The organism is Thiomicrorhabdus heinhorstiae (assembly GCF_013391765.2).
In the GTDB taxonomy this organism is placed as follows: domain Bacteria; phylum Pseudomonadota; class Gammaproteobacteria; order Thiomicrospirales; family Thiomicrospiraceae; genus Thiomicrorhabdus; species Thiomicrorhabdus heinhorstiae.
In genome coordinates this window covers 1-44,901 of sequence record NZ_JACBGI020000020.1, presented here as the reverse complement: position 1 = coordinate 44,901, position 44,901 = coordinate 1, and the positions used below count along the sequence as shown (strand labels likewise).

At 48.2% G+C, this 44,901-nt stretch carries 37 protein-coding genes and 4 tRNA genes; 8 read left to right on the top strand and 33 right to left on the bottom strand.

Annotation, left to right across the window (positions count from 1 at the left end; genetic code table 11):
* Positions 1-122: 122 nt before the first annotated feature.
* Together H8792_RS09395 and glnT are read left to right on the top strand one after the other, a co-directional pair.
* Complete coding sequence (locus H8792_RS09395; RefSeq protein ID WP_228767054.1) at positions 123-893, top strand: creatininase family protein; 771 nt, start codon at positions 123-125, stop codon at positions 891-893.
* 65 nt (positions 894-958) lie between these two features.
* Positions 959-2,320 carry a type III glutamate--ammonia ligase gene (glnT, locus tag H8792_RS09390; protein WP_185978697.1) on the top strand — a complete coding sequence of 454 codons (1,362 nt, stop codon included), beginning with the start codon at positions 959-961 and terminating at the stop codon, positions 2,318-2,320.
* Positions 2,321-2,487: 167 nt separating this feature from the next.
* Here glnT and H8792_RS09385 read toward each other — a convergent pair whose 3' ends face one another.
* The 12 genes from H8792_RS09385 to H8792_RS09330 all read right to left on the bottom strand — a co-directional run bounded on the left by H8792_RS09385 (position 2,488) and on the right by H8792_RS09330 (position 16,350).
* Complete coding sequence (locus tag H8792_RS09385) at positions 2,488-3,276, bottom strand: ABC transporter ATP-binding protein (RefSeq protein ID WP_185978696.1); 789 nt, start codon at positions 3,274-3,276, stop codon at positions 2,488-2,490.
* On the bottom strand, positions 3,269-4,096 hold the full coding sequence (locus H8792_RS09380; RefSeq protein WP_185978695.1) for an ABC transporter permease: 828 nt from the start codon (positions 4,094-4,096) through the stop codon (positions 3,269-3,271). Before H8792_RS09380 ends, H8792_RS09385 begins: the two co-directional genes overlap by 8 nt.
* An 11-nt stretch (positions 4,097-4,107) precedes the next feature.
* On the bottom strand, positions 4,108-4,815 hold the full coding sequence (locus H8792_RS09375) for a cysteine hydrolase family protein (protein WP_185978694.1): 708 nt from the start codon (positions 4,813-4,815) through the stop codon (positions 4,108-4,110).
* Positions 4,812-5,870 (bottom strand): putative urea ABC transporter substrate-binding protein, encoded by a 1,059-nt coding sequence (locus H8792_RS09370; RefSeq protein ID WP_185978693.1) that lies wholly within the window; start codon positions 5,868-5,870, stop codon positions 4,812-4,814. Before H8792_RS09370 ends, H8792_RS09375 begins: the two co-directional genes overlap by 4 nt.
* 103 nt (positions 5,871-5,973) lie before the next feature.
* Positions 5,974-6,885 (bottom strand): LysR family transcriptional regulator, encoded by a 912-nt coding sequence (locus H8792_RS09365; protein WP_185978692.1) that lies wholly within the window; start codon positions 6,883-6,885, stop codon positions 5,974-5,976.
* Positions 6,882-8,687: an allophanate hydrolase gene (atzF, locus tag H8792_RS09360; RefSeq protein WP_228767053.1), complete on the bottom strand. Its 1,806-nt coding sequence runs from the start codon at positions 8,685-8,687 to the stop codon at positions 6,882-6,884. Before atzF ends, H8792_RS09365 begins: the two co-directional genes overlap by 4 nt.
* Positions 8,680-12,318 (bottom strand): urea carboxylase, encoded by a 3,639-nt coding sequence (uca, locus tag H8792_RS09355; protein ID WP_185978690.1) that lies wholly within the window; start codon positions 12,316-12,318, stop codon positions 8,680-8,682. Before uca ends, atzF begins: the two co-directional genes overlap by 8 nt.
* Before the next feature lie 289 nt (positions 12,319-12,607).
* The gene (locus H8792_RS09350) at positions 12,608-13,246 is read right to left on the bottom strand and encodes an urea amidolyase associated protein UAAP2 (RefSeq protein WP_185978689.1); all 639 of its coding nucleotides are present in this window, start codon (positions 13,244-13,246) and stop codon (positions 12,608-12,610) included.
* Complete coding sequence (locus H8792_RS09345) at positions 13,239-13,982, bottom strand: urea amidolyase associated protein UAAP1 (protein WP_185978688.1); 744 nt, start codon at positions 13,980-13,982, stop codon at positions 13,239-13,241. Before H8792_RS09345 ends, H8792_RS09350 begins: the two co-directional genes overlap by 8 nt.
* The gene (locus tag H8792_RS09340) at positions 13,975-14,448 is read right to left on the bottom strand and encodes a CopG family ribbon-helix-helix protein (protein ID WP_185978687.1); all 474 of its coding nucleotides are present in this window, start codon (positions 14,446-14,448) and stop codon (positions 13,975-13,977) included. The genes H8792_RS09345 and H8792_RS09340 overlap by 8 nt, the downstream gene beginning before the upstream one ends.
* A 1-nt stretch (position 14,449) precedes the next feature.
* Positions 14,450-15,358, bottom strand: coding sequence for an ABC transporter ATP-binding protein (locus H8792_RS09335; RefSeq protein ID WP_185978686.1), 909 nt, complete (start codon positions 15,356-15,358; stop codon positions 14,450-14,452).
* Between the two features lie 14 nt (positions 15,359-15,372).
* The gene (locus H8792_RS09330) at positions 15,373-16,350 is read right to left on the bottom strand and encodes an ABC transporter permease (protein WP_185978685.1); all 978 of its coding nucleotides are present in this window, start codon (positions 16,348-16,350) and stop codon (positions 15,373-15,375) included.
* A gap of 362 nt (positions 16,351-16,712) precedes the next feature.
* Between H8792_RS09330 and H8792_RS09325 the strand changes: the two genes are divergently transcribed.
* The 3 genes from H8792_RS09325 to H8792_RS09315 all read left to right on the top strand — a co-directional run bounded on the left by H8792_RS09325 (position 16,713) and on the right by H8792_RS09315 (position 22,410).
* On the top strand, positions 16,713-18,089 hold the full coding sequence (locus H8792_RS09325) for a YcjX family protein (protein ID WP_185978684.1): 1,377 nt from the start codon (positions 16,713-16,715) through the stop codon (positions 18,087-18,089).
* A gap of 25 nt (positions 18,090-18,114) precedes the next feature.
* Positions 18,115-19,020 (top strand): DUF697 domain-containing protein, encoded by a 906-nt coding sequence (locus H8792_RS09320; RefSeq protein WP_185978683.1) that lies wholly within the window; start codon positions 18,115-18,117, stop codon positions 19,018-19,020.
* A gap of 102 nt (positions 19,021-19,122) precedes the next feature.
* Entirely contained in the window at positions 19,123-22,410 is a 3,288-nt protein-coding gene (locus H8792_RS09315; RefSeq protein ID WP_185978682.1) for an EAL domain-containing protein, read from the top strand.
* 34 nt (positions 22,411-22,444) lie between these two features.
* On the opposite strand, the gene H8792_RS09310 is transcribed toward H8792_RS09315, so the two are convergent.
* The 4 genes from H8792_RS09310 to H8792_RS09295 form a co-directional block, all read right to left on the bottom strand.
* Positions 22,445-22,521 (bottom strand) — tRNA-Pro (locus tag H8792_RS09310).
* Between the two features lie 86 nt (positions 22,522-22,607).
* Positions 22,608-22,683 (bottom strand) — tRNA-His (locus H8792_RS09305).
* A gap of 31 nt (positions 22,684-22,714) precedes the next feature.
* Positions 22,715-22,791: transfer RNA gene (locus H8792_RS09300), tRNA-Arg, on the bottom strand.
* A gap of 58 nt (positions 22,792-22,849) precedes the next feature.
* Positions 22,850-22,926: transfer RNA gene (locus tag H8792_RS09295), tRNA-Pro, on the bottom strand.
* Positions 22,927-23,325: 399 nt separating this feature from the next.
* Between H8792_RS09295 and folD the strand changes: the two genes are divergently transcribed.
* Positions 23,326-24,186 carry a bifunctional methylenetetrahydrofolate dehydrogenase/methenyltetrahydrofolate cyclohydrolase FolD gene (gene folD / locus H8792_RS09290; protein WP_185978681.1) on the top strand — a complete coding sequence of 287 codons (861 nt, stop codon included), beginning with the start codon at positions 23,326-23,328 and terminating at the stop codon, positions 24,184-24,186.
* A gap of 127 nt (positions 24,187-24,313) precedes the next feature.
* Here the strand turns inward: folD and H8792_RS09285 are convergent, their stop codons facing one another.
* From H8792_RS09285 to H8792_RS09215, 15 genes are all read right to left on the bottom strand, one after another.
* Positions 24,314-26,131 carry an ABC transporter ATP-binding protein gene (locus H8792_RS09285; RefSeq protein ID WP_185978680.1) on the bottom strand — a complete coding sequence of 606 codons (1,818 nt, stop codon included), beginning with the start codon at positions 26,129-26,131 and terminating at the stop codon, positions 24,314-24,316.
* Between the two features lie 7 nt (positions 26,132-26,138).
* Positions 26,139-26,921 (bottom strand): TatD family hydrolase, encoded by a 783-nt coding sequence (locus H8792_RS09280; RefSeq protein ID WP_185978679.1) that lies wholly within the window; start codon positions 26,919-26,921, stop codon positions 26,139-26,141.
* Complete coding sequence (locus H8792_RS09275; RefSeq protein ID WP_185978678.1) at positions 26,918-27,925, bottom strand: DNA-directed DNA polymerase; 1,008 nt, start codon at positions 27,923-27,925, stop codon at positions 26,918-26,920. The genes H8792_RS09280 and H8792_RS09275 overlap by 4 nt, the downstream gene beginning before the upstream one ends.
* A 2-nt stretch (positions 27,926-27,927) precedes the next feature.
* Complete coding sequence (gene tmk, locus H8792_RS09270) at positions 27,928-28,557, bottom strand: dTMP kinase (RefSeq protein WP_185978677.1); 630 nt, start codon at positions 28,555-28,557, stop codon at positions 27,928-27,930.
* 40 nt (positions 28,558-28,597) lie between these two features.
* The gene (gene mltG / locus H8792_RS09265) at positions 28,598-29,629 is read right to left on the bottom strand and encodes an endolytic transglycosylase MltG (RefSeq protein WP_185978676.1); all 1,032 of its coding nucleotides are present in this window, start codon (positions 29,627-29,629) and stop codon (positions 28,598-28,600) included.
* A gap of 90 nt (positions 29,630-29,719) precedes the next feature.
* Positions 29,720-30,622, bottom strand: a complete 903-nt coding sequence (gene pabC / locus H8792_RS09260) for an aminodeoxychorismate lyase (protein ID WP_185978675.1) — start codon at positions 30,620-30,622, stop codon at positions 29,720-29,722.
* Positions 30,623-30,624: 2 nt separating this feature from the next.
* Positions 30,625-32,013, bottom strand: coding sequence for an aminodeoxychorismate synthase component I (locus H8792_RS09255; RefSeq protein WP_185978674.1), 1,389 nt, complete (start codon positions 32,011-32,013; stop codon positions 30,625-30,627).
* Positions 32,014-32,040: 27 nt separating this feature from the next.
* A complete protein-coding gene (gene fabF / locus H8792_RS09250) occupies positions 32,041-33,285 on the bottom strand; it encodes a beta-ketoacyl-ACP synthase II (protein ID WP_185978673.1) in 1,245 nt (414 codons plus the stop codon).
* A gap of 137 nt (positions 33,286-33,422) precedes the next feature.
* Entirely contained in the window at positions 33,423-33,656 is a 234-nt protein-coding gene (gene acpP / locus H8792_RS09245) for an acyl carrier protein (RefSeq protein ID WP_185978672.1), read from the bottom strand.
* Positions 33,657-33,804: 148 nt separating this feature from the next.
* The gene (gene fabG / locus H8792_RS09240; RefSeq protein WP_185978671.1) at positions 33,805-34,545 is read right to left on the bottom strand and encodes a 3-oxoacyl-ACP reductase FabG; all 741 of its coding nucleotides are present in this window, start codon (positions 34,543-34,545) and stop codon (positions 33,805-33,807) included.
* 45 nt (positions 34,546-34,590) lie between these two features.
* The gene (fabD, locus tag H8792_RS09235) at positions 34,591-35,514 is read right to left on the bottom strand and encodes an ACP S-malonyltransferase (protein ID WP_185978670.1); all 924 of its coding nucleotides are present in this window, start codon (positions 35,512-35,514) and stop codon (positions 34,591-34,593) included.
* A 186-nt stretch (positions 35,515-35,700) separates the two neighbouring features.
* Positions 35,701-36,678, bottom strand: coding sequence for a beta-ketoacyl-ACP synthase III (locus H8792_RS09230; RefSeq protein ID WP_228767052.1), 978 nt, complete (start codon positions 36,676-36,678; stop codon positions 35,701-35,703).
* Between the two features lie 104 nt (positions 36,679-36,782).
* On the bottom strand, positions 36,783-37,820 hold the full coding sequence (plsX, locus tag H8792_RS09225) for a phosphate acyltransferase PlsX (protein ID WP_185978669.1): 1,038 nt from the start codon (positions 37,818-37,820) through the stop codon (positions 36,783-36,785).
* A 5-nt stretch (positions 37,821-37,825) separates the two neighbouring features.
* Positions 37,826-38,002, bottom strand: a complete 177-nt coding sequence (rpmF, locus tag H8792_RS09220; protein ID WP_185978668.1) for a 50S ribosomal protein L32 — start codon at positions 38,000-38,002, stop codon at positions 37,826-37,828.
* A 22-nt stretch (positions 38,003-38,024) separates the two neighbouring features.
* Positions 38,025-38,567, bottom strand: a complete 543-nt coding sequence (locus tag H8792_RS09215; protein ID WP_185978667.1) for a YceD family protein — start codon at positions 38,565-38,567, stop codon at positions 38,025-38,027.
* Between the two features lie 179 nt (positions 38,568-38,746).
* On the opposite strand from H8792_RS09215, the gene H8792_RS09210 reads away from it, so the two are divergent.
* Positions 38,747-39,379, top strand: coding sequence for a Maf family protein (locus H8792_RS09210; RefSeq protein WP_185978666.1), 633 nt, complete (start codon positions 38,747-38,749; stop codon positions 39,377-39,379).
* Positions 39,380-39,459: 80 nt separating this feature from the next.
* Here the strand turns inward: H8792_RS09210 and H8792_RS09205 are convergent, their stop codons facing one another.
* Both H8792_RS09205 and H8792_RS09200 read right to left on the bottom strand, forming a co-directional pair.
* Positions 39,460-40,113 (bottom strand): HAD-IIIA family hydrolase, encoded by a 654-nt coding sequence (locus tag H8792_RS09205; protein ID WP_185978665.1) that lies wholly within the window; start codon positions 40,111-40,113, stop codon positions 39,460-39,462.
* A 77-nt stretch (positions 40,114-40,190) separates the two neighbouring features.
* Entirely contained in the window at positions 40,191-41,147 is a 957-nt protein-coding gene (locus H8792_RS09200) for an RluA family pseudouridine synthase (RefSeq protein WP_185978664.1), read from the bottom strand.
* A 755-nt stretch (positions 41,148-41,902) separates the two neighbouring features.
* Between H8792_RS09200 and H8792_RS09195 the strand changes: the two genes are divergently transcribed.
* Complete coding sequence (locus H8792_RS09195) at positions 41,903-44,881, top strand: Rne/Rng family ribonuclease (RefSeq protein ID WP_185978663.1); 2,979 nt, start codon at positions 41,903-41,905, stop codon at positions 44,879-44,881.
* Positions 44,882-44,901 lie beyond the last annotated feature (20 nt).

Genomic DNA, 44,901 nt, shown 5'->3' with positions numbered 1-44,901 from the left:
TTATAAGTATTACCTTTTTATAAAAAAGTAATACCTGATATAGAAAAAGAACAATTCGAAGAATCGGATTTTCCGAACCGAACGCTATTATTCATTTAGGAACAAACAAACCGGGAAAAATTATGCAATGGCATCAAATGACATGGCCGGAAGTCGCTAAATTTGCTCAGGCGGATTCCTGTGCCGCTCTGCTTCCAGTCGGAGCAACAGAACAGCACGGCCCTCACTTGGGCTGCGGTATGGATTCGGAAATCGCCGACCAATTGGCTCAGGCAGTCGGTAATCTGACCGATATTGCAGTGCTGCCGACTTTACCTTACGGCTGTTCGATCGGTCACTCTAAACGCTGGCCAGGCACTATCGCCCTGCAGCCGAAAACCCTGATCGATGTAGTCAAGGAAATCGGTGACTGGGTCGCTCACAGCGGATTTAAGCGCCTGTTTATTTTAAACAGTCATGTCAGCAATTTTGCACCGCTACGCTGCGCTTTGGAGATGTTGCGAGCCGAGCATGACGACTTTATGGTCGCCCTGATCAATTCGGCGACCGTCAGTGAGCGCGTAAAAGATCGCCACTTCGAAGATGCCGACGACTGGCATGCCAATGAAGCGGAAACCTCTCTGATGATGGCTCTGGCACCGGAAATCGTTCGTTTCGACAAACTGCATGATAGCGACGATCCGGATAGAACCGTCGATTGCGTTTTTTCGCATCCGGTAAACCGGACCAGTTTAAACGGCGTAACAGGAAAACCGAGCCTGGCTACGGTTGAAAAGGGCCAGGAGCTATTCGAGTGGATGAAACAGGACTTGGCGGAAAAAATCCAACAAGGGCTGAAGGAGCAACCTCCTCTACCCCACTCCTACCACCAAACATTAACCGACGTCGACTGAATCGAACGCCACAACTTTTAAACACAAAATGAACAAATCGATTGCATCGAATTAAGGAGATTTAAATGAACAGTGAAATGGACGTAAAACAGCTCAAGGAAGAATGGAAAGCCAACGGCGTTAAATATTGCTTGGGTGCCTATGTCGATATCCACGGGATTCCAAAAGGTAAATTTGTACCGATCGACCATCTGGACCACATGGTAAAAGGTTCGGAACTTTACACAGGTTACGCTTTGGACGGTTTGGGACAAAGTCCGAACGATGACGAAATCGCCTCGGTACCGGATCTGAACAGCGCCATTCAACTGCCTTGGCAACCGGAAGTCATGTGGATGGCTGCCGACAACACTCTGCACGGCGAACCTTATGAAATCAACACTCGTGTCGCACTGAAAAAAGTCCTTGCCGAAGCCGAAGAGATGGGATTCGGTTTCAATCTGGGTATCGAATGCGAATTGTTCGTTTTGAAAGAAGAAGCCGACGGCAGCCTCTCTGTTCCTGATCCGGACGACAAACTAATCAAACCCTGTTACGACGTCAGCGGTTTTATGAACCGCTTCACCTGGCTGGATAAGATGGCGACCACTATTAACGATCTGGGCTGGGATTTGTACTCATTCGACCACGAAGACGCCAACGGACAGTTCGAGTTCGACTTCCAGTACAGCGATGCACTAACCATGTGTGACCGCTTCACTTTCTTCCGCTACATGGCTAAGCACTATGCCAAAGAGGAAGGTTTGCTGGCAACCTTCATGCCGAAACCTTACGCCGATAAAACCGGTAACGGAGCGCACTTCAATATGTCACTGTTCGACAAAGAAACCGGTGAAAACGTCTTTAAATGCGATCCAAAAGACGATCCGCGCGGTCTGGGGCTGACCGAATTGGGTTATCAATTCATCGCTGGTGTTATCAAACACGGTCCGGCCTTATGTGCTGTATTCTCACCAACAGTCAACAGCTACAAGCGTCTGGTTCGTCAAGGAGATATGAAAACCTTCTCATGGGCACCGGTATTCAACTCTTTCGGTTCCAACAACCGTACCAACTCGATCCGTGTACCTATGGGCGGCGGACGTTTTGAATCACGTAATGCTGACGGTTCCGTCAACCCATATCTGGCTGCTGCGCTGGTATTGGCTGCAGGTCTGCAAGGTATTCGCGAGAAATTGGACCCGGGCCATGCTCAGGAAGACAACCTGTATGAACTGAGCGAAGAAGAGCGTATGGCAAGAGGCATCGAATTCCTACCGCAAAACCTGTTGGAAGCGGTTGAAGCTTTCGAAGCCGATCCGTTTGTCGAAGAAGTCCTGGGTAAAGAATTGCGCGACGAATTCATCACCTACAAGAAACGCGAATGGCGTGAATATCACGAAACCATTTCTGCTTGGGAAATCAAACGTTACAGCCATCTTTTCTAAGCTCAATCTCAATCTGTTTTTACCTCTCAAAGCGCCTTCTGGCGCTTTTGAAATCGATCAAAAATTAAGACCTCAACCTAGCTTTTCATACAATTCCAAAATGGAATCCATTTCCTTCCGTCTTTAGACCACCCAATTTGGCCAACTAGCGATTTCGATGATTTTAATTATTTCGCCGACTGAGAAATGATGAAACTTTCGACCGGGTGGATTCGATTGTCCAGTTCCCGGTACAATTCCGGTTCATTGTTTCCTATCGGTAAATCGTAGATTAAGGTCGATCCCTGGTTCTTATTGACGGAATAATGATTTGCCTTGTCAAATACCCAGAGGCGCGTGCCCAGATAAAAGCCTTCTTTTAAATCGTGGGTAACCATAACGATGGTAATACCCAGCTCTTTCCATAGCTCCAGAACCAGCTTGTGCATGTCTTTTCTTGTTCCGGGATCGAGAGCACCGAAAGGTTCGTCAAGCAATAGGATTTTCGGTTCGCCGAGCAATGCTTGCGCTATGGCCAGTCTTTGGGCCATGCCTCCGGAAAGTTCATGGGGATACTTGTCTAAAACATTATCCAGTCCGACTTTTTCCAATAAAGCCAGTGCTTTTTCGACGAAAGGTCTCTTCTGCCCTTTTGCAAAGAAGCCGAGTGTCTTATTGCGTTTGAAACGTCCGACGATTAATAGATTATCCAAAACCGTAAGATGAGAAAAAACCGAGTATTGCTGGAAAACTACGCCAATCTCTGCCGAAGGTTCATTCGGAAAAGATTTGCCGTTTAAGAGCAATTTCCCCTGAGACGGTTTTTCGGTTCCGAGTATCATTTTCAGAAAAGTGCTTTTACCGCATCCTGAGGGGCCGACCATTGTAATGAACTCGCCTTGCCGAATCGTGACATTCATTTTTTCTAAAACGGATTGCTTTCCGTAATACTTAAACAGGTTTTTCGCTTCAATCATTTTTAGCCTGCTCCTTGAAATGCCACGGATAAAACCATCGGTTGAGCTTTGCCAGCAAAATATCCATCAAAAACGATAGTAGGGTAATCCAGACAACATAAGGAATAATAATGTCCATGGACATATATCGTCGAACCAGAAAGATGCGGTAGCCTAAGCCATTCGTTGAAGCAATTGCTTCTGCTGCAATCAGAAATAGCCAGGCTGCACCAAGTGACAATCGCACGGCATCAATCAACTTAGGCATCATTTGCGGAGTGATGACCCGGAATATCATTTGTACACTGTTCGCTCCAAGCGTTTGCGCTTTGATGAGCTGCTCCCGAGGAATATTCTGAGTGCTTCTTTGAATATCTCGCGCGATAAATGGCGTGATTCCAATCGCAATCAACACAATTTTCGATACCTCTCCGACACCGAAAATAATTAACAATATCGGTAATATCGCCAAAGGCGGAACCAGTGAAGTCACGGTCAGAAGAGGTGAAAAGCCGGCATTTAAATAAGGAAGACTGCCGAGCAAGATTCCTAAAAACATTCCCAATATGGCGGCAATCAGAACACCGACCAGCAGACGGATCATACTGCTGTAGGTATCGACCCAAAGAAGGTACTCTCCTGTCCGTTTACTCGGTTCCAGAGCCATACGGGAAAACGCATTCCACATCTGATCGAACCCGGGCAGAAGCTTATCGCCCGGATTCGCCAGCAGCCTTGCGTCTGACGCAGCCGCGTATAAAACCACAATCAATATTAACGGAAGCAAGCCCAGAAAAATTCCCCAGATAGGTCCGGGAGTTTGGTTAATCACTTTCTTCATAAACAAACCGATCAGACGATCTCTCTTCTTGCTTCTAGCAAAAAGTGGCTAAAGTCGGCACTGTTTGCATAAGAACCGAAGATCCCGCCTTCGCGCTCCATACTGTTAAATACCGACCGGTGCAACTCGCGATTCGCTGCGCCACAGCAGTCTTCCAAGATCAAACAGTCAAAACCGCGATCGTTGGCATCGCGCATTGTTGAAGACACGCAGACATCCGTCGTCACACCCAACAGAATCAGATTTTCTATATTTTGGGCTCTAAGGATCGTTTCCATATCCGTTGCGTAAAAGGCGCTGTTGCCGGGCTTATCAATCACGGTTTCCTCTTCGAGCGGTTTTAAATCGTCGATAATGTCGCAACCGTACTCTCCTCTAATCAATAAACGTCCCATCGGTCCTTCACTGCCGATCGAAGCTCCTTGATTTTGACTTTTGATAAATTTGTTTGCATTAAGATCGGAAAGGTTTTCTCGATGGCTTTCACGTGTATGAATCACCAAGATTCCAAGATGCCGTGCCGTTTCGAGAAATGCTTTTGCCGGTTGAATCGCTTTTTGAACATCGGAAATATCTTCCCCCATACTGGCAAAATAGCCTCCGTCTTCCAAAAAATCCCGTTGCATATCAATGACAATCAGCGCTGTTTTTTCCAGATTCAGCTCTCCGCTAAGCGGCCATGCATAGGGTACTGACAGGTTGAATTGAAGTCGAATCATTGAAGTGGCTCCAACCAGGTAGTCGGAAAACGCAGTTTAACATTGTTGCGATCACCGACAATTTGATGATCCCCTGTTTCGATGCCAATAAAATCCGCCGAAGAAGCGCCTTCTCCCAATAATCCATGTTCAAATGCAAACTGGGTCATTTCTTTTAATTTGCTAGGATATTCAGCTGAAGTCACAAATTTTTCAGCCTTTTCAGGGATAAAGAAGTCGATGGTTTTCAATTGATTATCCAGCCCCTGTTCATCCGTGTGCAATGCTTTGGACATATACGCCATCATTTCCGAATGTTTGGGATTCTGAATGTCCTGCATAATCGACAGAGCTTCATACCAAGCGCCGGCAATAGCTTTGCCGAGTTCGGGTTTGTGCTTTAAGGCTTCGGTTTTTACCGCCATGACATCAACGATTTCGCCGTAGATATCCGCTGAATCAAACACCAGAGTTGAATCGGGGTATTGAGATAAAATTTCGCTCAGTTGCGGTTTCCAGGTTGCAACGACCTCACTGTTCGGATCTTCGAAAATCGCTGCTATATCGGCATCGGAGGTATTCACAACCGTGACATCTTTCTCAGATAGCCCAATCGTTTCCAGAGCCCGGATCAGCATATAGTGAGAGCCGGACAATTCGACCAGATTGACTCTCTTTCCCTGTAAATCTTTCAGGGTTTTATTCTTACCGCAAATAATGATTCCGTCGCTGCCGGCGGAGGTGCTTAAAGGCATGACTGCGGTTGTGTCGATACCAGATGCAGCGGGAATTGTCAGAGCATCCAGCGAAATAGCGATGACCGCATCGAAAGTACCGGCCGTAAACTGGGTTTGTGCTTCGATATAATCGTTTAATTGCACCGCTTCCAAATCAAATCCGTATCTGTCGCCCCATTTCTGTAAAATCCCACTGTCTTGCGCATAAGCCAAAGGCATGGAACCGGCATAGATTGTCCAGGCAATGGTGTATTTATCTTTAGCGTAGGAAACGGCAGCCATACTCAGCAGAAATGTCGCTGCCAGTAGTCGTAAAAGTCTTTTCTTAAAAAGAAACATCGATAAATCCTCTTATTAATCTGTTTCAGGTTTTCAACCTTAGATTAGAGGAATGAGCGAACGGCTTAAATGATGAGGTTTGCAAGTAAACTTGCGACTTATATCATGAACCTTTCAACAGTTTGAAGAAGTGCTCTATGACACCACGGATAGATTCGTCTCTCGCCAGATGTGCGGCTTCAACGACAGAGGTGTGGAATAGTTGTTCGGGCAGGATTGGAATCAAGTCGTCGGATTGTTTAAGGCTTTTACCATAATGTTCGGGCATGAAGCCGATATATTGTCCCGATAATATCAGGAACACCATCGCTTCAAGATTTTCGGTATAACTAACGTGACCGTAAGTTTCCAAGTTGAGTTTAAGCAAATCGCTTTCTTTCAGAAAATTTCGTGATACAAACTTCTGCCCGTTTAAAAGCTGCAAAAGTTTATTGTCCTCCAGTCCTCTTTGTATTTGCTCTCCCAGTTCACTGTCTCTTGCACAGTACAGGTAATCGGTTTCACGGTACAAAGGGGTATAGCCGATTGCGTCATGCTTGCTTTCAAAGATACCCAAGGCGATATCGATACGCTTATCAAGCAATTGTTTTTCGAGTTCATGGGGAGTCTGAACCGTAATGTCGAGCAGCACTTCTTGCGGGTGCTCGGAACAATACTGGCTGACAGCCGCTAACAAAGGACAATTAACGTCGGTGATGATATTGTCGATAATACCGATGCTGAGACTTTGCGCCCCTTGACCATTAAGGGATTCGACTTTTTTCTCAAACCCCCTGAAACCGGTAAAGAGCTTTAAAGACTCCTCATAAACCAAACTGCCTTCCGGGGTCAATTCAAAGCCGCTGCGGCCACGGTTGCATAAAGTAAGTTGCAGTCGGCTCTCCAACTGTGAAATGGCGCGACTGATCGTCGAAGCATCTTTATTTAGCCGAGCCTGAGCGTTGGCAATTCCATTCGATTCGACTACGGCCGCATAAACCTTTAAAAGCTTGACATAGCTTTCATCGACATTCATTCAGTCCTTTGCCTCATCCAATTCCGCCAGCCGCCGGTCTCGGTGATTTCCCTGGCATCTTCGATTCCGTAAGGTTCGCAGATAAAACCGACCACTTCCCTGCCGTCGATCAGCTCGACTTTACCCAATCCCAACGGCGATGGAATCAGTGCCAGGAAGCTGCCAAGGTGCTCTTTCGGCATGGCCCAGACTTCCAGAGCGATCGATTCTCCCCCTGATTTCTGTTTAACCAGACCCGGTTTTAGAATCGGGCGTTCATTCAACTCGTAAAAGCGGTATTTCGGAGCGGTTTCTGTCTCTTCCAGCAAGGTCGCACCGCGTTCCTGCAGTTGCTTGTTCAATGGGAATCCGCTTAAGTGCGCCCCGACTACCGCCAGAGGAATTACCCGGCTATCGGTAAAACAGGCAGGATTGCTTGCCGGAACCGGCAAGCCTTTCGCTCCGGAAGTTTCGACAAATTTGCCGTGCAAGGCATCGGTCAATTGCAGCAAGGCCCGATCGCTACCGGCCGGTGCGAAAAAGGTCACCCCGCATGGCAACTTATCGTCACGGAATCCGGTCGGCATAGCGACTGCGGCATAATCCAGCAGGTTCATAAAATTGGTGTAGGTACCCAGCGTAGAATTATGCTGGATCGGCTGTTCGGCCAACTGTTCGATACTGTAGATCGTCGGTGTGGTCGGCGTCATAATGCAGTCGATCCCTCTCTCCTTCCATTGAAGCTGGGTTTCACGCTGCGCATGTTGCAATTTGTAACTGCCTTTATAGGCATCGGCGGCACTTAAAGTTCGAGCTCCGGCGATGATCTCGGCCACCGTCGGGTCCATATCCGCTTCGTGCTGTTCAATAAACTCTTCTATCGCAACATAGCGCTCTGCCACCCAGGCACCGCCGTACAGCAGTTTCGCCGTTTCCAGCCAGGAACAAAACGGTACTTCAACCAGTTTGTAACCTTCGGAAACCAGCATTTCGACCGCTTTTTCAAAATTTTCCTGAGCAAGCTGATCGCCGTCGAACAGCAAATTCGACGCATTCGGCACCCCGATAACCGGTTTCTTGTGCCAAACCGGTGGATTCAACTCTGCCAGATCACGACTGAATTCATCTTCTTCGTCAAATTTTGCAACCACATCAAAGACCTGTGCCGCATCTTGCGCGTTCAAAGCAAACACGCTGATGACATCCTGCGAACGCACCGCAGGAACCAGTCCGCTGGAACTTAACAGACCTTTCGACGGCTTTAAACCGACCAGATTATTGAACGCGGCAGGTACCCGCCCCGAACCGGCCGTATCGGTTCCAAGCGAGAAACTGCACAGGTTCAGTGCCAAGGAGACCGCAGAACCGGAACTGGAACCGCCGGAAATCATCTCAAAATCGAACGCATTATGACAAACGCCATAGGGTGAACGCGTACCGACCAATCCCGTCGCAAACTGATCCATATTCGCCTTACCGATCGGTATCGCACCGGCTTCGATCAACAACTCAACCACAGTCGCCGAATTTTCAGGCATATAGCTATACTCTTTACAGGCTGCGGTGGTCGAAATGCCGGCCAGATCGATATTGTCCTTAATAACAAACGGCACACCCCATAAAGGCAAGCTCTGCGGATCGCTCTGATCCAACTTATGTAAATAAGGCTCCAGTTGAGTTTCACTCAACAGAGTAATGAAAATATTGTAATCCTGATAGGTAGCGGCTTTTTCCAGCAGGTTTCCAACAACCTGACGAGGGGTCAGTCCGCCGTTTTGATAGGCTTGCTTTAATGCGTCCAGACGTAAATCGATTTCAGACATTTTCATTCTCCTCAAGTACCATTAACGCCTGCCCCATCTGAATCAAATCACCTTCGTTCACCAAAATCTCAGTGACGGTTCCGGAACTTTCCGCTTCGACCGCCACCTCGATTTTCATAGTTTCCAGAATGGCGATGGTATCGCCCTCTTCCACCTTATCGCCCGGTTTGACCTGCAGTTTCCAGACACTGCCGGTAATCGGAGACAGAGCCGCTTCGAAGCCCTCAGGCAATTCGCCGAGACCTTCACTCTGAATCTCTTCCTGGGCGGTTTCGGCTTCGAAATTCGCCAACCCGGATTCTTCCCAATAGAGACGTTCTGCCTCAAAGGCCGCACCCTGAGTCTGTTTGAATTCGTCGATACTGGAATGATTTTCTTTCAGGAAGGATTGGTAGGCATTCAACGACAGTTCGGTCTCTTCAATGTCGATGCCGAAACGTCCCAGCGGGAAATCTAAACGGGCCTGCGCCAGCTCTTCCTCGGAAACCGGATAGAACTGAATCTGATCGAAGAAATCCAATAGCCACGGTTTCTCTTCGGTAAAGAAACGGGTACGGTGATAAGCGTTCCACATCTGAATAGTCCGACCGACAAACTGGTAACCGCCCGGTCCTTCCATACCGTAAACGCACATATAGGCACCGCCGATACCGACGGCGTTTTCCGGTGTCCAGGTGCGTGCCGGATTATATTTGGTGGTGACCAGACGATGACGCGGATCAAGCGGTGTAGCAACCGGCGCGCCCAGATAGACATCACCCAGACCCATGACCAGATATTTGGCATCAAACACGATGCGTTTAACGTCTTCGATACTATCCAAACCGTTAATGCGGCGGATAAATTCGATATTGCTCGGACACCACGGCGCATTCGGACGCACTGTGGTCATATACTTTTCAATCGCCAAACGCGTGCTAGGATCATCCCAGGACAACGGCAGGCGGACAATTCGGCTCTTCACCGTCAGGTCTCTACCGGAAGAGATCTCTTCTTCCAGAGCGATCAGTTTGTCGATCAGCTCGTTCTGAGAGATTTTTCGCGGATCGTAATGTACCTGCAAGGAACGAATCCCCGGAGTCAAATCCTTCAAAAACGCCCAGTCCGCCTGATTATCACGATTCTCTTTCAAGCGTTCGAATAACACCTGAATACGGAAACGCAGCGCCAGATCCAGCTCCATCCTGCCGTATTCAATCAACACATGGCTGTCGCCCGAACGACGGTATTTGACGCCGAATTCATGCGAGTCCGCGGAAATTTCATGCGCGATACACGACTGTTCGGTCGGTGAATCCAGAAAAGACAGTTGAGCAACCGTCGGCGTTTGCAATGAACGGATGGCAGCTTCCTGATCTTTGATCGCCTGTTCGGCCTGTTCAATGGTCACCGGCTTAAAGCGAATTTTGTCTCCCGGACGCAACTGCCCCATTTTCCATTGTTCTGCTTCGATAATGGTTGCCGGACAGACAAAACCGCCCAGACTTGGGCCGTCCTGCGCCAGAATAACCGGCATATCTCCGGTAAAGTCGATTGCACCGATCGCATAAGGGTTATCGTGAATATTCGACGGATGCAGACCGGCTTCTCCGCCGTCTTTCCGCGCCCATTGCGGTTTCGGTCCGACCAGACGGATACCGGTACGACTGGAGTTGTAATGCACTTCCCAATCGCAGTTAAAGAATTTTTCGATATCTTCATCGGTAAAGAAATCCGGCGTACCCTGCGGTCCGTAAATTACGCCGATCTCAAAATGATTGCCGAATGTCGGAATCGCCTGTTCCGGCAGAGCCAAAAGTTCGGAAGGGATCTCCAGATTATGCAACCGCAGAACATCGCCGGCACGTAACAAACGCCCGCCGTGACCTCCGAACTTCCCTAAAGAGAAAGTGGTCTTACTGCCCATATAGTCCGGTACGTCAAAACCGCCCAATACCGCCAGATAAGCACGCTGACCGGCATCCTTGATTACTTTTGTTTTCAGTTGCTGACCGGCTTTCACTTTCACCGCCTGCCACTGAGGAATCGGTTCTTTATCGATCGTCGGCTGCACATCGGCACCGGTAATACAGATCACGGTATCGACATCGAAGGTCAAACCGACTCCGGATACCGTCATTTCAATGGTCGCGGCATCTTGCGCATTGTTCAGACAACGATTTGCCAAACGGTGCGACAAGGCATCCATCGGCCCGGAAGGCGGAACGCCGATGTCCCAGTAACCGACACGCCCCGGATAACTGACGATCATCGAATGGGTACCCGGCTGAGTCACTTCCACCGTATTCGGCGTATGCATAAAACTGTTCAGGAAATGGGTATAAAGTCCTTCGGCCTGCTTGAAAGAGGCATTTCCGCACAAGGCTTCCAGATAGGCGGCATTGGTTTCAAACCCATCGACACGGGTCTTGGATAAGGCGCTTTGCATGCGGCCGACCGCATCTTCGCGATCCGTTCCCTTGACGATGATTTTCGCCAACATCGGATCATAGAAAGAACTGACTTCGACACCACGTTCGCACCAGGTATCAACGCGACAATCCTGCGGCATGTCCCAACCGGTCAGTTTGCCGGTACTTGGCTGGAAATTCTTAAACGGATCTTCGGCATACACTCGCACTTCGATCGCGTGTCCTTCCGCTGCAGGAATCTGCGCGGCCGAAAGTGGCAAAGTTTCATCGTAAGCGACACGAATCATCCATTCAACCAGATCGACTCCGCGAACCGCTTCGGTAATACCGTGCTCAACCTGCAAGCGAGTGTTCACTTCCAAGAACGAATAGGCTTGTTGATCGGCATCGTAAACGTATTCCACCGTCCCGGCCGACTTGTAGTTGACAATCTTACCGAGTCTGATCGCATGCGCTTCCATTTCCGCAACTTGCTCACGGCTGATACCGACCGCCGGAGTCTCTTCGACCACCTTCTGGTTACGGCGCTGCAAAGAGCAGTCACGTTCACCGAAAGACACTACTTCACCGCGACCGTCACCGAAAATCTGAATTTCGATATGACGCGCATTGACGACGAATTTTTCCAGGAAAATCCCTTTCTGACCGAAAGCGTTTTGACTGAGACGTTCAACCTGTTCAAAGGCGTCACTCAATTCTTTTGGCGTGTTGCAGCGCTGCATGCCGATTCCACCGCCGCCGGCGGTGCTCTTCAGCATTACCGGATAACCGATACGTTCGGCTTCGGTCAAAGCGTGCTCGATTGAATCCAAAAGCCCTGAACCCGGCAAGAGCGGTACGCCCGCTTCAATCGCCAGCTCTCGGGCCGTATGTTTTAAACCGAAATCGCGGATGTGTTCCGCTCGCGGACCGATAAAACGAATGCCGACGGCTTCACACGCATCGGCAAAACTGGTGTTTTCACTCAAAAATCCGTATCCCGGATGCACCGCTTCGACACCAAGGCGAGTCGCTTCTTCAAGAATCAAAGGCACATTCAGGTAAGTCTCGGTTGCCACATTTCCCGGCAAAAAAATTACTTCATCCGCTTGCTGAACATGTAACGACGCGCGGTCGGCATCCGATGCCAAAACCACAGACTGGATACCCATTTTTTTCAAGGTGCGGATAATTCGAGTGGCAATCGCTCCACGGTTGGCAATGAGTACTTTTTTAAACATTGAGTGTCCTTTTCTCAGATCGTTCCGAGGCAATTTGTTTCAACTAGGTCGTCCTAGATTTATTTTGTTTGTTATCAGTATTAGTTTTTTACTTGCGAGAGCCTTAACGGAATAGCTGTAACTCTCTCAATTTTTAAATTTAAAAACGTTATGCAAAATTCCATAACTCTATAAATTGTTAGTAGTGGTTCAAATGCTAGGCGCACGGCAAGAAAATTTTGAGACATATCATTAGATAGGCGAAAAATTTTCGAGGACGCAACAACGCAGTTGAGCCATTAGTGACAATTTATTCCCAAATAATCATTTCGACCGGGGTCGGGTTATACCCATTACACGGATTATTCAACTGCGGGCAGTTGGAAACCAATACCAGCACGTCCATATCCGCCTGCATCTCGACATAGCGACCCGGCGCGGAAATCCCGTCATCGAAATCCAGATGCCCGTCCGGCGAAACCGGAACGTTCATAAAGAAGTTGATGTTGCTCGCCAGATCTTCTTTGGTCATGGTTTTACCGTGGTTGCAGCTACAGCTGCCCAAAGCCATCAGGAAAGAGTCACGGCACGAGTGCATGTGACGTTTTTCAATCGCATAGCGCACAGTGTTACTTTCTGCAGAACAGGCTCCACCGATGGTGTCGTGGCGCCCGCAGGTATCGTCGACAATCGTCAGCATTTTATTGCCTCTGTTGGACATCAACTCGCTGCCGGTGGTCAGATAAATCTTGCCCTGCTCGCGAATGGTGTCGGTAGCCGAATAACGTTCGGCCTGATCTGCGGCGCTATAGAAAAGCGTGTCGACCGCCTGATTTCCTTCCAAATCGACGATACGGAAATACTGCCCGGCTTTGACTTCATGCATCCAAGGGTCACCGGCTTTTACTACTTCGCGGTAAACGATTCGATTTTCGTCAAACTTAGTCATTTGGGTTTTCTCCGTAAAAGATTTTGGTGTTGTAGTAAGCGCGCTCGTTTTCTCCGCGATGCAGTCGGCAAGGATCGTCCTGTTCGACTTTCAATGCCTTATAGACACTCAACTCGACCGGTTTAGGGCTGTATTCCGGGTTCGGGTCCATCGGGTGCTGTGCGGTAGACAGACAGACGATACAATCCATTTCAAAACGCAAATCGACATAGTCGCCGGCCTTGGAGTTGTTTGCGACAAACGTCATAGTACCGTCGTCTTCGACACGAACCTTACTGAACCAGTTAATATTCGGCATGATATCGCTTTCGTTCAAGCCCCACTTTTCCAACTCGTTGATCAAACTGTCATGGCCGTTTTTAAAATAGTCGTTATGCGCATCCTGGTAGCTCTTGCTGCCGTATTTTTTCTCAAGCGATCTCGCGCTGGAAATCCCGCCGATGGTGTCGTGCCAGCCGCAGGTATCGGCAATAATCGAGCACATTACCCGCCCCATATCGCTGAAACACATATTCGGCGTCGTCAAAAAAGCGGTCTTTTGCGCTTTCAAAGTATCCGGCATGTTGTAACGTTCGTTTTTCACTTCCAAGTTGTTGATCAACATCGAAACATTCGCCAGACCTTCTACGTCCGTCAAACGTAGAACCGTGCCGCGACGAATCACCCCCGACCAGTGTGCGCCTGCCGGAATGAATTCTTTCCAAACAAAACCGTTGTATGAAGGTGCCTCAGGCATTGTCTTTCTCCTGTGTTAATCTGCTTGAATTGGTTGTATAAATAGGCGGAAGAGCAGAATCCGTCAGATAAAGGTTGCTGTTTTTTACGCCTTTAAACGACATCATTTCATCACTGATCCGCTTCAAACCCTGCGCAGGTCCCTGCATCAGGTTGACTTCCAAAGTATGCTGGTTCATTAGTTGAACCTGTGTGGTGGAGATAATCTCCGCCACATATTTATGTTTTAGCTGGTTAAGTTTTTGCTGCAATCCCGGGATCGAGTGGTCGTATACCAACGTGAAGGTTCCGGCCATAATCTCGTTGGTATGATCCTGACGGAATGCCGACGCTTCCTTGCGGATAAGGTCGACCAACATCGCAGAACGATTTTTCAGTTGGCGTTGATTCGTCAACCATTCCAGTTCGTTTAATACCTCTTCCGGCAGAGAGGCGCTGGTTCTGATTAAATTACTTGGCTTTTTCATCTTAAAAAATATCCGGTACGTCTGAGTTAACTGAAACCATGCGGACCATTTTCAACTTATCTTCCATATCTTCAGGCTCTTCCTCTTCGTGATGAACCAGACTCTCCAAATAAGCTTTGGTCCCCATAAAAGCAGGGCTTAAAAAAGTATCGTTTGCTCTCGGTCTCGGTAGAGGCACATTGACCACCTCCTTGACCCGACCCGGATGGGCATCCAATACCAAAATCCGGTCAGCCAGATAGATGGCTTCGTCCAAATCGTGCGTAATAAAGAAAATCGTAATATCGATGTTTTGCCAGATTTCCAACAGATACTGCTGCATTTTCAGGCGGTTCTTCGGGTCGAGAGCGGCAAAGGGTTCGTCCATAAGCAGTACTTTCGGCTGGTTAGCCAAAGCTCGAATAATCGCGACGCGCTGTTTCATCCCGCCGGATAACTGATGCGGATAGGATTCGGTAAACTTCTCCAAACCGACCAGATCGATCCATTGCAAAGCTTCCGGTTCGGCAGTGGTTTTCGACATACCGGATTCAATCAGACCGAACATCACGTTCTCTTTGACCGTCATCCATGGAAACAGCGAATAACTCTGGAACACCATGCCTCTATCCGGTCCGGGAGAAGTCACTTTCTTGCCGTCCATCAAAATACTGCCGTCGTCGATGGTTTCCAGCCCGGCAATCAATCTGGCCAAAGTCGACTTTCCGCAACCAGAAGGTCCGACTACACAGATAAATTCGCGCTTGTAAGCAGTGAAGTCGACATTGCGCAACACTTCAATCTGCTTACCCTTGTGCTCGAAAGATTTATGCAACTGCTGAATATCCAATACCGGCGGGCGCTTTAGGATTCGCTCGTTTCGATCTTGAATTTCCGGTGTAATCCATTCGTTAAGAGGATGACTATTCACGAAAACTTTCCTTATTATTTACTGGTGTGCCAAGGGAACAGGCGCTTGCCCAAGCGGGCTAAAATCATGTCGGTTATCAGACCGATGATGCCGATAATCAGAATCGCCGCAAATACATTATCGAAGTTCTTGTAACGGGCCTGCTGAGTAATAAACCAGGTAATCCCCGAACTGGTTCCGATCAATTCGGCAACAATCAAATAAGTCCATGCCCAACCCAGCAGAATACGCATATCTCGATACAGGTCCGGCAAGATACCCGGCAAGACAACACGGCGAATCATGCGCAGACCTTTACACCCCAGAGTTAGAGAAGCCTCCACCAGAGCGATATTCAATTTGCGCGTCGTTGCCGAGACAATCAACACCATCTGGAAAAACGTCCCTATGAAAATAATGGCGATTTTCGGAGCATCGTAAATTCCTAGAATCGCCACAGCAAGTGCTCCGAATGCCGGTGCGGGCAGATAGCGAAAGAATTCGGTAAAAGGTTCGATCAGATGCGATGCCGAGGCATAGGTTCCGGCCAGGATACCCAAAGGCACCCCGAATACCATCGACCAGAAAAAGCCCCAGGCGATGACTTGAATCGAGTGCCAGAGACTCTCATGCAACCAGGGCTCGTTGTTGCGCTTCGGAGGCGTGGTAAAGGCGGTATAAAGTGCGGTGACGACTTCATGCGGAGCCGGTAAATAGACTGGGTTGGCAGGCTCCCCTTGAGGCAAGAGAGCTGGATCCAAGTCTGGATTGGCTGCCAGTTTTTTATCGACTTCCTTCTGAAAAATCTCTTTATCTACCAGCGTTCCTTCTCTAAAATAACTCACACCGCCAGGTTGAGTGATCTCCACTTGTGGATGCCAAATAAACGGCACATAACTGAACAGACACCACAACAATATCGGAATGGCAAAACTTCCAAAAGTCAGTAAACGTTTGGATTGTTTATCTAAAGGGGTTCGTGGCGTGAACCAAGCAGATAAATTATTGAACATCGGTCGCCCCAAGTCTTAAATTTTTAACCGGTAAAAAATTATTACGTTTATTTAAAAAGATAATAAGCAAGCGCCATACCAATTAAAAAACCGCCCAAAACCCGCTAGATCAAGCTAAAAACTTAGAACAAATACCGTTACGCGCACCATTCAAGGGCAGCTCTTACCCAAAAGACTGCAGGCAAGCTTCACGGAGAATCAGACCTCCTCTTGATAATACCTTCAACAATCCTTATTAGTTATTTGATGTCGTATGCTCTATGCTGGAATAAATCGGCTATAACGGACATCTATAAAAAATAGCCCGACGTATGTCGCATTCAGCCTAAACTGATCAAACCTACTTACGATGAGAAAACCCTTTGAGCCGTTTCGTTAATAAATTTTACAAGGCATTTGACACGCTGGTCGATACAGGTGCGCAATCCCTGGAAAACCTTTTCTCCAGAGACGTGCACCATGTCATTATCACCGGCCTGAGTCGCAGTGGAAAATCGATGTTCTTCACCACCCTGATGTCTCTGCTAAGCCAGAGATCGCAACAGACATTCGATAATCTGCCGTTACTCAGAAGTCTGCCAAAAGAGTTGATTCAATCGGTTGAACTGAGACCGATTGAAGGCGAGGCCCTTTTTCCGCTTGACCGTAATCTGCAAAAACTGCAATCTCGACAATGGCCCGAATCCACCGAACAGATATATGGTTTTGAACTGGTTCTGACGACCAAACCGCTTAACGCCATCAGTAAGCTACTCAGAAAATCCAATCAAATCATTTTCCGTTTCCATGACTATCCCGGAGAATGGCTGACCGATCTGCCGATGCTGCACAAAGAGTTTGTCGCTTGGTCGGACAGCGCCTGGTCGCAGCAACTTAATCCCCCGCAAAAACATTACGCTTCCGACTGGCATGCCTTTGTCGAAAGCTATGATTTTGACCGCCTGCCGAATGAAGAACTCGTCGGTGATTACATGCAGCAGTACCGAAACTATTTGATTGCCGCCAAATCCAAAGGGATTACTCTGCTGCAACCCGGCAGCATGCTGATTCCTTCCCCGAAATTCAATTGGGAAAAGAACGGTTTTGCTCCTTTACCAAGCCGAATTGCCAGTGACCCTGAGCACCCATGGACCTTACTGTTTCAGAAGAACTTTGAACACTTTAAGAAAATTTGGCTCGCCCCCCTGCAAGAGTCCTACTTTTCCAAGGCCGACAAACAAATCGTTATGCTCGATCTGCATCAGGGATTGAGCCATAGTCGCGCCCATTTAAATCAATTGAAAGAGACTCTGAGCAATCTGGCATCCAGCTTTGTTTACGGCGCGGACAAATGGTATAAACCGAAAATTTTATTCCGCCATGAGATCAGTAAAGTCGCGTTTGTCGCTACCAAAATCGACCTTATTCCCAATTCGCAGCATGAGAATTTCCTGCACCTCCTGCAAGACATTACCTCCGGTATTCGCGCGCATTTAAGGGAAAAAGAGGTCGAATTCCAGCATTTTCTGATTTCGGCAATGCAAACCACCGACCCGGGCAGTTGCGAAAACTGTCTGCGATTTACCAATCCGGACGGCGACTATGAAGAGTGGGAATTTGAAAGCATACCCGATCGGCTGAAAGCCTTGGACCCGGAACAAAACTATCCGGCGATTAATACCATGGTTCCTAAAGATGTCTTGGCCCGAATGAATCACGCTCAAGGCATAGACCGACTCATTGAATATTTAATCAAGTAATTGCACCCATATCGAGGTAATGGATATGAATGAACCTCAATACCAGGAACGCGTCAAAAAACGCACTTTGCAGGAGGCGCAACCGGAGCTAAGCCTGCCGGAAAGCGACGTTCCTCTGCAGAATGACAAGGCCGTAATCGAAGATACCGGTTCGGGCATAAAAACCCTGCTGATCGCATTATTCACGACGGTTTTGGCTATTATCGGCTTCTCACTGATTGATGCCTATCTCTACGTCACCGACCTTATGGCCAGCCACCCTCTTCTCGCAAGCCTGCTAGCGGCCCTCCTGCTTGCGGTTGCCCTTGCCATCTTTGCTCTGATAAGAAACGAATGGAAAGGTTTGAGAGCGATTGGTAAATACAGCAATGACCTCTTTTCAATCGAAGAGCTGAAAACGAAAGGAGATGTCGCAACCACTCGCAGAGCTTTGAAACACCGCGGTAAACTGCAAACCGGGAGTGCTTTCGCAAGAGGTTGCTACCATGCTTTTGAGCACTCTCTGCGTGAACATCACACTAATGATGAAGTATTAAAGATCTACCAGGATATGGTGCTGTCCCCTATTGAACGCCAAGCTAAAAGTGTTCTCAAACGCGAATCCGCTACCGCCGGAGGTATTAGCCTCATCAGCCCGAATTCGTTTATCCAGACTCTGGGAATTTTGTGGATCAGCCTTAGAACCTTAAGACGGATTTCGCTGGTTTTCGGAATACGACCGAGTATTTCCGGAAATTGGCGATTATTGAGAATCGCCTTGGAAAACCTCGCCGCCGGTTCGCTGACAGACCTGCTGACCGATGAAATTGCCGCCCAACTTGGCGGTACACTCGGCGACAAATTACTGGCTAATTCTGTGGATGCCGTGGCGGTCGCCAGCCTTAACCAACGATTAGGTAAAGCTTTGATAAGAGAACTGTCCAAACATTGATCGCTGTTGATCGAGTTTTAAAAACGCGAACAAAGTAATTTTAAAACCGCTAGAATCGGTTTTAATGGGTTAAAGCAGGAATTTAACCAGGAATTCGGGGTTATGGATAACAACAAGATACTGCAACTTCAGTACGAGCTATTAATGTCTTTGGGAAACTCTTTTGAGTTGGAAGAGATGTTGCAAGGTACTCTTAAAGTTCTTTTGGAGCATTTGCACTGTTCATCGGTTGCCCTATACCGCCTGCAAAATAAACAACATTCCTTGGTTTTTTCCGCGCCGTCTGTCTCAAGCAAGCAGCACAACCTCCTGTCACAGATAGAACCATTACTAATCGAACTAGGCCAATCCGACAGCGGTTTTATAACAAGCCGGATCAATCACACCAACCACCATATTATTGAACTGGCTGATTTCGGCTTTGTGGTTTTGATCGAGTCGGAAATAGCCGTTGAAACCGCTCAAATTGAAGGCATTGCCCGTTTAAATACCAAATTAGTTCAAGCAATCAATGCCTGCCTGCAGCAAGAAAAACTAACTAGCAATCAAGATAGATTACTTGAAATACAGGCAATCGCAAAAATCGGCAGCTGGGAACAGGATTTAAAAACCGGGGAACTCTTCTGGTCGCAAGAAACCTATAAGATTTTCGGCGTTGAACCAAGCACATACTCTCCCACCTTAGAAGCTTTTTTCAATGCAGTTTATCCCGAAGACCTGGCAAAAGTAAAACAGGCTTACGACGAGCTATTAACTTCAGGCCATCCCTATGAAGCGGAGCACCGAATACAACTTTCTTCTGGAGAGATCAAGCATGTATTGGAACATGGAAATGCCTACTTTGATGAAGAAGGGAAAGCCATCCGGATTGTCGGCACGGTGCAAGACATTACTGCCCGCAAAGAAGCCGAAAACGCCTTAAAGAATCAGGAACGGGAACTCAGCACGATTATTGAGTCCATCCCCAATATCTTATTTATCAAAGAAGCAAAGGAGTTGCGTTTTGTCCGCTTTAATAAAGCTGCGGAAACGGTATTCGGCTTTCCTCGTGATGAAATGATTGGGAAAAACGACTACGACTTTTTTCCCAAAGAACAGGCAGACTTTTTCGTCGAAAAGGATAGAAAAACCTTAGCATCCGGAGAAATAACCCAGATTCCCGAAGAAGCCGTAGACACTCTTCATGGCACTCGCTTTTTACACACCATAAAAGTCGGAATCCCGGATACCGAAGGAAACCCTAAATATTTATTAGGTGTTTCCGAAGATATTACCGAGGCTAAGGCCGCTAAAGACCGCTTGGAAGAAAGCGAGAAAAAACTTTCCGAACTCTATAATGCAATCAATGACGGCATTTTTTTACACGAAATTACCGAAGATGGTCCAAGCAATTTTATCGAAGTGAACGATGTGGCCTGCCGGATGTCGGGTTATTCGCGAGAAGAATTATTGCAGATGTCGCCTGCCGATATCGATGTAGCAGGTCAGGATGAAACTAAAGCCAGAGCAATTAAAGAAGCCATCGACTATACCCGCGAACACAAGGAGATGGTTTTCGAATCCTATAATATTCATAAAAGCGGCCGCAAATTTCCCGTTGAGGTTCGTCTTAGAACCGTTGAATATCAGGGGAAAATTGCCCTGATGGCGGTAGTCAGGGATATTTCGGAGCGCAAACGCAATGAAGCCTCTTTGCACCTTTCGGCATCGGTAATCGAAAACCTTGCCGAGGGCATTATGATCACCGACCGTGACAACAAGATCATCTCCATTAACCCCGCCTTTACGGAAATCACCAACTACACTTTAGAGGAAGTTAAGGGAAAAACACCGAATGTATTAGGCTGCGGAATCCAGGATCACAATTTTTATGAACAAATGTGGGACACTTTGCGCTCGGGAGAATCCTGGCAGGGAGAGATAAAAAACCGACGCAAAAACGGGGAAATCTTTCCCGAATGGCTATCTATCAGTTCCGTTCGGAATCAAGACAATGAAATCATCAACTTCATCGGGGTATTCTCCGACATTTCAAAGATTAAAGAAAATGAAGCCGAGCTCAAGTTCCTCGCCCACCACGACTCTTTGACCAAACTGTACAACCGGGTTTTGCTGAACGACCGACTCGATCACGCTTTGCAGAAAGTGAAGCGCCATGGCGGAACTCTGGCCGTTCTGTACTTGGATTTGGATCGTTTCAAGTCGATCAACGACAACTTCGGGCATCATCAGGGCGATATATTGCTGCAAACCGTGGCAAACCGCTTGAAAGAGATACTGCGTGAAGAAGATACCATTTCCCGGATCAGCGGCGATGAATTCGTTATTCTTTTAGAAAACCTTTCCTCGTCAAATGTCGCCGGAATTGTCGCCAAGAAAATTCTCAATCGCATTTCGCTACCGATCAAACTCACCGAACACGAGGTTTCGATCACATCCAGTATCGGTATCGCCATTGCTCCGGAAGACGGCGATGATTCGGTCACGCTTCTGAAACACGCCGACCTCGCGCTATACCGCTCCAAAGATTTAGGTCGGAACAGCTATGAATATTTCTCCAGCGACATGTCGACTTCCAGTTTCGAAAATATGCTGATGCTCAATCGACTTCAACAAGCAGCCCAAAACCACGAATTTGTCGCTTACTACCAGCCTCAGATCGAATTGCGCTCGCAAAAGCTGACTGGAGTTGAAGCCCTGATACGCTGGAAACACCCTGAAATGGGATTGATCCCACCTGGAAATTTCATCCCTCTGGCCGAAGAGTCCGGATTGATTATCGAACTGGGTGAATGGGTGTTACGCGAAGCATGCCGCCAAATGCGTCTCTGGCTGGATCACGGGGTCAAGATACATTACATTGCCGTTAATGTATCGGCGCGTCAGCTGGCTGATAAAAATTTTGTGCAGATCGTACGCAGCGCACTGAATAATGCTGGAATCGACGGGCATTATATCGAACTGGAGTTGACCGAAACATTGGTCATGAGAGAAGACTACTACGCCAAGATGATCGATGATTTAAAAGCTTTGGGTGTGCAAATATCCATCGATGACTTTGGGACCGGTTATTCCTCGCTGGCGAGATTAAAGCAACTGCCTATCGATACTTTGAAAATCGATATGTCTTTCATCAGAGGTATTCCTGAAGATGAAAATAATACCAATATTTCCAGAGCGATCGTTAATCTGGCAAAAGGCATGAATCTGAAAGTCGTCGCCGAAGGAGTCGAAAATGAAACCCAGGCAAAATTCCTGATGCACTACGGTTGTCATCTGGTGCAAGGTTTTCTTTACAGCCCGCCACTTCCTGCTCAAGAACTGGGAGATTGGATAAATGCCAGAAAAGCCGAGGAAATTCCGCAATACAACACGGCGCCAAATGGCTAACAATAAAAATGCAGAGAATCAAAAGGAAAATAAATGGTCGGAGTGGAGGGATTTGAACCCCCGACCACCTGTACCCAAAACAGGTGCGCTACCAAGCTGCGCTACACTCCGAAACAGAAAAATCAGCCAACAATAAAATTTCTACCTTATTGATTTGACTGATCTTATATCGTCTTGAAGCTTCAAGACTTAGAAAGTGGGGCGAATGACGGGGATCGAACCCGCGACAACAGGAATCACAATCCTGGGCTCTACCAACTGAGCTACATCCGCCATAGTAGATATGACGTGCATACCATGAAAATGGCACGCCCATCAGGATTCGAACCTGAAACCCTCGCCTTAGAAGGGCGATGCACTATCCAGTTGTGCTATGGGCGCTTTATCGAACCTATGGTATTAACTTGATTAAAGACCGAATCAAGCTAATGAGAATTAATGGTCGGAGTGGAGGGATTTGAACCCCCGACCACCTGTACCCAAAACAGGTGCGCTACCAAGCTGCGCTACACTCCGATGAAGATGGGGCGTATTGTATAGATCGGCCGTTGGGCTGTCAACAACCAAAATCACTTTTTTTTAATTTTTTTTGAACTTTGGCGAAAAGCTGAAAGGCCCGTATTTTACGGCTTTATAGCCCGTTTTATTAAAATATTGATTCTATTAAAAATTGCCTTCTGAAAGCAATAAATACGGCATATTTCCGACATAAAAACCGCTGTATTATCATCTCGGGTTTTGCAAATTTCTTCTTCTCCTTTCCCTAAATACTGCATGGTAATTGATGGAGCCGAAGTCGTAAAATCGGTTATGATAGACCGCTGATAAAAACCTCGTGAATTCGGAGTGGAAGCATAAGCTCTCACGGTAGTTCCTGAGATGGTTGTTTTTGAGTATTTATTTAGGAAACTGATTATGTCAGCAAAGATTCTTGATGGTAAGGCTATCGCCTTAGAGTTACGCGAATCGATTCGTGCCGAAGTTGAACGCCAAGTGGCTGCCGGAAACGACCGTCCGGGTCTGGCGGTAATTATGGTAGGCGAAGACCCTGCTTCTCAAGTTTATGTGCGCAATAAAAAACTGGCTTGCGAAAAAGCCGGATTTAACGATGTCTCGGAAGTTTTACCGGCCGAAACCACCCAGGAAGAAGTATTGGCTTTGATCGACAAATTGAACGCCGACGATAAGGTTCACGGCATTATCGTTCAACTTCCTGTTCCGGCGCATATCGATCCCGAAGAAATCATCGAACGAATTCACCCTTGCAAGGACGTCGACGGCTTCCACCCGTACAATGTCGGGCGCTTGGCGACTCGTATGCCGCAACTGGCACCCTGCACCCCGCACGGCGTTATGACCATGCTGGAAAAAACTGGTATTCCGCTTCGCGGTCTGGATGCGGTCGTCGTCGGTGCGTCCAACATTGTCGGCGTGCCTATGACATTGGAACTGCTGAATGCCCGTGCTACGGTAACTGTCTGCCACAGTGCCACCAAGGATCTGGCGGAAAAAGTCTCACAGGCAGACTTGGTCGTCGTCGGTGTCGGAATCCCTGAAATGGTCAAGGGCGCTTGGATCAAACCGGGCGCCATCGTAGTTGACGTAGGTATCAACCGCATGGACGACGGTCGTCTGGTCGGCGACGTTGAATACGAAGCGGCCAAAGAACACGCCAGCTGGATTACCCCGGTACCGGGTGGAGTCGGCCCTATGACAATCGCGACACTGCTGGAAAACACCATGAAGGTCGCCTACGAGCTGGAGTGCAAAGCGTAAGTTTCCATTCCGCTCTTCGAATAAAAAACCGACTTGAGTCACAGGATTCAAGTCGGTTTTTTATTGCCTGTAATGTCTATAAGTATTTATACAATCCGTTCCAGATCAGATAGCGACGACTTCGGCATCAGCGGTATAACTTGTGGTAAGTCCCCTCTTGAGCCATCAGTTCGTCGTGGCTGCCGCTTTCGATAATATGACCATCTTCAAATACCAGAATCCGATCGGCCTGACGGATCGAACTCAAGCGGTGGGCAACAATCAGCGTGGTTCGACCTTCCAGAAACGGTGCCAAATCGACATACAACTGACGTTCGGTCTCCATATCCAATGCCGAGGACGCTTCATCCATAATCACAACTTTCGGATCTTGCAGAATCATGCGGGCAATCGCCAAACGCTGACGCTGACCGCCGGACAGTTTGATACCGTTACGCCCGACAATCGAATCCAGCTGTTCATCCAGTTCACGGACTTTATCCGCCAACTGCGCCTGCTCAAGAGCTTGCCATAATACTTCGTCAGGGATAGTCTGCCCCAAAGTGAGATTAAAACGAATCGACTGATGAAACAGCATCGGATGCTGAAGAACCGTAGCGACATGCTGGCGCACGCAATGCTGACCGATATCCGTCATCGGAACGTCGCCGTAATAGATCTGCCCTTCTTTCGGCTGATAGAAACCTAACAGCAACTGAACCAGAGTGGTTTTCCCGCCGCCGCTGGCACCGACCAAAGCCAGTTTTTCTCCCGGAGCGATGGCAAAATTCAAGCTGTTCAGAACATTGTGTTCCTTACCAGGATAAGCAAAAGAGAGATTTTCAACTCTGACGCCGATGGCCGTATCACAATTAAACGGGTTGGCTTTCTGCGGGAACTGCGGCTCCTGATCCAGATCGAGTACGTCATTAATCCGTTGCAAGGCTCCGCTGGCGGCACTGTAGCCGTATTGAATCGCCAGAACTTCCTGCACCGGTCCCATCATAAACCACAGATAGCCGAATACCGCCATCATCTCCCCGATCGACAGACCGGAAAACACCACCATCAACATACTGGCGCCACGGAACAGATCAAAGCCGATCAGGAAAATCATAAAAGAGAAACGGTTAGCGGCATCACTCTTCCACGTGAACGCTTCCGAGCTGCTGCGAATCGCTTCTGCTCGCCCGCGAATGCGCTCAAAAAAAGAGTGATCCTGATTTGCGGCGCGCACCTGCTGCAACGCATCCAGAGTTTCCGTCAATGCCTGCTGGAAAGCATCAATCGCATTGTTTTCATCTTTTTTCAGGGTTTTGACTTTCCGGCCCATGCGCATCGTAAAGTAGATGACCACCGGATTCATAAACAGAATAAACAGTGCCAGCTGCCAGTGCAACCACAACAAAACAGCCGTAACCCCGATTAACGAAAAGACGGCAATAATCAGTTTGCCGACCGTAGTTCCAAGAAAAGTATCGATGGTGTTAACGTCATTGACCATGGTAGCGGAAACACTGCCGCTGCCCATGGTTTCATATTGCGCCATCGCCACACCCTGAACCCGTTGCAGCAGATCTTTGCGAATGCGATAGGTAACGTCTTTGGCAATCACCGTAAACTGCTGCACCTGCCAGACTCCGAAGACCAAGCCGAGAAAGCGCAGGAAAATCGTAATAACCGTGATAGCGAGAATATAGTAGACCGGCCCCTGCCAGGCTTCGGAGACAAAATAATTTAAGGTATGAACAATATGGCTCGGCTTATCCAGCAGCACCTCATCTACCAGCAATGGCAGCAAGAGCGGCAAAGGCACCGTCACTAACATGGCGAACAGAGCGATAAAATGCGCTTTAATCAGTGCCGGTTTATGTTGCAACACCAATTCGTAAATACGCCGCCAAGAGTAATCTCGACCGCACAGATCAACTTTTTGCATGGGTGCAGAAGCGGAAAGATGTCTCATAGGATGATCACAACTCGCTTAAACGGAACAGACGTTTAAAGTTTTCGCTGGTCGCTTCAGCTACGGTCTCCAGAGGGAGATTTTTCAAACGTGCGATCTCTTCGGCGACATAACGGGTGTAACCCGGCTGATTGGTTTTGCCTCTATAAGGCATCGGCGCCAGATACGGCGAATCGGTTTCTACCAGAATTCGATCCAGCGGAACTTCGGCGGCAACCTGCTTTAATTCCTTGGCGTTCTTAAAGGTCACAATTCCGGAGAAAGAAATATAAAAACCGAGTTTCATGGCTCTTTCTGCAATCTGCATATCCTCGACGAAGCAGTGCATAATGCCGCCGATCTCTTCGGCATTCTCTTCTTGCAAAATGTTCAGGCAGTCGTCCGTCGAATTGCGTGTATGAATCACCAACGGTTTTTTCAACTGTTTGGCGATGCGGATCTGCTGACGAAAACGATCATGCTGCCAGCTCATATCGCTTTGCGGATCGAAATGGAAGTAATCCAGGCCGACTTCACCGATCGCCAACACCTTTGGATGCGATGCCGCTTCCAGCAATGCCTCATCACTGATGACTACTTCCTGCGGTTCGCACGGGTGTACGCCGATTGCGGCATACACCTGCGGATGGTTCTCCGCCAGCTGCAACACTTCGTGCCATTGCTCCGGACCGATCGCAATGCACATCATCCGTTCCACGCCCAAAGACTCGGCGCGTTCGATAATCTCGTCGATCGAACCTAATTCATCGGCCGGCAAAATATTCAAATGGCAATGTGAATCTACGATCAAACCAACTGTCCCCTATTCAATTGTGAGCGGAAAATCGACTCGTCCTGTTTTCCTTGCTGCAACGCGAGCCATTGTAAGCACAGGTTTTCCAGCACCAGTTCTTTATTGGCATTGCGCTGCCAGAACGATTTAGCGGTTAACACCTGCTGCTGAAATTTTAAAGCCGCCGATACTTCATCCGTTTGAAGGTTGCCCGCTTGCGGATAAACCTGATGACGGATAAAACCGACCGACCACTGATAAAAGTAGTCAAACACCGCTTCCGGGTGCGGCCATTTCAACCATTGCGCACAGACTTGAACCACATTCTTCTTACCGCTCTGCAACTGTTTTAAGGCCTCGTTCCATTCGCGGTCTTCGTCGAATTTACCTTCTTTGATCCAACGTAACGCTTTCAGAGGCGCTCCCCAATTAATCCGCAGAGCACGCTTCAGCAGAGCCTGATCCATTTGCGGACATTGCATGCTCAACCATTGATTGGCAACCTCTAAAGGCGGAGTCGGTAAATGAATCTGCTGGCAACGGCTTTTAATAGTCGCCGGCAGATTCGCGACCTGATGACAGCTTAATAAAAACAGACTGCGTTCGCCCGGCTCTTCCAACGTTTTCAGCAAAGCGTTGAAGGCCGACAGATTCAAATGCTCGACCCCCTCGATCCACGCCACCTTATAGCCGCCCTGGTGCGCGGTTTCCTGCTGCTGATAGATAAATTCACGAATTTGATCGACCCCAATCTCTTTCTTGTCCGGTAATCGATGCAAATGGTAAAAATCCGGATGTTGATCCGTATCGAATAGATGGCAGCTGGAACATTGTCCGCACGCCGTCTGATCGTGCGCCGCGGTATTCGGACACAGAGCGGCTTTTGCCAGAGTGCGAATCCAGGATTCCATGCCGACTCCCGGCAAGGCGGAAATCAGGTAGGCATGCCCAAGACGACTGTTCAGCTTTTTCCAATCCTGCCAAGCCGGCTGGAGCCATGGATAGATTTCATCCTGATTCATACTCAAGCTTCCGCCAGCAGACTCAGAAGCTGTCGTTCGATTGAAGCCTGTACTTCGTCCAGGCTGCGCGAAGCATCCAATACATGATAACGCTGCGGCGCCTGCTCGGCTCTGTGCAGATAAGCCTGGCGCACCTTTTCGAAAAAACTTCGATCCTCTTCCTCAAAACGGTCAATGGCTCCACCGCGACTGGCGACCCGTGCCATACCAATCTCAATCGGCAAATCGAAAACAAAAGTCATATTCGGCTGGACGCCTTGCTGCACCCAGGTTTCGATCTGTTGGATACGTTCATAAGCCATACCGCGGGCCGCACCCTGATAGGCATAGGACGCATCGGTAAAGCGATCGGACACCACCCATTTCCCCTGCCCCAACGCGGGAAGGATTTTCTCCTGAAGATGCTGCGCCCGGGCGGCAAACATCAACAACAGCTCGGTATCCGGCTGCATCGTTTTGTATTCGGGATTCAGCAAAATTCCGCGAATCGCCTCGCCGATTTCGGTACCGCCCGGCTCACGGGTAATGACGACTTCGATTCCTTTTTCCTGCAGCCAGGTGCAAATATATTGCAGGTTCGTCGACTTACCGCCGCCTTCGGTTCCTTCCAGGGTTATAAATTGACCTTTCATCGTCTCTTCACTGATTTCGACAGCCTTTCGCTGCCGGTTATTATTTTTGTGTAGCCAGATAGCGTTTAACAGCGCGATTGTGCTCTTTCAAGGTATTGGAAAACACGTGCCCGCCGTTACCGTCGGCAACGAAATACAGTGCCTTGGTATCCGCCGGATGCATAACCGCTTCGATTGCCGCCTTGCTCGGCAAAGCGATCGGTGTCGGCGGCAAACCGTCTATCTGATAGGTGTTATAGGGTGTTTTGCTGCGAAGGTCCTTACTACGGATATCCCCGTCATAGTCGGTACCGATACCATAAATAACCGTCGGATCAGTCTGCAGGCGCATCCCTTTGCGCATGCGGTTAATAAACACCGCCGCAACCTTGGGCAACTCATCTTTAACCGAACTCTCTTTCTCGACAATCGATGCCAGAATCAAAGCTTCATAAGGGGTTTTCAAAGGCAGGCCTTCCTCACGCTCCGTCCAGGCTTTGGCCAGTGTCTCTTCCTGCAAGCGACGCGCGCGCTGCAAAATACGCAAGTCGGATTCATTCGCTTCGTAATGATAGGTTTCCGGTGCGAATAAACCTTCAAGGTTCGCATACGGGTAGCGTTCGTCAATCGGCTTATCGATGCCGAAAGCTTCCTGCAGCTTGGCCGGTTCCTCCAGAGGCAACTCCAACTTGAGCTTTTTCTGTTGCTGGATCTGCTTAAGCGTCTGGACAACGGTCTCACCTGGGATCAAGGCGACCGGGTACTGCATCAGTTTACCCGCCACCAGTTGATTCATCAGCTGTTCGACATTCCATTCCGGCTGGATACGGTGTTCACCGGCCTTAATTTTATTCGCCTGCTTTTTAGCTTTCAAATACCATAAGAACCATTTTGGATGAGAAAGGTAATCCGACTGATATAAGCCTTCCGCAACTTTTGCCGCCGAGCTGCCGGCTTCAATACTAATGGTGAGAGGCACTTTTTTATCGGAAATCGGCTGATTCAGAAAGTCTTCTATTTGCCAGATAAACGCTCCTGCTAACAGAGCTAAAACAATGCTTAAGGCGGTAAAGAATTTTAAAAAACCTTTCACGCGTTTATCCTCTTCAATTCAATCAGTATTATGTGTTATGAAATATAACCACTGTCAGACTTCGTCGTCCGTAACCGGTATTAAGCAACATTAGTCGACGTGTAAATCGAGACCATTCTCTCTCTGGAACTTTTGCCAAAGCCTTTGCCATTCAGCAACTTCTCGATTGGCAAAATGCCAGGTACCCATCCCGGTTTTCAACTCTCGAACAGGCATGATACCACGCACCGCATTGGCAAGGAACACACTGTCAGCGCCTTGCAGATCAAGTAATTTCAAACGAACCTCTTGAGCTCCCTGCATCTGCTCTTCGGCCAGACGCAGCAATTGATAACGACATGTTCCTTCAACACCGCTCAAATCCAATATCGGCGTTAACAGGCGCCCGTCTTTAACCACAAACAGGTTCGACTGGGTTCCGCCAATTACCTCACCGGCACCGTTCAGCATCAAGCCTTCCGGAGATTCCTCTAACTCAGCGCGAGCCAATACATTTTCCAGACGGTTAAGGTGCTTGATACCGGCTAATTGCGGTTGCATCCCTGATAGAGTAATGCAAACCGGGATCGACATGGCAGCTTGAATCGGCAGCTCGATTGCCGAAGCACCGCAGGAAAATGCATCTGTTGTATGGCTGAATTGCAGAATTCGAGTGATTTCGGCTTCCCGCGGCGGTTGATAGCCTCTGCCGCCACTGCCTCTGGTGATCAGTATTTTGAGAATCCAGGCATTATCCGCATGGGTTTCAATTGAAGTCAGCTCAGCAAGTGCGTTTTTGATTTCAGCAAGTAACGAGGCTTGGCATAATTCCGGCATCTTCAAGCGAACAGCCGAATTCTGCAGCCGACGCCAATGCGCTTGCCAATTCAACAGGCGCCCGCAGACAATCAAAGCGGTCGTGAAAAAGCCGTCACCGTATTGCAAACCTCTATCCGTCACAGGTAAATCAGCTTGTCGACGGCCGTTTACCCAGATTATCGGTTGGGCATTCATATTTAGATAACCTGCAAGGCTTTTAACAGCCCTTTGGCTTTATGGCGTGTCTCGGTTAATTCACTGTCGGGAATCGAATCGGCAACAATACCAGCACCGGCTCGCAGACGCACTTCGGAATGATGTTCACGCTGATAGTACATCATGGTTCGAATCAAAATATTCAGGTCCATCGAACCGTCGCGATTAATGTACCCGAGTGATCCGGTATAGGCCTCACGCGGCATCTGCTCCAACTCGGCAATGATTTCCATGCAACGCACTTTCGGACAACCGGTAATGGTTCCACCGGGGAACAGTGCGTGGATGATATCCAGAGAAGACAGATTTTCTTGCAGCTTGCCGCGCACATTGGAAACGATATGATGGACATGTTCGTAGGATTCGACCACCATCAATTCATTCACCTCAACCGTCCCCGGCTGACAGATACGCCCTAGGTCGTTACGCTCTAAATCGATGAGCATAATGTGTTCGGCACGCTCTTTGGGATGAGCAATTAATTCATCGATCAAAGCCTTATCGGCATCAGGATCGGCACTTCGGCGCCGGGTTCCGGCAATCGGCCGGGTTTCTACCCAAGGTGCACGATACTTAACCAGGCGTTCCGGGGACGAACTGATAATATGCCAGGGTTCGCCGTCCGCCAGAGACAAATGCGCCAGACAGGCAAACGGTGCCGGATTGTTTTCCCGCAAAGCGTCGTATAAATCGACCGCATCGGCGCTGGAAGGCAACGAAAAATTCCACTCGCGCGACAAGTTTACCTGAAAGACGTCTCCGGCCAGAATGTAATCCTTGATCGCTTCCACGCCCTGCAAAAACTTCTCGTCTTCTTCCTCACACAAATCTTCGGCTCGTGAATACTTCACTGGACCATTAGCAGACTTTAAAACCGTTGCAAGATCAGCCTGCATGGTATCCAGACAGGTTTCAAAGTCGCTTTCCGCAAGTATAAACAGAGCGGCTTCCTGATGATCATAAATAAAAGCAGCCGGAATGCGGGTAAGCAGAGCAAGTGGAAATTGATTTTTCGGAAGGTTCAGGACCGGTTCGACCACCTGGGCATAGTCGTAACTGAAATAGGCAAACCAACCGCCGCTAAACGGCAGAGATTGCTCAAATTCACTACCGTCAACAGCGTTTTCAGCCAGAGCGGTTTGAACTTGTTCGACAAAGGCTTGCTGTCCGTCCGGAGAATCCAAACGCAAGGTCTCCTGGGGGAAGGCCATTAGAATGTCGTAACGACCCAGTTGCCCCTTGGCGACGCTTTCCAATAAAACCGGATAGCGTTCCGGATTGAGGCGATGGAAGAGGCTTAAATCGACCGTCTGTCCATGTGCAAGCGGGATCAGACGGCTAATCACAGATTGCACTTGCTTAGTCGACATGAACCCGCTTCCTGAAATAATTCGGCATTAAGCGTCGATGCGCCCCAATACCAGAGTGGCATTGGTTCCACCGAAACCGAAAGAGTTGGATAGAGCATACTCGATTTTGGCATCACGCGCCGTGTGGGCAACATAATCCAAATCACAACCCTCTTCAGGATTATCCAGGTTAATGGTCGGAGGCATAATCTGTTCTTTCAAAGCCAGCGCAGTGAAAACTGCTTCCATCGCACCCGCGGCACCCAAAGCATGACCGGTCATGGACTTGGTCGAGCTCATGCATAAGTTATAAGCGTGATCACCGAACACCGATTTCACCGCACTGGTTTCGCAAAGGTCTCCGGCAGGTGTTGAAGTGCCGTGTGCATTGATATAATCGATTTTGCTCGGGTCCAACTGTGCATTATGCAAAGCGGTTGTCATGCAACGCGCCGCCCCCTCTCCGCCGGATGCCGGCAGGGTCATGTGATAAGCATCGCCGCTCATACCGAAACCAAGCACCTCCGCATAAATCTTCGCACCACGTGCTTTAGCGTGCTCGTATTCTTCCAGGACAACCGCTCCAGCACCATCGCTCAATACAAAACCGTCACGATCCTTATCCCACGGACGACTGGCCGCCTGCGGATTGTCGTTACGCGTCGATAAGGCACGGGCTGCTGCGAAACCGGCCAGACCAAGCTCAGTCGTTGCGTATTCGGCACCACCGGCCACCATCGCATCGGCATCTCCGTACTGGATCATACGCGCTGCATCACCGATACTGTGAGTTCCAGTCGCGCAAGCAGTACCGATTGCCATATTCGGCCCTTTCAAACCAAACATGATCGACAAGTTACCGGCGACCATATTGATAATTGAACTTGGCACAAAGAAAGGCGACACTCGACGCGGGCCCGATTTCAAATAAGTCGCATACTGGGTTTCGATAGAACCGATACCACCGATTCCCGAACCGATGGAAACCCCGATACGCGAAGCATTCTCTTCAGTAATTTCCAATCCCGAGTCCTGGATCGCCTGTACGCCTGCGGCAATACCATAATGAATAAACGGATCCATTTTTTTAGCTTCTTTCGGTTTGATGTAATCAGCTACCTGAAAGCCTTTCACTTCGCCGCCAAAGCTGACAGAAAACGGCTCGGTATCGAATTTGGTCAAATAATCGATGCCACTTTTACCTGCCAAAATATTCTGCCAGTTCTCTTTTACATCCAAACCAACCGCGGACAATACACCCAAACCGGTAATCACGACTCGACGCTTTGTCAAAATAGGACCCTCTTAATCAAAATATCTATTTAGGCAAGGAGTTCTTGCCTGCCCTAGAAAGGCACTTTATCAATGTTACAAGCATAAAAAAAGCCGTAAAAACGGCTTTTTATAAGCATAAGCTTTAAAGACAAACCTTACAGGTTAGCTTCAACGTAAGCAGTTGCTTGAGCTAGAGTAGAGATCTTCTCAGCTTCTTCGTCAGGAATTTCGCAGTCAAACTCTTCTTCCAAAGCCATAACCAACTCAACGGTGTCCAGAGAATCCGCTCCCAAATCATCTACGAAAGAAGCATCAGGAGTAACCTGATCTTCTTCAACACCTAGTTGTTCAACTACAATTTTCTTTACGCGTTCTTCAATACCGCTCATGGAATTCTCCAGTCTTGTTGTTTGTTAATTTTGTTAAAAATTTTAAATTTGGGGTATTTTCGCTCTAACGCTCGCGATTTTCAAGTTTTAGTTTGAGCTTTTTACCCACAAAGGCGCAGCACCGCCTGACTAAGCCGGATGTCCGGGCTTATACCATATACATACCGCCGTTAACGTTCAGGGTCTGACCGGTAATATAAGCCCCACCGTCACCGGCTAAAAAGGTCACCGCCTTAGCAATATCTTCCGGCTCACCCAAACGACTCAACGGGATTTGCTGAGTCAAAGCGTCACGCTGCTCTTGCGGTAAAGCACGCGTCATGTCGGTATCGATAAATCCTGGAGCGATGGTATTAACCGTAATGTTGCGCGCACCGACTTCACGAGCCAGAGATTTGCTAAAACCGATAATACCGGCTTTGGCTGCCGCATAGTTGGTCTGCCCCGCATTCCCCATGACACCGACAACCGACGCAATATTAATAATACGTCCGCCTTTGGCCTTCATCATACCGCGCAAGCAGGCCTTGCTCATACGGTAAACAGAATTCAGATTTGTCTGAATAATGTCATCCCACTCACTGTCTTTCATACGCATCAAAAGATTATCGCGGGTAATTCCGGCATTGTTTACCAAAATGGTCGGAACGCCAAACGTTTTGGCAACTTCATCGAGCACTTCCGCGATCATTTCCGCATCAGTCACATTCAAACATCTCCCGGCACCTTGTGCACCTGCTTCGGCCAAGTAATCCGAAATGCTTTGCGCACCCGATTCCGATGTCGCCGTACCGATAACGATTGCACCCTGTGCAGCCAGATCCAGCGCGATGGCCTTACCGATTCCACGGCTGGCACCGGTAACGAAAGCGACCTTTCCTGTTAACATGATATGTCCACCTTTATTTTTGTTTATTTTGATATTGCACCAATTCTATAGGCTGGATAAGGCTTTTTCCAGTGTTGCCTCATCAAACACCGCCTGCATCCCCATTTTTCGGTCAATACGACGGTTCAATCCCATCAAAACCTTGCCAGGTCCGAGTTCATACAAACCATCAACACCTTGTTCTTTCATAGCATTAACCGTTTTCACCCACTGCACAGGACGATACAACTGCTGAACCAACAGCTCTTTAATCTCATCCGTACTGCCGGCCTGACTGAAATTCACGTTATGCAAAACCGGAACCTGCGGCATATTCAACTGCATAGCCTGTAACTTTTCTGCCAGCTTATCTGCTGCCGGCTTCATTAGAGAGCAATGTGAAGGAACACTCACAGCAAGAGGAACAACGCGTGAAGCACCGGCCTCTTCGGCCAGCTTCATCGCTTGGTCGACAGCCGCTTTATAACCGGCAATCACCACCTGCCCAGGAGAGTTAAAGTTCACAGCTTCGACGATTCCTTCAGCTTGTTCGCAAACAGCTACCACTTGCTCATCCTCCAGACCTAGAACTGCGGCCATGGCTCCTTCACCCGGAGCAACCGCCGTTTGCATCAAACGACCGCGCTCGGCAACCAGTTCAATCCCCTGCTCCAACGTCATAACACCAGAAGCGACCAAAGCGGTATACTCACCCAGAGAATGGCCCGCCATAAAAGCCGGTGCCAACTCTTTACTCTTTCCAAGAGCGCGATAAACAGCAATCCCGGCTGCCAGCATCGCCGGCTGAGTGACATCCGTCTGATTCAACTTGCCGTCGGCATCGTTTTGAACCAGATTCCACAAATCATACCCCAAGACTTCGGACGCTTGCGCGTACACATCTGTTACTACCTTATGCTGTACTGCCAGTTCGGATAACATTCCAACCGATTGCGACCCTTGACCAGGGAAAACGAATGCATATGACATCTTCACTCTTCCTATATCTAAATTTATGGCTATCTTATAGCTATTATTTCCAAGCCGGTATCTTTACCGGACCGGTTAAAATAAACAAAAGCCGTGTATAGCCTAAACTATACACGGCTGACATTTTTTCAAAAATTAATGACTAAACGCATGCGGATTTCAAAAATTTGCAACACTTTGAAGATCTCAGTAGCGAATCAGTGCCGATCCCCAGGTAAACCCGCCACCGAAAGCTTCCAACAATAACGTCTGACCACGTTGAATACGACCGTCGCGAACCGCTTCATCTAATGCTAAAGGTACCGATGCGCTCGATGTATTTGCATGCTTATGCACCGTCACTACGGTTTGATCATCTCTTAAACGCAGTTTCTTCGCCGTCGCAGTGATAATGCGCAGATTCGCCTGGTGCGGAACCAACCAATCAATGTCTTCTTTTTTCATATCATTGGCTTTCAGAGTTTCGGTCGCAATACGACTCAAGGTATTGACCGCAACCTTAAACACCTCATTGCCACGCATGGCCATAGTTCTTTCGGCTACATCATCGGTTTCCGGTAATTTTGACGGCCCTGAAGGCACATGCAATAACTCTTCAAACTCGCCGTCCGCATGAATATGCGTCGATAGGATACCCGCCTCCTCTGAAGCCTCCAGAATTACGGCACCTGCACCATCACCAAACAGTACACAGGTGTTACGGTCATTCCAGTTAGTGATTCGCGACAGCGTTTCGGCTCCAATAACCAAAGCGCGTTTTGCCATACCGGTTTTAATAAACTGGTCTGCAACACTCAAAGCGTACACAAAACCGGAACAGACCGCTTGAACGTCAAATGCCGGACAGCCGTGAATGTTCAAGCGCTGTTGAATCAAACAGGCAGTACTCGGGAAAATTTTATCAGGGGTGGTGGTCGCAAGTACGATCAGATCAATACTGTTCGGGTCAATACCAGCCATCTCAATCGCCAGGCGAGCTGCCGCTTCACCGAGATCGCAAGTGGTTTGACTTTCGGCAGCAATATGACGCTGCTGAATACCTGTACGCTCACGGATCCATTCATCGCTGGTATCGACCATTTTTTCCAAGTCGGCGTTGGTCAATATCTTTTCCGGCAAATATCCGCCGGTGCCAATAATACGGCTATAGATTTTCTGAGTCATACACTATTCAATTTTATAGAGACAGCAACCCGCTATCTGATTGTTATTATTTTAAACTTAGAAGCTTAATAGGAACTTAATCCTGCCAGCCGACAGGCGCAGGCTTAGGAGGCCTGCTGAGCGTCATCGACCGGAGGCGCTACCAGCAATTGTGAAACTTCTTCGGAAATCAGATCCGGAACGTTCTTAATCACTTCAAGGCGAGCTTCGGCGATCGCGTGATAAAACGAAAAGCGATCGGCTCCACCATGGCTTTTGATTACAATCTTTCTAAGCCCAAGCAAGGAAGCTCCATTATAACGGCGCGGATCAACTTTATCCTTAAAAGATTTCAGTACCGGATAAGCACATAGCCCAATGAACTTGGTCAACAAATTGCGATTGAAGGCTTCTCTTAAATAGAAGGCGATCATCTTTGCGACCCCTTCACTGGATTTTAAAGCAATATTGCCGTCAAAACCATCGCAGGCGACAACATCCGTATCGCCCTTATAGATATCATCGCCTTCAACATAGCCGATGTAATTAATTTTGGAACCGGAAATAATCTGGTGAGCATCTTTAATGCGCTGATGCCCCTTGATCTCTTCTTCACCGATGTTCAGCAAACCGACACGAGGATGCGGGTTATCATCTACCGCCTTGGCCAGAACCGAGCCCATCACAGCGAATTGCGCCAGGTTTTCGCCGGTACAGCCGACATTCGCTCCCAAATCAAGTACATGCACATGACCTTTCATGGTCGGCATGGAAGTACAGATAGCTGGACGTTCAATCCCCGGCAAAGTCTTCAAAACAAATTTGGCAACCGCCATTAAGGCTCCGGTATTACCCGCACTGACACAGGCTTGCGCCTGATCGTCTTTTACCAAGTTCAAGGCAATACGCATGGAAGATTGGCGCTTGTTTCTTAGGGCTTTGGAAGGCAGATCATCCATTTCAACCACCTGTTCGGCATGTTCAATGGTTAAACGGGATGTATCGTACTGATGATTTGCGAGTTCGGATTCGATCAATTGTTTTTTACCGACTAGGGTAATATGCAGATCAGAGAACTTTTGAAGGGCGTCGATTGACGCCGGTACGGTAACCGACAGACCGTGGTCACCGCCCATAGCATCGATGGCAACTTTGATAGTCAAGATAATTAAGCCTTATCTTGAACTACTTTTTTACCTTTGTAATAACCGTCAGCAGTTACGTGGTGACGACGGTGAACTTCACCAGTAGTTTGATCTACTGTCAAAGAAGGTGCAGTCAAAGCATCGTGAGAACGACGCATACCACGTTTTGAAGGGGTTTTACGATTCTGTTGAACAGCCATGTCAATCTCCTAATTTAAAACTCTATTTTTTCAATCCTTGCAAAATTGCAAAAGGATTGGGTTTGCTTTCCGGCTCGTCCTGAGCAACGGAGGTATTCGTTTCCGCGGTTAAACTCTCTTCTGCCGAGTCGTTTTGATAATCCATTGTGGCTTCCGGATCAGTCGGAACCATAGGGATCGCTAACAACAACTCTTCTTCAACCCACTCAACCAGCGATATTTTGTCGCCGTCAAGTTCAAAGACTTCAACATCGGACGGTAAATCTTCTACCAATGCCATCGACTCAACAAACACGCCTTTCACTTCGGTATTTACCTGAAAGTCAAACGGCGCCAGAGAGCGCTGACAGATCAAATTCAATTCCGTATCCAATTTCATGACGAAAGCCGGGAATTTCAAGGCTTTGTCATAAAAAAAAGACAACTCGATATCCACCTCTCTATCGCTCGTTTCCACAAGCTGTTTCAGACGCTGCATTCGCGCCTGGTTGACTCGTCCCACAAATTGTTTATTATGGTTGACCGAGTACAGAGGGTCGATAAATTCGGGAAGCTTATTTAACATAGGCGCGAATCATACTCGTATCGCACCCCTAAGTCAAAAAAAACCGCCTTTTTTTGCAAAGATTTTATTCACTTAGATTCAAATCGGACATTTTTGGCACCAACGCCTTCCCTCACACCGATTTCATCTTAAAAAACATACAATTAAGCGAAATTAAACCAGTCATAAAAACAAGCGCCATGAACTCGATTAAAACCACAAATCCAAAACAAACTCTACCTCCGGTGATCCTCGGCTCCAGTTCGGCCTTCAGAAAACTGCTGCTGGAAAAACTGCACTTTCCTTTTACCCAGGCGACTCCTGACATTGATGAAACCCCTCTGGCTTCAGAAACACCGCAGAAAATGGTAACCCGGCTGGCACAGCGCAAAGCCGAGGCTTTAGCCGAACAATACCCGGATCATATACTGATCACTTCTGATCAGTGTGCTGTTCTGGACGATAAACCGCTTGGCAAACCTCACACCTTCGAAAACGCATTCCGACAGCTCAGCAGCTTCAGCGGCCGAACCGTTCGCTTCTATACCAGCCTGCATGTCAGAAACACCCGCACGAATCGCGACTATCAGGCTTTGGATATCACGGAAGTCGAATTTCGAGATTTGGCGGACGACGTCATTCGTCGTTATCTGGAGATAGAAACCCCTCTAAACTGTGCTGGCAGTTTCAAATCCGAAGGATTGGGCATCACCCTGTTTAAAGCGATTCGCAGCATCGACCCGAATGCGTTAATCGGGCTGCCGCTTATCGAGTTGACGGAAATTTTTTACCAAATGGGTTATCCACTACCTTTGGCAAACAAAGAACGATAAGCTTCTGCAGGCTGACTTATCGCAGAGCACTCTCCGAAACTTTTTCAGCTTGCGGCTTACTGCTCGCCTGACACCTTTAATTAAGGTGTCATTAACCATAAATTCAATTCCTGCAAGGAATCCAGTTGCGCAACCGGAGCATACTCGGCCAATACTTCCATTTGATGTACCCCGTGGCTGAGTGCAATACAATCCATACCGATATTTTGCGCCATCTCCATATCAAAAGTCGTGTCACCCACCATTACCGCATCTTGCACCTTGAGATTCAATTCAGTGAGAATCTGCTGCAGCATCAACGGATCCGGCTTGGAAGCCGACTCAACAGGAGTACGGGTAATATCAAAATAGACACCGAAGCCGGTCTCTTTTAGGACATTATCCAAGCCTTTGCGGCTTTTGCCCGTTGCCACTGCCAATTTAATCCCTTGTTGCGTCAAATTAAACAGCAACGCTTCTGCACCATCGAAAGGCTGCATACCCACCTGACTGTCTTCCAGAAAACCTTTGGTATAAGCTTCGGACATAGCAACAATTTTTTCCGTCGACAAGTCCGGATACAGACCGAGTATTGCTTTATCCAGACTCAAACCGATAATCTGTTTCGACTCGTCGTAAGACAATATCGGCAAACCGCACTCACGAGCAGCGATCTGAATCGAATCGACAATTCGCGCCTCCGAATTCATCAGAGTCCCATCCCAATCAAAAATCACCAACTTATAGGGTTTCACTCCAACTCCTTGACAAAAAACACTCAAAACAAATTAAAACAATAACTTAAGAAAACAACTTAACATCAATTAAAAAATCAAATTAATGTCAATTCGGTAATAATGCGTTTAAAATCCGACCATAAAGGAGCTTCAATCAGCATTTTTTCCTCGGTGACCGGATGGGTAAAGCCTAAAAACTGTGCATGCAGAGCCAGACGCTTCATCCCCAGCTTACGATAATGTTTGTTCTCTTCACGATCACCATACTTATCGTCACCCAGTAGCGGGCAACCTTGCGCCAGAGCATGCACGCGAATCTGATGGGTTCGTCCGGTTTTCAATTTGACCGATATCAGATCACAACCCTGCAAATGCTGCTCTACTTTAAAAAAGCTCACGGCTTCTTTTCCGCTTTGATCGACAGTGACATGCCAGCCTCCATCAGGCAGATGATGTTTTTTCAATGGCAAATCAACCTTGGCGACTTTTTTAGGCCAGCTCCCCAACACAATCGCCAGATAGCGTTTATCCAGTTGGTCGGCACGGATCTGTGCATGCAGGGCTTTTAAAACCGAGGCCTTTTTAGCAATCAGAAGGCAGCCCGAAGTATCGCGATCGATACGATGAACCAACTCCATCCGTTTCGCCAGCGGACGCAGCTGACGCAAAACTTCGATCAGACCCCAATTCAGCCCGCTGCCTCCGTGAACCGCCACGCCGGACGGCTTATTGACCACCATCAAATCCTTATCTTCGTACAGGATACAGCTCTCGATCAGACGCAACTGGTCAGCAGGCACCTTATCCATAGATGGCTCTTCACTCTCGGGCAAAGAGACCGGGGGAATACGCACGACATCTCCTGTCTGCAACCGTTGCGACACCTGAGCTCGACCCTTATTCACCCGAACTTCGCCTTTGCGAACGATACGATAGACCAGAGATTTAGGCGCTCTGCGTAACAGGCGTAATAAGAAATTATCCAGACGTTGCCCGGCGTCCTCTTCCGTTACCGTTACCCATGTCACGCCTTTACCGATCTTTTGTGTCACAACAGCCTTTCCGATAGCAAAATTAAAGGACTATTTTAGCGGATTCACGGCAAACATACAGAAGCTTTCACCCCTGCCCCGGAACAAAGTAAACACAAAGTCATTCGAAGCATAAATAAGGTTTGATAAAGGATGTTATGAATGGTATATTTGCGAGGCTTATTTTGTAAGCGATGTAAACGCTGGCACAGCGCATGAATGTGCAAGAATTTTTCATCACGAATCTTGATCGGCTGCTTGGCTAAAACGCGAATATCAGATGGATTTGGACACAGACAATCCAAACCGCCGCGCAAAAATTATCCAACCTGACGGAAAGATTCTTAATGTAAAAACTTTGAGCAATACATCAAATACAAGACGATACCAAGTCACAAAATCTTGGATGCAAAGTTACCTCGGCGCTCTCGTAAAAAACCAGAGAATAAGACGCCGACCTAACCATACGAGATTGGCTAGAAAGTATTGTTAAGATCAGGATTTGATCTGAGGCTAGAGCGTTCGTCAATAACCAAAAAGAAGAAAGTAACCAACGCTCGATACCAATGTTACACAACCCGAGATGATTCAAACATTTTCGAAAAAGCAATCCGGCTTTTTCAAACCGATACCTCAATGCCCTCAAGATTAAGGGCGTTCAGAAGCGTTTGTGATAACAATTTTGCCTTAATAGACTTTCAACCTTTCATATACCGTCTCGTCTGCTTTCGTCTTCTATTTGACCGGGTGCTCCTTAACAAATAAAAGAGAACAGCATGAAAAGAATGCTTATAAATGCGACTCAACCCGAAGAGATTCGCATTGCACTTGTCGATGGCCAGACCCTGTATGATCTGGATGTCGAAACCCCTCACCATCAAAAGAAAAAAGCCAATATCTACAAAGGTAAAATCACTCGCATCGAACCGAGTTTGGAAGCGGCTTTCGTCGATTACGGTTCCGAACGTCACGGTTTCCTTCCTTTTAAAGAAGTAGCCGAAGAGTACTACCCCAACAGCAAACCGGAGTCCGGGCGCTTTACCATCAAAGATGTTTTGAGCGAAGGCCAGGAAGTCATCGTTCAGGTACAAAAAGAAGAACGCGGCAACAAAGGTGCGGCACTGACCACGCAAATCACCCTGGCCGGTCCTTATGTAGTCATGATGCCGAACAACCCGAAAGCCGGCGGAATTTCACGCCGAATCGAAGGTGACGATCGCAGCGATATTCGCGATACCTTAAAAGATCTGGAAACGCCTGATGGCATGGGACTGATTGTCCGTACTGCCGGTGTCGGCAAAAGTACCGAAGAATTGCAATGGGGTGTCAACTACCTGATCCAATTATGGGATGCAATCCAGAAGGCCGCTAACGACAAACAGGCTCCTTTCCTGATCCATCAGGAATCGGATATCGTTATCCTGGCGATTCGCGATTACCTGCGTCAGGACATCGGAGAAATCATTATCGACGATATGGATACCTTCCATAAAGCGCGTGATTTTATCCAGCATGTTATGCCGCAGCAAGTGTATAAGGTCAAACCATATCAGGATACGGTTCCACTATTTACCCGCTTCCAAATCGAATCTCAGATCGAATCGGCTTATCAGCGCGAAGTCACTCTGCCTTCCGGCGGTGCTATCGTCATCGACATTACCGAAGCTCTGACCGCAATCGATATCAACTCCAGCCGCGCCACAAAAGGTGGAGACATCGAAGAAACCGCTTTCAATACCAATATGGAAGCGGCCTGCGAAATCGCTCGACAACTGCGCCTTCGTGACCTGGGCGGACTGGTCGTTATCGATTTCATCGATATGCACTCCAGCAAACACCAGCGCGAAGTCGAAAACAAAATGCGCGAAGCCGTCAAAAGCGATCGTGCACGCGTACAGATCGGTAAGATCTCCCGCTTTGGACTTTTGGAAATGTCTCGTCAGCGCCTGCGCCCTTCGATTGAAGAATCAACGCAAATCGTCTGTCCACGCTGCCACGGTGTCGGTGTAATCCGCGGTGTCGAATCTCTCGGTCTATCGATTCTTCGTCTGCTTGAAGAAGAGAGCATGAAAGAGAATACCCGTCGCGTTACGGTGCAGATTCCGGTAGATGTGGCCACTTTCCTTCTTAACGAAAAACGTAACCAGATCACCAAAATCGAAGATCGCCATAATCTGCACATCCTGATTGTTCCGAATGAACATCTGGAAACCCCGCAATATATTATGGAACGCACTCGCCACGGTGATGAGTTCGGCAAATCGGCAAGTTACGAAATCAAAGAAGTCATTACCGCCGAACAGCCTCAACTTGAAGAGCCGCAAATGGCTAGAGCCAAGGAAGAACCTGCAGTTCAGAATATTCAACCTTCGGCTCCGCCTCCAGCTCCAAAACAGGAGAGCAAACCGGGTCTGTTCGCCCGTGTCTGGAAAGCCCTTTTCAGCCGAGATGTTGAACAGGAAGAAGAGCAAAAAGCGCAAAGCGATAAAAATCACCGTCCGCAGAACAAGCGCCGCCGTACCACGAATAACCAAAGAGATGAGCAAAGCGGCCGCAACCGCAACCGTCGCCGTAATACTCAGGACGAGCGTGGGCGCAACGGACGTAAGCGCAATGCCCAAGAGAAAAACGAAGCTGTAGAAACGGTAGATATCGAAGAAACCACTCTATCTCAGGAAGAGAGCGAGTCTCCGAAAAAATCTAACCGTCGCAACAATCGTAACCGTCGTAATCGCGACCGTGATAATGTTGCTCATCAGACATCTCAAACAGACAAAGAAATGCTGGACGAGACAGCAGAATTGGAAACCGGCGAAACCGATACCGATTCTGCGAAGACAGATAATGGTGAAGAAGACGGAAATAAATCGCGTCGCGGAGGTCAGAGACGTCGCAGCCGCTACAATAGCCGTAGCTATAACAGCCGCCGCCGCGCTCCGGCCGGAGCGGAAACCATGTCGATCAGCTCCCCTGCACCTGGCAGCGAGACTGAAAAATCCGCTGATCAATCAGAGAACGTCGAGTCGACGCCAGATTCTGAAACTCCGGTGACAGAAGTCATTGCTGTTGAAACTGAAGTCAATGAAGTGGAAACTCCGGAAGTTGCCGTGGCATCTCCTCAAGCTGCGGAAACAGAAGAGGTTGAACAAGCTTCTGAAGAAGCCACTCTGCAATCGGAAGACAGTGAAGAAGCGCCTAAAGCAAAATCACGCAACTCCCGTCGCAGACCTCGTCGTTCGCGCAAGGATCGTGAAGCAAGAGCCGCCGAAAAGCTTGCGGAAGCAGCAGAGCAATCGGAGACAGAAGAAACGGCTGACGTCTCTGAAAACGACGTTGTTCTGACTGCTGACACAACAGAATCTTCCAATGAGAAAAACCCCGCGCCTGCTGGAGAAAATATCGTTTCCGAAGCAACTCCGCAGCACGTTGACCAGCAGCCTGAAGAGGCAGTTGCAAAGGTTGAAACGCTTCAGAGCGAAGAGGCTAAAACCGTTGAAATCGAAAGCTTTGGCACTGCTCCCGTAACGGAAGATAAAGCTGTCGAGACCGATGAAGGCACTCAGGGGTCTTTATTTGCCGAACAGGTAGAAAATAGAGAATCTAACCAGGAAACAGCGCAAACCGATGTTCAACCAACAGAAGTTGCGGCGGAGACTGGCGCCCAGCCTAAGCAAACCCCGGAAGACGTCCAATTGACCTTGGTCGAGAACGAAAACGTTTCTGAGGAAAAAGAGAAAGCGGCGGCCGAAAAATAATCCGCCTCTATTTCTTAAGT

Excerpts from the sequence above, each read along its gene's own strand:
- acpP (WP_185978672.1), bottom strand. The coding sequence starts at position 33,656 with ATGAGCGGTATTGAAGAACGCGTAAAGAAAATTGTAGTTGAACAACTA.
- H8792_RS09395 (WP_228767054.1), top strand. The coding sequence starts at position 123 with ATGCAATGGCATCAAATGACATGGCCGGAAGTCGCTAAATTTGCTCAG.
- H8792_RS09285 (WP_185978680.1), bottom strand. The coding sequence starts at position 26,131 with ATGAGACATCTTTCCGCTTCTGCACCCATGCAAAAAGTTGATCTGTGC.
- H8792_RS09380 (WP_185978695.1), bottom strand. The coding sequence starts at position 4,096 with ATGAAGAAAGTGATTAACCAAACTCCCGGACCTATCTGGGGAATTTTT.
- fabG (WP_185978671.1), bottom strand. The coding sequence starts at position 34,545 with ATGTTAACAGGAAAGGTCGCTTTCGTTACCGGTGCCAGCCGTGGAATC.
- uca (WP_185978690.1), bottom strand. The coding sequence starts at position 12,318 with ATGTTTAAAAAAGTACTCATTGCCAACCGTGGAGCGATTGCCACTCGA.
- H8792_RS09320 (WP_185978683.1), top strand. The coding sequence starts at position 18,115 with ATGAATGAACCTCAATACCAGGAACGCGTCAAAAAACGCACTTTGCAG.
- rpmF (WP_185978668.1), bottom strand. The coding sequence starts at position 38,002 with ATGGCTGTTCAACAGAATCGTAAAACCCCTTCAAAACGTGGTATGCGT.
- H8792_RS09210 (WP_185978666.1), top strand. The coding sequence starts at position 38,747 with ATGAACTCGATTAAAACCACAAATCCAAAACAAACTCTACCTCCGGTG.
- H8792_RS09370 (WP_185978693.1), bottom strand. The coding sequence starts at position 5,870 with ATGTTTCTTTTTAAGAAAAGACTTTTACGACTACTGGCAGCGACATTT.
- fabD (WP_185978670.1), bottom strand. The coding sequence starts at position 35,514 with ATGTCATATGCATTCGTTTTCCCTGGTCAAGGGTCGCAATCGGTTGGA.
- H8792_RS09340 (WP_185978687.1), bottom strand. The coding sequence starts at position 14,448 with ATGAAAAAGCCAAGTAATTTAATCAGAACCAGCGCCTCTCTGCCGGAA.
- H8792_RS09330 (WP_185978685.1), bottom strand. The coding sequence starts at position 16,350 with ATGTTCAATAATTTATCTGCTTGGTTCACGCCACGAACCCCTTTAGAT.
- folD (WP_185978681.1), top strand. The coding sequence starts at position 23,326 with ATGTCAGCAAAGATTCTTGATGGTAAGGCTATCGCCTTAGAGTTACGC.
- H8792_RS09195 (WP_185978663.1), top strand. The coding sequence starts at position 41,903 with ATGAAAAGAATGCTTATAAATGCGACTCAACCCGAAGAGATTCGCATT.
- H8792_RS09385 (WP_185978696.1), bottom strand. The coding sequence starts at position 3,276 with ATGATTGAAGCGAAAAACCTGTTTAAGTATTACGGAAAGCAATCCGTT.
- H8792_RS09230 (WP_228767052.1), bottom strand. The coding sequence starts at position 36,678 with ATGACTCAGAAAATCTATAGCCGTATTATTGGCACCGGCGGATATTTG.
- H8792_RS09345 (WP_185978688.1), bottom strand. The coding sequence starts at position 13,982 with ATGCCTGAGGCACCTTCATACAACGGTTTTGTTTGGAAAGAATTCATT.
- H8792_RS09350 (WP_185978689.1), bottom strand. The coding sequence starts at position 13,246 with ATGACTAAGTTTGACGAAAATCGAATCGTTTACCGCGAAGTAGTAAAA.
- H8792_RS09365 (WP_185978692.1), bottom strand. The coding sequence starts at position 6,885 with ATGAATGTCGATGAAAGCTATGTCAAGCTTTTAAAGGTTTATGCGGCC.
- pabC (WP_185978675.1), bottom strand. The coding sequence starts at position 30,622 with ATGAATGCCCAACCGATAATCTGGGTAAACGGCCGTCGACAAGCTGAT.
- H8792_RS09375 (WP_185978694.1), bottom strand. The coding sequence starts at position 4,815 with ATGATTCGACTTCAATTCAACCTGTCAGTACCCTATGCATGGCCGCTT.
- tmk (WP_185978677.1), bottom strand. The coding sequence starts at position 28,557 with ATGAAAGGTCAATTTATAACCCTGGAAGGAACCGAAGGCGGCGGTAAG.
- H8792_RS09255 (WP_185978674.1), bottom strand. The coding sequence starts at position 32,013 with ATGTCGACTAAGCAAGTGCAATCTGTGATTAGCCGTCTGATCCCGCTT.
- atzF (WP_228767053.1), bottom strand. The coding sequence starts at position 8,687 with ATGTCTGAAATCGATTTACGTCTGGACGCATTAAAGCAAGCCTATCAA.
- glnT (WP_185978697.1), top strand. The coding sequence starts at position 959 with ATGAACAGTGAAATGGACGTAAAACAGCTCAAGGAAGAATGGAAAGCC.
- H8792_RS09215 (WP_185978667.1), bottom strand. The coding sequence starts at position 38,567 with ATGTTAAATAAGCTTCCCGAATTTATCGACCCTCTGTACTCGGTCAAC.
- H8792_RS09315 (WP_185978682.1), top strand. The coding sequence starts at position 19,123 with ATGGATAACAACAAGATACTGCAACTTCAGTACGAGCTATTAATGTCT.
- H8792_RS09275 (WP_185978678.1), bottom strand. The coding sequence starts at position 27,925 with ATGAATCAGGATGAAATCTATCCATGGCTCCAGCCGGCTTGGCAGGAT.